Raw genomic sequence first — 57,671 nt, forward strand, 5'->3', positions numbered from 1 at the left:
CAGATTCCACCTCGCAGTGGACACCCTTGCCGTTAGCTATGGGCTTGTCGCTACTTACCGCCCTCGGGACTTTCACCCGTTAGATTAAGTGCCATGCCAGGCACACAAAGAAAACGGCCCGCTAGGGCCGCCTTCTTTTTAACTATTGTTCTTTCATCATCGTAAACGGACTGGCTTTCAGAGTGATTTCCGTGATCTCCGAGGGGCACATGACACGAAGTGCCATACCGGTCCAAAGTCCCGTGCCGCGGCTGACATAAAGTTGAGTCGTAGCGTTAACCTGATATAAGCCCGAGACAAACCCGTCGTTGAAGTAAGCTACCAATGGCTGCATTAAGGCGTAGAGGCCCCCGTGGGTGTGACCGGACAATTGCAAATCCACTCCCTGCAATTGTCGGGCTCCCGTCGGTTGGTGCGCCAGTAAAACGGTGGCTGCATCAGGAGCACCATCAAGCGCCATCTTCAAATCCGGTCCATGAGCACCGTAGCGCACGGCGGAACGATCAGTGGTACCTGCGATCACTAACTGAGCATCGCCTCGCGTAATGACATGATGCTTATTTTCAAGCATCTGCACACCATTTTCTTCAAAGAACTTCACCCAAGGTGCAGCCCCATGGTGCCACTCATGGTTACCCGTTACGCCGAAAACTCCGTCTTTGGATTTCAAAAGACCGTACGCTTTCACTTCTGAAGCCAGCTCCGACTCGGGTCCTTCGATCATATCGCCCACAAGCACCACCGCATCGGCATCGAGTTCATTAGCCGTATCAATCACCGCCTCAAGCCACGGGCGCTTTAACAACTGGCCGACATGAAGATCGGCCATCTGCACGATACGATAGCCGTCAAATTCCGCCGGTAATCGATCAACGGTGATCTGTACATGATTGACGGTCGGCACAGTGAGCGCATAGTGTGTACCGGAAATAGCTGCAGCAACAGAAAAAATCATCAAAAGCCAACGGTTTTTCGCTTCAGTCAAAGGCCAGGGAATGTTTGAATGCGTGGCTTTATTGACGAATTTAACCACCCAAAAAAGCACGTCTTTAACGACAAGCAAAGGCACTAACACCAAAATGATGTTAAAGAGCGTTTCCCAAATAATGAGAGTGGTCTCGGGCAATTGCGGATTAAACATGTGTCCGCCCACGTAGTAGTAATACGTGAATTTCTGGCTGATCGCCAGAAAAAAGAGCGACCAGCCCACTTTCACGTACCACTTTGTTTTGTAGGGCAAAACAAAACTCAATATGGCATAGCCCGCCAAGACAAGCGAAATAATCATCAGGATGTTGATCACCGGCAATCCTTAACCAAGAAACAAAAATGCAGGCAGTATTTTAACTGCTTCATTGGAGAGTAGCGCCCGGATTACCCCTGATCAATTCCCTTTGCTGCTTAATGTCGCGATAAGGGGGACGACCGAATTGCCGTTTGTATTCCCGATTAAATTGACTCGGACTTTCATAACCGACCGCATAGCAGGCGGTTGTTGCATCCATCTTTTCAGTTAACATCAGACGCTTGGCTTCATGCAGACGCAAACGCTTATGAAACTGCAAGGGAGTCATACACGTCACTTCTTTGAAGTGACGATGAAAGGTGGAGACTCCCATATGAACGTTGTCCGCCAGTTGCGCCACGCTCAAGGGCGAGGCGTAGTTTTCTCTTAACCACGCAATCGCTCGTGCGATCTGGGCACTTGCCCCCTGCTTGGCATTAAAGTCACGCAAACTCATACCCAGTGGTGTCTGCAGTACACGGAAATAAATTTCCCGAATAATCATCGGAGCAAGGACTTTTGCTTCAACCGGATTATCCAAAAGACGCATCAGACGCAGCACCGTTTCCCACACATTTTCATCCACAGTACCTACGCAAAGTGCTTCGTTAGGCATGCCTTCGGGCAATCCGTGGATTTCCTCCAACTGCATGATGAGCTCAGACAAAACCGCTCGATCGATTTCTACACTGATCGATAAAAACGGATGGTCGTGTGTGGCGCCTATGGTACAAAACGATGCCGGTACATCTACACCGACAACCAAGCAATCGTTCTTACCGTACTCATACTCTTTATCACCGATTACGGAGCGTTTTTTTCCATCAACAATAAAGCCCAAACTCGTCGAGTAAATACTGGCACCCTCACAATTGCCCTGCTCACGACGGGAAAGGGACAATCCGGGAATATCTGTTTGAAATGTTCCGATTTTATGAACCTTTTCAAGCATGATCTGTTTGAGTTCAGCATTGATTTTTTCAAGTTTTTCGCTTTGCATAATGACACCTCTCTGATGCCAATTATCGGCAATTAATGAAATTCTGAACCACTGAAAAACAACTTTTATTTTTGCCTATTTCTCTTTCATTACAGTTTTTTACAACAATTACACGAATATTTTTTACCTAAAACCACATTTCCACTCATTTTCACTGAATTCGAGTCATTTCTATTTTTAGGCAAGAATTTGCAAAAGAAACAGCAGTTTGAAAAACGTACCGAACCTAAACTATTTCTTGACCACTTCCGAACTCGGAGACTTTTATGAAAAGAAGGACTTTACTGATGAGCGGTTCTATTATTCCTGCGGCCTTTGCCGCACAGGCCGTAGCCTCACCCGCTACCGCAAACAATTTGGCAAAAACTGATCCGGACTTTACTGCCATTGAAGACTACTTACTTAAAACCGAAATGCCCAAAGCGGGCAAAATGCCAGCCAAAACTCGCGCGATGGTAACGTTGGCTGCGCTGACAACGATGACCGCAGAGACTCGTTTAGCTCAAGCTACAGAAGATGCTCTCAAAGCCGGTATGAGCGTGGTGGAAATTAAAGAAACGCTTTACCAATGTGCTCCTTATATCGGTATCACCCGAGTGGAAAGCGCTCTTGAAGAGGTCAATGCAGCTTTAGAAACTTTGGGACAAAATCCCACACCGGCCTCTCAAAGTACCGTCAATAACCAGAATCGGTTTGACAAAGGACTGGCTGTACAGAAAGGAATTTTCGGTGAAGCGATTGATAAGATGCACGCCACGACACCTGCAGAACTTGCCTACATCAACAAGCAGGCATTGACTGCGTACTGCTTCGGTGATTTCTACACACGCAAGGGACTGGATTTGAAAGCTCGTGAATTGATTACCTTTACGGCCATCATGTGCCTGGGCGGATGCGAGCCGCAGCTCAAAGCCCACACAGGAGGCAATTTAAGCGTCGGCAACACCCGTCAGGATCTCATTGATACGATCATGGTTGCCATGCCCTATATCGGGTTCCCGAGAACGTTAAATGCGCTGGCAGTTGTTAACGAAATCACAAAATAATTCATCCCCTGTTATGGTGCGCCCGCCTCTTTGGCGGGCGCTTTGCAAACATTTGTGTCAGATTTAATACTTTTGCAAAAAAAAGTTCTCATCAACCCCTTCTAACTCATTGAAAAACAATAGCAAAAATCTCCAGCCTCTACTCAAAAATAATGATTCTTAACAACTGGAGAAAGATATATCTACCGAAATTTGAGACACTGAAATCACCAAAAAAACAGAGGCAATCATCATGCAGTTCAAATTCAAAAGCGAAGAAGCCCAACTGATTATGAAGGCCTGTGAGGGACATACATTTGAAGGCTCCAAACCATCTTTTCTGAGTCAGTTCACGAAACGCTTGACGCTTTCGGCAAAAGAATTCCGAGAGCTTGTCCGGTACCTCAAAAGCGTTGCCATGTCCGGAATTCATGACGGTGTGGTGGGATGCGGCCTTGCCTACCGTCGGTATCTGGAAAGCACCTACTACGCCATGCGCGCTTTGGATATCTGCAATACGGTCAAAATGACCGCTTTGCAAGCCAATTAATTGCTATACTGCAGCCTCAGCGGACGACCGCTCTTTGCACCATCGGGGACGGCCCCACAGAAAGGATCAATCCCCTATGGCTTGGATCTATTTATTTCTGGCCGGCCTCACTGAAATCGGTTGGGCTATTGCCCTTAAATATTCCCACGGTTTTTCCCGTCTCCTCCCTTCGATCACCGCTATTGTGGTCATGGTCGCAAGTTTTTTCCTGCTGGCTCAATCGCTTAAATCGATCCCTATCGGTACAGCCTATGCCGTTTGGACCGGTATCGGCATTATGGGTACGGCTATTCTCGGGATCATTCTTTTTAATGAACCCGCCAGTTTATTAAGGCTTTTATTCCTTGGGCTTATCCTTGTGGGCATCATCGGCCTTAAGCTCACCTACTAATAAAGGAGTCAGATATGTTTCCAACCATGCGTAGACGCCTTCAGCAAATTTCCGATGAACGTGCTCTCTCTATATTGACTAAAACCGACAACGCTGTTTTAGCAATCAGAGACGATATTTCGGGTTATACATACGCTGTCCCGGTAAGCCCCGTTTATACCGATAACCACATCTACATTCACAGCGCACCGATCGGTCACAAGATTGCCGCCATCAAAGCCAACCCGAAAGTTTCACTTTGTGTGATTGAACAAGACGAAATTCACCCGGAAGAGCTCACAAGCTACTTCAGAAGTGTCATTGTTTTCGGTACGGCTCGACTCATTGCTGATGAGGCAGAAAAACTTCATGTCCTTGAGCTTCTCGCACAAAAATTTGCTCCGGACTTTATTGAAAAAGGGATGGAAGAGGCCAGACAAAAAATTCACTACCTCGCTGTGATCGACATTGAAATTGATCACATCACAGGCAAAGAATCCATTGAACTCGTTAATAAGCACTAATAAAAACGGGGCCGATTCCTAAAGGAAGCGTCCCCGGTTTTGTCAGACCTGCGTCAACCTAAAGAACTTTTGATAAAAAAGCCTTGGTGCGGTTGTGCTGCGGGTGATTAAAGATCTGCTCAGGCGTACCTTCTTCGACAACGCTGCCGCCGTCCATAAATATCACCCGATCGCCCACTTCACGGGCAAAGCCCATTTCGTGAGTGACCACCACCATGGTCATTCCTTCCTTGGCCAACTGCTTCATAACGTCGAGCACTTCCTTGACCATTTCCGGGTCCAAGGCAGATGTCGGTTCATCGAACAGCAAAGCCTTCGGTCGCATCGCCAATGCCCGGGCAATGGCCACACGTTGCTTTTGACCGCCGGAGAGTTGCGAAGGGTATTGATCCGCTTTGCTTCTCAGACCGACCTTATCCAAAAGACGATAAGCAATCTCTTCGGCCTTTTCTTTGCTCATTTTTCTCACCTGAATCGGAGCCAAGGTGAGATTTTGCAGCACCGTCATGTTCTCAAACAGATTGAAGTGCTGAAAGACCATGCCGACTTCCGCGCGAATACGGTCGATGTTGGTCTTGTCATCGATTTCTTCACCATCGATGAAAATCTTACCTTCCGTGGGCTGCTCCAAGTGCGTGATACTGCGCAAAAGCGTGCTCTTACCGGATCCTGACGGCCCGATAATCACCACCACCTCGCGTTCTTTGATTTCCATATTCACGCAAGGCAAGACGACATGATCGCCGAAGGCCTTCTTTAAGTCTTTAATTACGATCATTTGACTTGAACCTCTTTTCCAAATAAGCGACCAAACGGGTAATAGGCATGGTCATAATCAAGTAAATCAAAGCAACGGCCGTCCAGATTTCCATGGCACCGTAAGTACTCGCAATCACCAATTGGCCTTGACGGGTCAATTCTTCGAAACCAATCACCGACACCAACGAAGAGTCCTTCAACATGGCGATAAATTCATTACCCAACGGCGGAATAATGCGCTTAAAGGCCTGCGGGATAATGATAAAGCGCATCGTCTGAGACCAATTAAGGCCCAAAGAGCGACCCGCTTCCATCTGTCCCTTGTCAATGGACTGGATGCCTGCACGGAAAATTTCTGCAATATAGGCGCTACTGTTGATACTGCAGGCCACAATCGCCGCAATAAAAGGATCAATGCGGGTACCGATTAACATCGGCAACGCAAAATAGATCATGAAGATCTGAACCAAGAGCGGCGTGCCGCGCAAAAAGTCCACATAAATCTTCGCCGGGACTCTGAAAATAGCCACCCGTGAAATCTGGGCAATGCCGATGAACAGGCCAAAGAACAACCCCAAGCCCACACTGATTGCCGTGATTTGCACGGTGACACAGGCCCCTTGGAAAAGCAAGGGAAGAGAGTCAATGATTAGTTGAAAGTCAAACATTTTTTCCTGTCTGTTGTATTAATTAATGGGCGCCGAACCACTTGGCATAAATCTTGTCATAGACGCCGTTGTCGCGAATTCGTTTGAGGCCCTCGTTGAGTTTTTCAACCAAAGCCTTGTTGCCTTGCTTGACAGCCATCCCGTAGTGTTCCGCATCAAAAACCTGCGGAACAGTGGTCACCGTACCGTCTCCACGGCGAGCAAGGTAGTAATCCACCACCGGTTTGTCGTTAATCACGGCTTCACAGCCCTTTGCCTTCAGTTCCATGAAGGCTTCGGTGATGCTGTTAAATTCCGTAACCTTGGCGTTTTTAACACGTTTGGCCATCATGGCTCCGGTCGTACCGATCTGAGCACAAAGGCGAGTACCTTCAAGGCTGTTAAAGTCCTTATATTTTCTCAAATCGTCCTTACGAACCATGATCACCAAACCGGATTGGTAGTAAGGATTCGTGAAGTCCACTCTCTTTTGGCGTTCAGGCGTAATGGTCATCGCAGCCACCGTCACATCAATGATGCCGGTTTGCAAAGACGGAATGAGCGCATCAAAGCCCATATTCTGGATGCGAACATCATCGCCCATTTCCTTGGCTACCGCTTCGATAATTTCCATATCAAAGCCCGTGAGCTCTTTGGTTTGTTCATCCATGAATTCAAACGGAGCAAAAGTAGCCTCTGTTCCCACGTTAATCGTTGCTGCGTGGGCTCCCGTTACCATCGCTGCTGCCACTGCCAATGAAAGTAAAATCTTTTTCATGATTTTGCTGTCCTTTCTACCATCTCATCCCAAACGGTCAACTACTTTTGAGCGCCGAACCACTTGGTGTAAATTTTGTCGTATTCACCGCTTGCCTTAACCTTCTCCAGACCGACATTGAGCCAATCGGCCAGTTTCTGGTTGTTCTTAGCAACGGCAATTCCATAGTCTTCTGCCGACAGGACTTCAGGCAAACGATATACGCCCTTGGTTCCGCGGCGAGCCATATAGTAGTCCATTACGGGCTTGTCGTGCACCACCGCTTCGCAACCGCCCGTTTGCAATTCCATGAATGTTTCGGGAGCGTTATTGAATTCCTTGACCAATTTGCCGGAGAACTTGCGTGCGGTAATGGCTCCGGTCGTGCCGATCTGAGCGCACAAGGCCTTTCCTTTGATGCTGTCGATTGTCTTGTACTTATCCTTGTCGGCTTCCCGCACCATCACAGCCAAACCCGATTGATAGTACGGAGTAGAGAAAATCACGCGGCGCTTGCGTTGATCGGTAATCGTAATGCCGGACATGGCGATATCAATAGCACCGGTTTGCAACGAAGGAATCAAACCGTCAAAAGGTACATTGTTTAATTTAACTTCCGCGCCTTGAGCCTTGGCAATGGCCACAATCAATTCCATCTCGAAACCGGCCGGTTGATTGTTTTCATCAACATATTCAAACGGGGCAAAAGCCATGTTCGAGCCTACGTTATAAACTTCAGCCGCCTGAGCTTGAGCGAATACACCGGTAGCAGCCAATACAGCTGCAAGAGCCGTCATTTTTGCTTTGAAGGTCATTTTTATTTCTCCTAATTAAAAATAATCGGTGATTCGCTCTCAGTTTCAATCCCGTGCGCCGTCACCGCCAGTCCGTATTTCGTTGTAACCGATTGATAAAAATCGGATTGTGAGGTGACAGTTTATTGATTCCTTTGACTCTCACAAGTCAATGTATACGAGTCTTGGAAGAAAAAATGGTCGAAGACATTCAACAAAATGTCGACAATAAATACACCAAAAACGACCAAACTCAACACAAAGTACCAAAAATCTAAAAAATCAGAAACTCGAAAAGAAAATCTCTGAAAATATACGAACATTATTGAACGCGGTTTGTCGAAAGGTCCTCAATAAGAACTGTATCTCAGGGATAGCCACCCGCCAATTCAATAAAAATATATTTGAGATTTTTAAGTTTAAACTTAGTTTTTTATTTTTTAATCAATTAGTTATAAATTTCTGGCTACGAACTCTTTGCGGTGCTGTCTCTAAATTTTTGTCGACTAATTTTTCTTTTGCGTTAGCTCAAAGTTTTTGTTTTTTGGTGGTACAACCTTTTGCCTATTTTTCAAACAAGCTTTTGTACCAAATATGATTAGACTACGTTCTTTAAGAAAAGACTCTTTCCCTTTTATGTTTGAAAGGTACTGTGATTATGGCTACTAAACGTGTTCTTGCAATTCACGATCTGTGCTCATTCGGTCGCTGCTCGCTCACAGCTGCCATACCTGTTATTTCAGCCATGGGCTCGCAGGTGTGCCCTTTCCCCACGGCTTTATTCAGCAACAATTTCACTTACGGGGACTTTACTTTTTCAGACTTCAGCTCCAAGATGACGGGCTTTATGGATAAGTGGGAAAAACTCGGCTTCACCTATGACTGTATCTACAGCGGCTTTCTTGCCGATGTGAACCAAATTGCCATCGTCAAAGAAGCCGTTGCCCGTTTTGCCCGTGGGAAGAAAAATGCCTTGGTCGTTGTCGACCCCGCCATGGGTGACGACGGTAAGCTCTACCCAACTCTGAACGCCGACTTTGTCGTTAATATGCGCTCCCTCGTGCAACAGGCAGACCTCATTACCCCGAACTACACGGAAGCCTGTCTGCTTCTTGATCTTGCCTACGAAACGAGCATTCCCGACAATGATGCACTCGAAACACTTTGCCGCAAACTGGCCACACGTAAAAATCAAAAAGTGGTCATCACCAGTGTGCCCGCTGCGGACAATCAAATTAAAGTAGCCTGCTTTGATGCCTCAAGCGGAGAATTTGCCGAGCACAGTACAGAGCGTATTCCCTTTGCTACATGCGGCACGGGCGATCTTTTCACCAGTGTGCTGACCGGCGCTATGCTGCAAGGCAAAAGCTTGAGTGACGCCGTATTGGCTGCGATGCGTTTTGTCAGTCTTGCTATTCAATACACTTACGATAGCGGCAGCGACTATCGAGAAGGTGTTCAGGTTGAGCCGTGCTTAAAACACCTCTTTGACTGATACTTTACAAAAAAGGGACCGCTCAAGTCCCTTTTTCTGTAATAGTTCAGGTCTTTGAAATTTCGCACTACCCTTGCAAATACACCCACTCTATCAAGCGATCAATCGGCGCATCGGTTTCGGTGGCTTTTTTACCTTGAACCGCAGCAAAAATTGCATAACGCTTCCCGCTTCTGGCTTGAATTATGCCGCCGGCCGACTTCACGGTATTCATCAACCCGGTCTTGATATAAGCATAGCCCGGCGCCACCCGACGCTTGGACATTGTGCCGTCTGTGGCCGAGATCGGAAACGAAGCCAACCACTCGGGCATGCGCGGACTCTTCCATCCGTAGGAGATAAGCCGAGTCATTGCACGGGCTGTCACACGAGCCTGCCTGGACAATCCCGAACCGTTATCCAACAGGATTTCGCCTGCGCCAATCCCAACCCTCTGTTGCAACCATTGGTTAACAATAGCCCGCGCTCTGGCGTAACTGGCGGGAATTCCGGGGCTGTCCTTTGCTGCCAGAGATAAAAGAATATGTTTGGCCAACACGTTGTTGCTGAATTTATTGGTGAGTTTAACGATTGTGCCCAAATCCTCTGACCAAACATCAAATAAAAGCTTGGACTCTGCCGGCGCAATTCCCTCGAAAACCTCTCCCTGCCAAGTAAGGCCCACTTGAGAGGCTACGGTTCTTAAAAACATTTCCCAATATTGATTGGCATCGGGAGCAAGGTAGGCTAAAACCTTCTCATCACATCCTGAAGGAAGGGCTCCGTCAAATTCGGGTTCCAGGGGATCGTCCAAGTCAAGTTCCAGAGCCTGACGCCACCGCACACATCCCTTTTGTCTGCTCATCTTGACACTCGAAGGCGTCACCAAACCGATCAGTTGCGGCACAACAGTCACCGTTGCCTGTTTTCTGTCCTTTTCAGGCGTAATCGTCATAGCAATTGAGCGGTAATTTAAAAGAGCGGCATCGGCCGGTGCCGTATAAGGCCTGTCCCAATCGTCTTTAAAGGCCGGATCCTGACGCTCTTTCTCAAAATAGGATCGATCAATCACCACATTGCCTTCGATACGATCAATACCTAAAGACTTCAAGCGGGAAAGATCACGCCAAAGAGTCTCACTGACGTACTTGGGATCTCCTCCTCCCTTGATAAATAAAGTTCCCGACAGAGTTTTGTTTTCAATTGTTCCTGTGTACGAGTAAGAGGTTTTCCATCGCCAATCCGGGCCCAACAATTCGAGCGCCGCAAGGGTTGTGATCATTTTTTCTGTTGAGGCGGGTTGAACTTTGACGTGATCGCGCCAACTTAAATTGAGTTTTCCGCCATCTAAAGGAATCAGACTGACAGAAAGCTGTTCAAAAGACAGTCCCGAAGAAGTCAAAGCGTTTTTAACTGTAACAGGAAGAAAATTTTGCGCACAAGCCATTCCCATTGAAAAACAATAGGTTAATAAAGAAAACAACCCTGCCGCCAAGACTTTTTTCATCTTTTTTTATCCTTACCCTTGAAAACCAAAAAACTGTCCCCATATGAAGCATTAGTTTTAGGGAACAATTCATTGGGGTTGCGCATATTGTCCCGCAATCGACAAGAAATTTCCCGCAAAAAATGACCGCATTCGGTCATTTCAGTATCGATTTTGAATTTATTGTTAGGAGACATTCCAAATGCAAATTCGTCCTCTGCACGACCGTGTGATCGTCAAGCGCCTGGAAAGTGAACGTACAACTGCCGCCGGCATCGTGATTCCGGACAGCGCCGGTGAAAAGCCTGATCAAGGTGAAGTGTTGGCCGTCGGTCCCGGCAAGCGTGATGACTCCGGCAAGATCATCCCGATGGATGTGAAGGTGGGCGACCGCGTACTCTTCGGTAAGTATGCCGGCCAAACCGTCAAGGTTGACGGTCAAGAATTGCTCGTGATGCGCGAAGAAGACATCATGGGCGTGTTGGAATAATTTTCCGCCAAGTACAGATTTATTAGTTGGAGTAATAACCCATGACTGCTAAGCAAGTTCTTTTTGGTGATGATGCCCGCGTCCGCATGGTTCGTGGCATCAATGTTTTGGCTAACGCTGTTAAAGTGACCTTGGGTCCGAAGGGCCGTAATGTTGTATTGGATCGTAACTTCGGCAGCCCCCTGGTTACCAAAGACGGTGTGACGGTTGCCCGCGAAATCGAACTCAAGGATAAGTTCGAAAACATGGGCGCTCAAATGGTGCGTGAAGTCGCCTCCAAGACCAACGATAACGCCGGTGACGGTACGACGACCGCTACGGTTTTGGCTCAAGCCATCGTTGTGGAAGGCATGAAGTTTGTGGCCGCCGGCATGAACCCGATGGACCTCAAGCGTGGTATTGATAAGGCTGTTGAATGCGCCATCGCTGAATTGAAGAAGATCAGCAAGCCCGTGACCACAACCAAGGAAATCGCTCAGGTCGGCTCTATTTCCGCTAACAGCGACACCGAAATCGGCGAAATCATCGCCGAAGCCATGGAAAAGGTCGGTAAGGAAGGCGTCATCACGGTTGAAGACGGCAAGTCCTTGAAGAACGAATTGGACGTTGTTGAAGGTATGCAATTTGACCGCGGTTACCTCTCTCCGTACTTCATCACAAATCCGGACAAGCAAGTGGCCGTCTTGGAAAACCCGTACATCTTGTTGCATGACCAAAAGATCAGCAACATCCGTGATTTGCTCCCGATCCTCGAACAAGTGGCCAAGGCCGGTCGTCCGCTCTTGATCATCTGCGAAGATTTGGAAGGCGAAGCTCTCGCTACCCTCGTGGTGAACAGCTTGCGCGGCATCCTGAAGGTCTGCGCCGTGAAGGCCCCGGGCTTCGGTGATCGTCGTAAGGCCACGCTTGAAGATATCGCCATCCTCACGGGCGGCACGCTTGTGACCAAGGACATCGGTTTGTCGCTTGATAAGGCTACGCTCGAACACTTGGGTCAAGCCAAGCGCGTTGAAGTCAATAAGGAAAATACGACCATCATCAACGGCGCCGGTAATCCCGAAATGATCGAAGCCCGTGTGAAGAACATCCGTACGCAAATCGAAAGCGTCACGAGCGACTACGATCGTGAAAAACTTCAGGAACGTGTGGCCAAGTTGGCCGGCGGCGTTGCCTTGATCAAGGTCGGTGCTGCTACTGAAGTTGAAATGAAGGAAAAGAAGGCTCGTGTCGACGACGCCTTGCACGCTACCCGTGCTGCTGTTGAAGAAGGCGTGGTGCCGGGAGGCGGCGTGGCTTTGGTGCGCGCTCAAAAGGCTGTGGCTCAATTAAAGGGCGACAACGAAGAACAAACCGCCGGTATCAAGATCGTGTTGCGTGCTATGGAAGAACCGATGCGTCAAATCGTCGGTAACGCCGGTCTCGAACCGAGCGTCGTTGTCAACGCTGTCGCTAACGGTGAAGGCAACTACGGCTTTAACGCTCAAACGAGCGAATACGGTGACATGGTTGCCATGGGCGTCTTGGATCCGACCAAGGTTACCCGTACGGCCTTGCAAAACGCTGCTTCTGTTGCCAGCTTGATCCTCACCACCGACTGCATGATCGGTGATATTCCTGAAGACAAGCAACCGGTGGCTCCGGCCATGGGCGGCATGGACGGCATGCCGATGATGTAATCGGTTGTTGACCGTGTAATATGATTCTGGCCCGAGAAAGGTAATGCTTTCCCGGGCCGGTTTTTGTCTGACTTATGGCTGAGCGTTACTTAGTTCCCGATTTGGCGCCCGGTGAAATTCACCGCGCGGAGCAAACCATCCATCGTTCGCGCTTTATCGTAACGATGGCACGGGTGAGTACACTTGAAGAGGCCAAGGCCTTTATTGACTCAGTTAAGCAAGAGCACGCTCAGGCCACTCATAATTGTTGGGCTTTTGCTGCAGGCGAGCCCGGCAGTACCGTGCAGGTCGGCGCAAGCGACGACGGAGAACCCAAAGGAACGGCCGGCCGCCCGATGCTCACCGTTTTGCTTCATTGCGGTGTAGGCGAAATCGCTGCCGTCGTGACACGTTACTTCGGTGGAATTTTGTTGGGCACCGGAGGTCTGGTACGCGCCTATCAGGGTTCGGTCAAATTAGGACTTGAAACACTTCCTACAACCGAGAGGGTTCCTTGTGACCGTTTACAGCTCACACTTGAACACCCCTTTGTCAACATTGCTTTACGTGAATTTGAAACCCATCAGGCTCAAATCATCAAAAAAGACTTTGGGCTCGATGCCACTTTCACCGTTTCTGTTCCTCAAACACAAACCGAAAACCTGATTGAATCGCTGACTCAAAAGACATCAGGTGCTTTGCTTATTGAAAAATTGTAGGGAAAACCCGTACAATCCTAGACGTGCGTCAATTTTGACACAAATCTTTACAACCCTTGTGGGCTTCTGATCTCCCAAAAACGATAAACGAGATGGAAGAACCCGCCCTTTAAGAAAGGACGGATATGAAAAAACCGATCTATAAAGTTCTCTACTTCCAGGTGATCTGTGCGATCATCATCGGCGTCTTGCTGGGTTATTTCTACCCGGATATCGGCGCTTCGATGAAACCTTTCGGTGACGGTTTCATCAAATTGATCAAAATGATTATTGCCCCCGTCATTTTCTGTACGGTCGTGACCGGTATCGCCGGCATGGAAGACATGAAAAAAGTGGGCAAAACCGGTGGCTTGGCCATCCTGTACTTTGAAGTGGTCAGTACCATCGCTCTCGTTGTAGGTCTTGTCCTTGTGAATACCTTTGGACCGGGCCGCGGTATGCACGTTGATCCGGCGACACTTGATGCGGGTTCTGTTGCCATTTATACCTCAGGCGACAAGATGGAATCGACGGCCGAGTTCTTGATGAACATCATCCCCAACACGGTGGTGAGCGCTTTTGCAGAAGGCAACATCCTGCAGGTTCTCTTCTTCTCCGTACTTTTCGGGATTGCCCTGCATAAATTCGGCGGTCGCGGCACCCTTGTCTTCGACGTCATCGAAAAGAGTTCGCACATCCTTTTCCAAATCGTCAACATGATCATGAAGGTCGCTCCGATCGGTGCGTTCGGTGCCATGGCCTTTACGATCGGCAAGTACGGTGTGCAATCGCTTCTGCCTTTGGCCGAACTCATGGGCACGTTCTACCTTACGTGTCTGCTCTTTATCTTTGTCGTACTCGGTGCCATCTGCCGTTGGGCAGGCTTCTCCGTCTGGAAGTACATCTGCTACATCAAAGAAGAGCTCTTAATCGTCTTAGGTACCTCTTCTTCAGAATCGGCTCTACCCAAGATTATGGATAAGCTTGAAAAAGCCGGGGTGAGTAAATCTGTTGTCGGTTTAGTCGTACCGACCGGCTACTCCTTTAACCTTGACGGTACCGCCATTTATCTCACCATGGCTTCTGTGTTCATTGCTCAGGCCTGTGATGTTGAAATGACACTTATGCAAGAGCTCACGCTTTTGGCTGTGCTTCTTTTAACGAGTAAGGGCGCTGCGGGTGTAACCGGTTCAGGCTTTATTGTTTTGGCTGCTACGCTTTCAGCTGTCGGTCACGTGCCTGTTGCCGGTCTTGCGCTCATTCTGGGTATCGACCGCTTCATGTCTGAAGCTCGAGCCCTCACCAACATCATCGGTAACGGTATCGCCACCATTGTGGTCGGTAAGTGGTGCAAAGAACTCGACGAAACAAAACTTCACGCAGTGCTGGGTAAAACCGATGCCAAGATTCCTGCCATGCCTGAATTGCCTGAACCGAAGGTATTCCGTGATACACAGGAATTAAAGTACATTCCTATTGACGATTACACCAATCGTTAATTCTCAACGGGCCGCCTTCGGGCGGCTTCGTTTTGTCCATTCGGTCAACTTGCAAGACACTCACTGAAGAAACTGCTGCGTTATATTCTCTATAGCTTCAATCAAAAAGGAGAAATCATGCGTATCCAAATTATTTCTGCCTTACTCGGTTCAGTGCTGCTTTGCAGCACGGCCTTTGCTCTTGAACCGGTTGATCCCCAACCAGCCACTCCTTTGACATTTGAAAATCCTGCGTACCAAAAGGTTGTGCCTGCAGTTGCCCGAGAGATGATTAAAGAGGGCGTCGTTGTTATTGATGTGAGAAACCCGATTGAACGCATTACTGAAGGCTACATCAAAGGATCCGTCAATGTTCCTCTTCAGACGCTCAGGCCGGGAGCCAAATTAACGGCTGCCCCCGACTTTAATCAAAAAGTTCTTGTGCATTGCCGAAGCGGCGTCAGAGCGGAAAACGCCTCTAAGATTTTGGTAGCAACCGGCTACAAACATGTCTACAACATGTACGGCATCCTGCAGTGGCCTTACGAACTTGAAAACGCCCCCAAAAACTAAATAGATCAATAGCTTGAGAGGGCCGACTTTGGGTCCTCTCTTCTTTAAACTTCCTCTAAGAGTTTCTTCCAATAGGCCACTCGTTGACATAAGAGTAACGTAGGTAATAGTGCTTATCTCATTGATTTTTTAGGGAGGATCTATGAACAAGCAATTCAAGACTCTTTGGAACGAAGCTCGCCAAACCTACGTGGTGACCGATGAGGCCCGTCGCTCTCACGGCAAACCAAAAACGTGTGTCTTGGCCGTTGCGGTTGCCCTGGCGGCTTTCTTAGCCTCTCCTGCTCAAGCCTACGTGGAAAAAGGGCAAGTCGCCGAAAGCCCCACTCAAGTCACCAAAGCGATTAGTTCCTGGCAAACTCCTGAATTTAAAAAAGACTGGGGATTGACCGCTATGAAGGCTGACCATGCCTATGCTTTGGGCTTTCATGGTCAAGGAGTCAAGCTTGGTGTCATGGATTCGGGTGCTCTGTTGCAATCGCACCCTGACTTAAGAGGTGAGAGATTCCATGCGACGACCGCCAAGGGTCAATACAGCCGTTCCGGAAATCGTTACCCCCAAGGCGCAGCAGAACAATTTGATGCCACCTATGAAAAAGGGGAAACCTTCGATGTCTCCGGTGATTGGATCGTTAACGTCAACGACTCTCACGGCACGCACGTTGCAGGTACCATTGCCGGTAACCGTGACGGCTCGGTCTTCCACGGTGTGGCCTGGGGTTCAGAACTTTATTCCGGCAACACGGGTGGCACGGACTCCAGTAACTACGGTCCGTTCCTTGACTATGAATTCTTCTATCAGGGCTGGGGTAATTTAGTTAAAGACGGCGCACAGGTCATCAATAACAGTTTCGGCACCAACACCCGCATCGTTCCCAACGGTAAAGTCAACGGGGCTGACGGCTTTGATGTCTCCGACATGTTGCCTGTAAATACGACTCAAGAAACTGAGTATGAATATTTCCTCTTCCAAAAAGTTTATGAAGGAGAGAAGAACTTTGTTGATGCGGCCTACGACGCCGTCAAAAACAGCAACACGGTGCAAGTGATGACAACGGGTAACCGCGATATGAAGCACCCGTACTATCGGGCTCTGTATCCGTACTTCAATCCTGAAGCAGAAAGTCATTGGATTGCAGCAGCCGGTCTTCAAAAACTCTCAGGCGAGGGGGCGAAGGCCAAATATGGTTTGATCACCAAGTTTGACGAAGCCGGTAACGGCAAATGGTGGGCCATTGCGGGCACGGGCGCTCATATTTACAGTTCCTCCGTGGTCGACGGTGACTACTTCATCCCCGGTCAAACCGACGATGAAGGCAACTTCGTCAAAGAAGGTACACCGCTTGGAACACCCTACTATTCATACCTCACGGGTACGTCCATGGCTGCACCTCACATCACGGGCTCAATGGGCGTGATTCTTTCCCGTTATCCTGACATGACTGCTGTTCAAGCCCGCACGGTGCTGTTCTCAACGGCCAACCATCACAATCCTGACGGCACACTCATGGACGGTTGGGATAAGAACCTCAAAGAAGGTCAAGTTTCCGATCGTTTGGGTTGGGGTACGCCTGACTTAAGTAAAGCCATGTATGGTCCGGCTCAATTACTGGGTACGCTTGAGTACACACAAAATCAAAGAGCGCTTGATGTGTGGACCAATGACATCACGCAGGTCGGTTGGGACCAACGCCGTGAAGAAGAAAGTCAATGGATGGCCATTACCAAAAACGGTAAAGACACGGAAAATTCAGGCGTCATTTATGAAGCCGGGGCTGAACCCGAAAAAGTGGGCGGCGCTTATTTAGTCGGCAATCACGTGACCGTTGTCGGTGTTGAAGACGATTCGATCTCCGTTGCCGATGCTCGCAAGTGGCGTGCGCAGTACTATCAAAAACGCGCCAAAGCAATCGGTGAACGCTTGCAAAAGACTCAAGCAGGCACCGACGGCTATGACGGCAAGCTCGTTAAAGACGGCACAGGCACATTGGTCTTGACCGGCCACAATGTCTATCGCGGCGGTACAGTTGTTAAAGGCGGTACCCTGTTGGGCTTTATTGATTCGTTCGGCGTTTCGGGCTCCAATCATGCTAACGGCAAGGTCGTTGTTGAGGGTGGCCAATTCGGTATTGTCAACACCTTTGTCGACACCGTCACACAAACCGGCAAGCACGTTGCCGACGCTAAGGCTGACCACTCAGTGGATGTCACCATTGAAGAAGACGGTACCTATCTTTTGGTGCCGGGACAAGCCGTTAACCTCGGCCAAGGTACTTTGAATTTCGCAGAAGGCCAAGTCGGTATTGACCTGACCGACCCTGCCGTGCAACAAGCATTGCAAGCCGGTCAAACAGTGACTGCCTCGGTTACATGCGCCTCAATTAAGGGTGAATACCGTCCGATGACAACCGATGAATCACTTAAGGTCTCGGTCTCCCAAGACGGTAATACCTTGACAGTGAGTGTTACCAAACAATAGTGAGTCTGATTAATAACCTGTCTTAATTCAGGTTAATGCAATTTTCCCCTGAGAAGTTCAATCTTCTCAGGGGATTTTTAGATCATAGAACGAACAAATTTCGACCCTTAAATTAAACCGTGCTTCTGGTTAAATTTCTTTAAAGACTCGCGCGTTAAGTGACCGTCAGTCAAAATTCCGTCATTTTCAAACCGTTCATAGACTTGGAAAATATCTTTATCGCCTCTGCCGGATAAGTTGACAATAAATTTTTGCTCCCGCTGCGGATGCGCTTTAGCTAATTTAATGGCGTAAGCCAACGCGTGAGAGCTTTCAAGCGCAGGAATAATGCCTTCTTCAAGACTTAAGAGCATAAAGGCCTGCAGGGCTTCGGTGTCCGTCGCTCCTACATATTGAGCTCTGCCGATTGACTGAAGGTAGCAGTGCTGAGGCCCGACAGAAGGAAAATCAAGACCTGCGGCAATGGAATAGGACTCTTCAATTTCTCCTTTGTCATTGACCATATTTAACGCATTAGCGCCGAAAAACACTCCCTCGGTTCCGGTTTGTAAAACGCAGCCGTGTTTGCCGCTTGATATGCCGTAACCGGCAGGTTCCACCCCGATTAATCGAACACTCTTTTCTTCGATAAAGTCATTAAACAGCCCGATTGCGTTTGAACCTCCTCCCACACAGGCAATGACAGCGTCAGGCAAAACTTTTTCTGCGGCCAGAAACTGTTTTTTCGCCTCTTCGCCAATGACCTTCTGAAATTCCCTCACAATAGTCGGGAAAGGATGGGGACCGGCTGCAGTGCCCAAAAGATAGTGAGTCGTACCGACGTTTTCAATCCAATCGTTCATCGCCGCTTCACAGGCTTCTTTAAGAGTCCCGGAACCTTCGGTCACAGCCACGACTTTTGCTCCCATCAATTCCATTCTGAAAACATTGGGTTTTTGTCTTTCAACGTCTTTGGCTCCCATATACACCGTACAGTCAAAACCCATCAATGCGCAGGCCAGAGCCGTCGCAACTCCGTGCTGCCCAGCGCCGGTCTCAGCAATAATGCGTTTTTTGCCCATGCGACGCGCCAAAAGCGCCTGCCCCAAAACCTGATTGGTTTTATGAGCTCCACCGTGCAACAAGTCTTCACGCTTCAGATAAATTTTTGTTCGCGTTCCGCGCGTCAAATTCCTGCACAAAGTCAGCGGCGTAGGACGACCCGCATACTGCGTTAAAAGTTCGTGAAGTTCAGCATTAAAAGCAGGATCGTTTTGAGCCTGACAAAAGGCCTCTTCAAGCTCTTTTAGCGCAGGCACAAGCGCCTCAGGCACATATTGACCACCGAACTGACCGAAGAAAGGATTTAATTGAGACATAAGTCGCTCCTCAATATTGCCTTAATTGAGCGGACTTATACGGAGAGAATGAAAGGCTGAAAATAAACCCGCATCAATGAAGGCGGGTTTATGAAAAATCGTACGAACAACCTCAGGCACCCGCTTTTAGGAGTGCCACCACCAAGAAAGTGAAGGTTGGAAGTAAACAATCATGAATAAAGTTTTCAATAAAAACGAGATGAGTTTATCACACAGGAGTTCTTTTTCAAATTGCCGTCTAGTCAAAAATCAGTACCAGTCGTGCTTTTCATGCCGATCCAGTAGAGCTATTTGTCTCATTTCCTCATCAGTTAATGAAAAATCAAATAGCACAATATTTTCTCTGATGTGCTCAGGACTGACAGAACCTGGAATCACGGCCACGTCTCGCTGCAAATGCCAGCGAAGCACAATCTGGGCTACAGATTTCCCATGATTGCGGGCAATTTCCGATAGTGTTAGATTCCCAAAAAGTTTGGCAGCGTGCCCGCGGCCACCAAAGGGATACCAACTCTGAACTTGTATACCCAAGTTCTGGATATGTTCAACAACGGATTGATCTTGGTAAAGCGGATGGATTTCGTTTTGAATCAGGACGGGAGAAACGTCTACTTGCGGCAAAAAGCGGTTACATTCGCGAACGTAATAGCACGAAATGCCGGCCGCACGAACCCGGCCATTTTCTATCGCCTTTTCAATTGCCCGATAGGCCTTCACGTCATTGCCAGCAGGATGGTGCAACATCAAAATGTCAATATAGTCCAGATCGAGTTTTCGCAAAGCCAGATCAATTGCCTCTTCGGCCTTCTCATACTGATCAGGGTAGAGCTTTGTCTGAATGAGAATCTTATCTCGAGGTACGCCGGAGTCTTTCACAGCACGTCCTACCTCTCGTTCATTGTCGTAAAAGGATGCGGTATCAATGAGTTGATAGCCCGATTCAATTGCCGTGCGCACAGACTCGATACACTGCGTACCTCTCAGCGCCCACGTCCCTAATCCCACCATAGGCAAAACAAAACCGCAGGCTAATTTTTTCTTTGGAGTAACTGCCATACTCTTTCCCATTGAAAAATGAGCGCCCGATTGAAGCGCCCATTTTGCTTGATCTACTTTTTGGAAATATCCGTCCCGAAAAATTGTTGGGATAGCTTCGAGAGTTCTCCTGACTGATGCAACTCGGCCAGTGCTTTGTTGATTTCCTGTCTCAACTTTTCCGTGCCCTCTTTTTTCAAAGGAATGCCCACAGAAGTCATCTCGTCTGAGACAGCGGCAATTTTTACCTCTGCAGTCGGATGCACACGCTTGTAGTCATAGAAAACAACCTCAGCATTGAGAGTCGCATCAATTCTGCCGCTCAACAGCAACTCAAAGGTTTGATTCAAATCGTCCACTCCGGTGACTTTAGCTCCGTAACGTTCGGCTACTTCAGCGTACGTACTCGAAATCGTGTTGGCGGTCACTTTGCCTTTGAGATCCTGCATGGATTGAATCGCTGTGTCGGATGTTCGGGTAACAACAACCGTTTTGTTGTAGGCATAAGGCTCCGTGAAGCTGAAGGCTTTTTCTCTCTCCGGTGTGATATCCACGCCGTTGATCATGATGTCGTAGCGCCCCGAAGAGATCCCTGCGAGCAACCCGTCCCATTTACCTTCGACAAACTGAGGCTTCACACCGAGGTGCTTGGCAATGAGTCGTCCCAATTCAATGTCGTAGCCTGTTAAATTGCCCTTTTCATCGTGAAAAGTCCAAGGTGACCAGGTCCCTTCTGTCGCAATCACTATGGTTCCCTTAGCCCGAATCTGATCCAAGAGATCCTGAGAGGAAGAAGTTGCAGCAGGAGTTGTGTCTGCACTGCTTTTATCCCCGCAACCGCTCAAGCCCACACAAGCACCGACAATAGCCGCAGCCAGAGAAATCTGAAAAACTCGACGATTAAGCATTATTGTTCCCTTCTTTTTTCAAAATAATTTAAGAGTCCTGCGCCGTACGTAGAAAAGCCTTTGAGCGCGAATCTTTGGGCGAATTAAAAAATTCTTTCGCGGGTCCCATCTCGACCATCTGCCCCTGATCCATAAAACAGACTTTGTTGGAAACGTTTTTGGCAAATCCCATCTCATGGGTGACAACCAACATGGTCATCCCATCATCGGCAAGCTCCCGCATCAAAGACAAAATCCCTTGCGTCAGTTCCGGGTCCAGAGCCGAAGTCGGCTCGTCAAAATAGATGATTTCAGGCTCAACGGCGAGCGCTCGCGCAATGGCTACTCGCTGCTGTTGACCGCCCGAGAGCTCTGAAGGGTAATAGGTTTCTCGTTCAGCCAAACCGACACGATTTAACAATCTGCGTCCGATTTCTGTGGCTTTATCCTTAGCCATTCCACGTCCGATTACCAACCCTTCGGTCACATTTTCCAGTGCTGTTTTGTTAAAAAACAGGTTGTAATTTTGGAAAACAAACGCCGTTTTTTTACGAATGTTCAATACGTCTTTGCGATGCATGCGGGACATGTCAAAAGTTTGCCCATCAAAAACCATTTCTCCCAAATCAGCGCTTTCCAAAAAATTCATGCAACGCAACAAAGTCGTTTTGCCCGACCCACTCGGACCGATAATAGAGATCACATCCCCTTTTTCAATGGTCAGTCCCACCCCTTTGAGTACTCGCACCTCACCAAACGATTTGCGCAGATTTTTTACTTCGATCATATGTCACCTGCTCATTTTTAACGTTTGCCGTACCGCTGCAATCGCTTCTCTCCGCTTGTCTGCAGCTTTGTTAAAACGGTGCAGAAAATAAGGTATATCAAAGCAACTTCCACATAAAGTAAAAGCGGCTCATAGGTTCTGGCCACGATGCGTTGCGTGGTCATAAACATTTCCGTCACCGTAATGTTGGCGGCTAGTGATGTGTCCTTGATCATAGAGATCAAGGAATTACCCAAAGTCGGGAAAGCGGTTCTGAAAGCCTGAGGAAGCACAATTCTTCGAATGGTCTGCCCCCAACTGAGGCCTGCGCAAAGCCCGGCTTCAAGCTGCCCCTTAGGAACGGACTCCAGAGCCGCACGCATTGTTTCCGAACAATAGGCTCCCTCGTTAATCGAAAACACCACAACAGCTGCTACAAACGGATCAATCAAGATGCCCACATGAGGCAGTCCGTAAAAAACAATGAACAGTTGTACTAAGAGCGGTGTTCCGCGAATAATCCAGATGTAGAAACGGGCAATTTGGCTCAGTACCGGTACGTTTGCAAATTGAATCAACGCAACGACTACTGCGATAACCAAAGCCAATGCAAACGAGATGGCTGTAAGAGGAATCGTCACCAAAAGACCGGGTAACAGAATATCCCAAAAAGAGTCGATGAAAAGTTCTAATGCGGCGTTCACTCCAATGTCCTCGAGGTACGCTCTTCACAGAGAGCGAAAAACCTTTTCTTTAGTATCGTTTTATCCGATTTCGGAGTATAAAAATCGATTTGCCGCAACGTCAAATGCTTATTGGCTTGTTTTGCCATACCTTTCCTCTATAGGCAAAAAACAGATTCAAGTAGGCAAGTCTCAAGGGCTCAAGTACAATTGCCCATAGTATTTGGAGTCCGAATTATGACCTTTATTGAAAAACTCAAAAACCGTTGGACGGAAAGTCAATCTTTGCTTTGTGTGGGTCTCGATCCTGATCTGAACCGTTTCCCTGAGAGCATTAAAGAAAAAAAGGATTGCTACTACGAATTCTGCACTGCAATTGTGGATGCTACGGCAGCCTACGCCTGTGCTTTTAAGCCCCAAATCGCCTACTTTGCCTCTTGCGCTGCCGAAGCTGAACTGAAAGCCATCATTGACTATATTCATCAACACTACCCCACGATCCCTGTCGTTTTGGACTCTAAGCGCGGCGATATCGGCTCAACGGCTAAACATTACGCCAAAGAAGCCTTCGTTCGTTACGGCGCTGACGCCGTAACACTCTCACCCTACATGGGATTTGACTCCGTGCAGCCCTATCTTGAATACGAAGATAAAGGCGCTATTTTGCTCTGTCGCACGTCCAACCCCGGAGGCAACGATATTCAAATGCTCCAGGTCAACGGCGAACCCATTTACCAACATGTGGCTAAATTGGCTGCCGGTCCCTGGAATTTAAACGGTCAGTTGGGCCTTGTGGTCGGAGCCACTTATCCCAACGAAATTGCAGCAGTGCGCTCAATTGTCGGCGACTTACCGCTTCTGGTTCCCGGAGTCGGTGCTCAAGGTGGAGACATCAATGCCTGCGTCACATCTGGGGTTACTGCCGATAAGACCGGCATGATGATCAACTCCAGCCGTGCCATCCTGTACGCCTCTCAAGGCGAAGACTTTAAGGAAGCCGCCGCACGGGTTGCAAAAGATACTCGTGACAAAATTAATGCTGCCAGAGCTCTTTAATGAGACTGTGTAGTCAATACAGCTGTAGCTCTCATACACTTTTGTGTATGAACGGTTTTAAGTTCCCCCGAGGGTAGAAGCATTGTTCTTACCCTCGAAGTACTTTTAACTCAGGTCAAAAAATATTTTGGTCACATCCACTCTTCCGCGGTTAATACGATACTCAACCGGTTCGTGGCCAAATGTCAGCGACACTCTCTCGGTACATAAAGCCTCAAAATTTTCTGGAACTTGTAGTTTGTGGCTTATCTCCTGATCAAGGCATTCGTAATGAGCGGAACATTTTTGACTCAGAATGACAACATTGAATTCGCGATCAAAAAACTCATAAAATGACTCCCCTTGACGGAAATTCTTCACAAAAAACTCGCGAGTAAGAGCACCAAATTTTTCTTTAACCAAATAGCTCTCGTCAATGGAAACCACTTCTTCGATTCCTGTTTTTGTTGTGATCCAATGACGGATCATGTGAATAAGCTCCTGACCGGGCAACAAATGCAGAGCTTTTGCAATTTTCTCTTCCACATGATTAGTGACCTCAAAAGTCACCAATCTTCCGAATTCCCCTCGTCTTTGACCGTCTAAATTTCGGTAAATTTGGAAAACATTCCAATAACCTAAATCACGATACGTTCGAACAAAAGTACCCGCGCCTTCCCGCCTGTGCAAAATACCGTCGTTGACCAAAGACTCTACAGCTCGTCTTAATGTACCGATGGATACTCCCATTTGTTCAGCCAATACGGGCTCAATCGGAATTTTTTCTCCGGGCTTCCATTCCCCGCTTTGAATTGTTTTTAACAGTATTTGTCTGACCTGTTGATACAGCGGTTGCCGGTTAACCCGAGTGAGACTTTGCATAATAGGGCCTTTAGCATTCATATAGATGATTAATGATAAATCTTTACATCTATTCACCGATATTAGGAAAAACTAGACTAAGTGCATGACATTTAAGGAGAGTTGTCATGTCTGTTGAAATTCCTCAATTAAATCCTGAAATTTTGTCCTCCATTGAAGCGCTCAAAGCCTCTCCCAAGATGGCCAAGGCCCTTCAGATTGCTTTTGACGAGGCTGAACTCGGCATGAAGGAGCAAATTGAATTGTGTGAAATCCCCGCTCCAACCTTTGAGGAAGCCAAGCGAGGCCAAGATATTGTTCGACGCATGAAGGCGTATGGTTTAACAGACGTAAGCGTTGATGATATCGGCAATGTCATCGGTTTTCGCCCTGGCAAAGGCAACGGCCCGGTTCTTGCTATCGGCGCTCACATGGACACCGTCTTTCCAGCAGGCACAGATGTAACGGTTAAACAAGAAGGTAATCGGTACTTTGCCCCGGGCATCGGCGATAACTGCTCGGGTCTGCGTGCACTTTTGCAAATTATTCGTTCTTTAAATGAAGCCGATATTCAAACACAAGGCGATATTTACTTCGTTGCAACGGTAGGCGAAGAAGGCCTTGGAGATATTCGTGGATCCAAACATTTTGTCGCAACCCATCGCATTGATGGCTTTATTGCAATCGATAATACAGAAATCGGCAGAATCTTAAGAGGAGCCGTGGGTTCTCATCGGTATCGTGTGACCATTGAAGGGCCCGGCGGACACTCCTACGGCAATTTTGCAGAAGTCGGCAGTGCTATTCATGCAATGTGCATTGCAGGCAATATGATTGCTCACCTAAAAACTCCGAAAGATCCGAAGACAACTTTCACAATCGGAACCATCAAAGGCGGTACCAGTGTCAATTCCATTGCTCCGACTTGTACGGTTGAAATTGACATGCGAAGTTTAAATAACGAGGCCCTCTTAAAGATTGAATCTGAAATTCTTGCCTGTTTTGATAAAGCCGTCGCCGAAGAAAACGCTCTTTGGAATATCACCGATCCTGCCAAACAGGTTCACTGGAAAAAAGAAAATATCGGCAACCGTCCGGCCGGTATGCGTCCTGCAGACTGCCCAGTGCTTCAAGTCTCTCGTTCTGCCCTGGAAGTGCTCGGTCAAAAGCTCACCAATTACGGCGTTTCCTCAACAGACGCCAACGCTCCGGTCAGCATGGGCATTCCGGCTACATGTCTGTCTTCAGGCGGTATCCAATACAAATGCCATACCGTTAACGAATACTTTGACAAGGTAGATATCCATCTTGGCCCTCAATTATTGATTCTCACTGCGGTGGGATTGGTCGGGTGTGAGGGCTTCAAAGCTATTTTGCCTAAGCACGAATAATCAGACGGGCTGCCTGTCAATCTGAGCTTGGCAGCCCCTTCTCTCGCTTTCGGAGACAGTCATGTTAGGTGTCCTTATCGTATTAGTGTCAGTAGCAGTCATTTGCTGGCTGATCGTTAAAAAGTTTTACCCATCCTGGTCATTGTTTGTCGTCGGTATTGTGACGATTGCTATCGTAGCTGCCATAACGGGTGATCCCGTTGCAACAGGTAAAAAGGCAACCGGCTTTATCGGCTTTGACATCCTGGGCGTTTTCGGTGGTCTGCTTCAATCTCGCGCCGGTGGCCTTGGTATGAACATTATGATCATCGGCGGTTTCGGTTATTACATGAACAAAATCGGAGCCACAAGTGCCTTGGTGCATGTTTGCACTCGTCCCATGTCCATGATCAACTCTCCATACATCATCATGGTATTAGGTTATGTGGTGGGGCAATGCTTAAATGTAGTCCTCGGATCAGCAGTAGGTTTAGCCATTTTGATGATGGTAACGGTCTATCCGTTAATGCTGAGCGCAGGCGTCAGTCGTCAAGCTGCGTGTGCCTCTGTTGTGATGACGGGCGGTTTCGGCATTAGTCCTTTAGGTGCTAACAATATAGTAGCCAGTAAGTTGACCGGCATTCACGTCATGAACATTTTCGTGGATTATCAGCTCGTTATCGCCCCGGTTACTTTAGTTATTGTCTGCATCGTCCACTACTTCGTTCAACGCTATCTGGACAAAAAAGATTTGGCAAGCGGTCGCATCACTCAAGAGGATTTTATTGCCAAAGATTTGTCGGATGGCGATAAGAGCGAAAAAGCTCCGGGCTTTTATGCGATCTTCCCCCTGGTACCGTTGGTTTTTCTCTTTATCTTCTCACCTTTGGTCTACAAGGGCATCAAACTGGACATCATCAATGCCGTCATGGCTTCTATGGTGATCACCTTTGTCATTGACTGCTTTGTGCGCCGCGATATCAAGACATCCTTTGCCTACATCAAGACGTTCTTTGAAGGCATGGGCAAAATTTTCTCCTCAACCGTCGTTTTGATTGTTTGTGCTGAAACGTTTGCTGCAGGCCTGACACGTTCGGGCGGTATCCAAACGTTAATCGAAGCTGCCAGCAACTTAGGTAGTGGCTACATCATCGTCTATACGATCATGTTCCTGATTGTCGGTCTGTGTACTTTTGTGATGGGTTCCGGTAATGCTGCATTCTTTAGCTTTGCTCCAATGATTCCCGGAATTTGTCAAACCGTCGGCGGTAATGCTCAGTGGATGCTCACCGGTATGCAATTATCTTCCGGTTGTATCCGCTCGATGAGCCCGATTGCCGGGTGTGTGATTGCTGCGGCAGGTTTAGCAAATATTTCGCCATTTGAAATTGTTCGTCGTTCAGCAATCCCGATGCTTACGGCCTTTTTCGTGATTTACATCATGTCCTGCATGCTGGTTTAAACCGGAAAATACTTTCTTTCATGCAACGTTTTCCGCCCGACTTTCGGGCGGTTTTTTTGCTTAACGGAAACCAAACTTCGCAATAATGCGAAAACAAAAAGTCATCCCGACACAAGAATTCGAAACAAATTAGTACGCTCAATACCCTTATTGATAATGGGAAAATTAGGCAACAATCTGCACCAGTTGAGGAAACCCTAAGAGGCAATTAGCAATAAGCTTACGAGTGAAAAATCTTTATCAGGGAGAGAGAGAAAATGTCTGAAGAAAAGTTCGGTCCCTTTGCACGGGGCGACAAAAATGAAGCCTGTGCAAAATACTTTATCGGTCAGAGTTACCTCAACATGTTAACGAAAACCGGAGTGGTTACCGCCAATGTCACATTCGAGCCCGGCTGCCGTAACAACTGGCATATTCATCATAAAGGCGGTCAGATTCTTCTGGTAACCGCCGGACGCGGTTACTATCAGGAATGGGGAAAAGAAGCCCGTGAATTGCATCCCGGCGACGTGGTCAATATTCCGCCTGAAGTCAAACACTGGCACGGAGCGGCCCACGACAGTTGGTTTGCCCATATTGCTATTGAAGCTCCGGCCGAAGGCGCCGGTAACGAATGGTGTGAACCGGTAACTGACGAAGAGTACCAAAAGCTCGCTTAACGCATTAAAGGCCGGTTTTTAGCCGGCCATTTTCCTAGAACATTTCCGGAGGTCGACGAAACCGAACCGGGATTGCGCAAATTCTACGCAACAATACATTTGTTATATTGATCGGAAAATCCAATTCCTTCCAACTTTTAACCCACTCAGCAAAATCCTCTTTTGTCCCATACCCGTAATCCCGGTATTTCGTTTCTTTAAATTTGCCTTTTTCCAATTCAGCCACGGCTTGTTTAAAACGTTCAAATCCTGAATATCCACCGATATCTTCCGGCGGACGAAGCCCTTGCTTGGAAATTAATTCAGAACTTCTTTTTCTTGAATTAAATACTTTCTTAAGTTCAATAGTATGGAACCATCCGTCTCCGAAATCATAAAGATATTGGATACCGGAAACAGCGGTAAACATTTGCGCTAAAACCATCTGATTTTCGTCGAATACCTGCTCATCGGGATTTAAACCGAAATCCCAATCCTCGTCATCGGCCATTTTGATTCTGCACAACGCCTGCGCTGTGCTATCCATTAACTTTTCAGGATTTTCGGGAATCATAAACTCATGCAGGTGGGCATCATCCCAATTAAAAGCGATCTGTAATACGCGATGGAATTCCTCAAAAGTCAGCGAGGCCGGCACTTCTAATTCACGGACGATTTTTTCCCGCCCCGCATGAAGGGTGACATCAAGTAACAAGCGCTTGTAATTCCCCTCTGTACCATCAAAATAAATGGCGTAGAAACGTACCAACTCTGCGAAATATTTCTCCAAATCCGACTTGCCGGACTCAATCAACAATCGGTTGATTTCCAATATTTCCTCATCGGAAGGCAGATTCTGAGAAACAACCGATTTAATTAGATCCTGATACTCTTCTTTCCATTTCGCAACGGTCAACGCCGAGCGCCCCCGAACCGGAGTCACACAAGCGTTATCGACAAGTTTCAGATAATCCTTCTGAGCAAAATCTGCCAATTGGAAATGATCAAAAAGAATTTTCACCGCCCCATGAAAATCTTTGATCACTTCTTTTTGCTCACTCAACGGAAAAGCAATCACCGTATTGAAGAATTCATTCTTGGCAATGAGCCAAATCCGTTTGCCGATCTTTCCCGGAAAAAGTTCCCATTCAAAAAGAACACTGGATATGGAGTGAAAAAAATCCCAATCAGGTAAAGGCTTAAAGTACTCATCTGCTATCTGAAAAAGCGGCAATTTTCCGTAGTTGATACCGAATTGCATATCAATTCTCCACTATCAGTTAAGTCCTTCTATTGCGCCGTTGCTTGACCTTCTTTGTTTTCAATACAAGAGACCAGCACCTTATCAATTCGACGTCCATCCATGTCGACAACTTCAAAGCGCCAATCATCCCACGTGACCACATCGCCTGTCTTAGGTAAATGTCCTGTCATCCAGATGATCATACCGGCCAACGTGTTGTAGCGCCCCGCATCTTCATTGGGTAAGGTTTTGAGATTGAGCTGATCTTTAAGTTCCGGCACCGGCATCATCCCGTCAACCAACAGCGATCCGTCTTCACGTTTAACCGCCCAATCTTCTTCTCCCGGAACATTTTTAAATTCGCCGGCAATCGCTTCCAACACATCACGGGGACTGACGATACCTTGAACCGAACCGTACTCGTCAACGACAATCGCAAGGGGGACATCATTTTTTTTGAAGTTGTCCAACAGTTCCAACCCTGTAAGCGATTCGGGCACATACACAGCAGGAATCATGTGTGCCGTAAAGTCCACCTTGCCTGTATCCACTATCTGTTGCAACAGATAACGGGTTGAACAAAGCCCCTTAATATCGTCGAGCGAACCGTCGCAGACCAGCAATCGTGAGTGCTTGGATGTCAAAAGTTTGCGAACATTATCTTTGGGGCTATCTTGAATATCGATCCATTCAACTTCGTTACTGGGCGTCATCAGCGTACCGATCGTGCGGTCATCAAGTCTGAAAATATTGCGCACCATGTCGCGCTCTTGGACTTCGATCGTTCCCGCTTCACTGCCTTCCACAACCATCTGATGAATTTCTTCTTCCGTGACCGCATTTTCTTCAATATCGTGCTTACCGGTCAATTTCAAAAGCAGATCCGTGGAAACGGACAACAATTTCACAAAGGGAGCCATCAGGATGGCTAAGAAATTAATCGGCGGAGCAATTCGGCAAGCCACACCTTCCGGGTTCATTTGTCCCAAGCGTTTCGGAACCAATTCACCCAAAACAATAGAAAAATAGGTCACCAGCACGACAACCAGAACCAATCCGACACCTTTGGCCGTGTTGATATCAACTCCGAAATTTTCATTAAGCCAAATGGCCACCGGAGTAGCCAGAGCCGCTTCACCGACAATACCGGACAGAATGCCGATGGATGTGATGCCGACTTGAATAGCCGACAATGCACGGGTCGGCTCCTCGTTTAATTTCAAAGCGACCTTAGCACCGGTATTGCCATCATCGATTTTTATTTGCAGACGCGCTTTTCTGCTGGTTACTAGCGCAATCTCACTCATGGCAAAAGCGCCATTTAAAAGAATCAACGCTAAAAGACACAAAACATTAAACCAATTGTCCATTTGTCTTCATCCGTTATTTCAAATCGATTTTATTCAAAATTAATTTTTTCAATCCCAAAAGCGCAGCTTCGATTGTGCTCTCTCTGACTGCGTTGCGGTCGCCCGCAAACTGATGACGTTCCACCACCGGTAGTTGTCCTTTGCGACAACAAGCCATAAAAACCGTCCCGACGGGTTTCCCGGGCACTGCTCCTCCGGGACCTGCAATCCCTGTGACTGCCACGGCAATCGTGGCCTGAGAGCGCGCCAGAGCGCCGCAAACCATCTCCTCGGCGGTCTCTTTGCTGACCGCTCCGAACTTTTGCAGCGTCTCATGACGCACACCCAACAGATCTTCTTTAGATTGATTGGAATAGGTCACAAAACCCCGATCAAACCATTGGCTTGAACCGGCTGTTTGAGTAATTGCACAAGCAATGCCGCCTGCCGTGCAGGATTCTGCCGAGGCGATCACGTCTTCGCTTTTGAGTGCAATTTCTCCCAATTGTTCAGAAAGTTCAACAAACAGTTCCATTTCAGTACAACACCCATTGAACAGCTAACAAAACAAGCCATGCGTAAAGAGCTGCAATCGCATCATCGAGCATGATGCCGAAGCCGTTTTTCATCTTCGTATCAAAGTAGTCTGCCGGAGGCAACTTCACGATATCAAAGAAACGGAATGCCAAAAAAGCCGCTATTTGCCAGGCAAGCACAGGAGGCATCAGGGCTAAAAGTAACCAGATGGCAAACACCTCATCAATCACGACCGAGCCATGATCAGGCACACCCAAATCATCGGATGTTTTCTGGCACGCCCACGCACCCAGAAAGAATGTCACCGCGACGATGAAAAACCAAGAGGAATAGGGAATCCAAGGACTTAATAGGACAAACACAAGCCACCCGGCCAGTGTTCCCCATGTCCCGGGAGCCGGACGAATAACACCGCTTCCGAAAAAAGAAGCAATCACATGCGCAGGATGATTAAAGGCAAAGCTCCACGTCATCCGCACCTTATTGACAGGGTTGTCGTTGCTGTATTTTTCAAACATTTTCATTAGCAAAGTGATCAAATCCTTTAAAGGTATTCATCACTTCACAACCACTATTATCTACCAGTATCAAACCGTCGGGAATAATCGTACCCACTCTGGACAGAACCAAAGGCTCGCCTTGCATCCGTGCAGTTTTTTCAAATTCCCTCATGGCCGCGCGTGCCTGAGGGGAAGCAGTCCAAACCAACTCATAATCGTCGCCCCCGGCTAACTGTGCCTGACGCCTTTCATCGCGACTTCTGGCCCGTAGAGCCTCGCTGACGGCAAGATCGTCAATATTGACACGGGCCCCCACCGATGATCGGGTGAGAATATTGCCCAGATCTTTTAAAAAGCCGTCGGAAATGTCTGCACAGGCCGTTGCATAATGAGCCAGAAATTGTCCTAAAGCTATTCGAGGAGTCGGACAATCCATCGCGTGAGCCACGTCCTGCGTACAGAGGCCTTTCCACTGACCGGTTCTAAGCATCAACGCCAAATACGCATCGCCCACTCTCCCGCTCACCCAAATATCGTCACCGATTTGCGCCCCTTGACGGGTCAGTCCCTTTTGCACTTCACCGATGGCAGTAATCGTGATGCTAAATGGTGCCTGTTTGTCCTCAATCTTTGCGGTTTTAGTGGTATCGCCTCCGATCAGAGGGCAAGAAAATTCTTCTGCCGTCTCACGAAGACCTCGGCTGAACGCTTCAAGCCATTTCAAATCGGTCTGTGGTAATGAAAGAGAAAGGAAAAAACAACGGGGGACGGCTCCGGCTGCAGCCAGGTCCGATAAATTCACGGCAAGAGATTTTTTCCCGACAGTAAAGGGATCGGCGTCAGGAAGGAAATGCGTACCGCTTGCTACGGTATCGGTCGTAATCGCCAGGCGGGTTTGTCCCACCTCGACAATCGCGCAATCATCCCCGATCCCTTGGGTTGACCAATGACCGGGGATTTGAAAATCAAAGAAACGAGAAATCAGCTCTGTTTCACTAAGGCATGAGCCCATACGGTTACTTTTTTGCCCCGACCTCGGCAACCCGCACGTCGGCTGCCACTTTATCTAAAACACCGTTGACGTAACGGAAACCGTCCGAGCCACCAAACTGTTTGGCGAGTTCCACCGCTTCGTTGATCACAACGCGGTACGGAATTTCGAGATGAAACTTCAGTTCATAGCTGCCCAAGAGCAATACTGAGCGTTCCACCAAAGAAAGGCGCGAAATATCGCGGTCAACGTGTTTGGAGAAAAGAGCCTGCAACTCTTCGGCATTGTCGATCACACCAGCGAGCAATTCCGAAAAATGCTTCTTATCGCAACGCTCAAAATCCGCCGCATCAATGCTGGCTCCGGCAACGGGCTCTCCGTCATCACTCAATACACTCAAAAGCGTACGCTCAATCGTGACAGCATCCGAGCCGCTCACCAACCATTCGTAGACACCGAGCAGTGCAAATTCACGAGACAACGAGCGTGCACCACGACTCGGGCGATGGGGTTTCACTTCAGTCATTCGTTACTCCCCTTCCTGCATGTCGTATTCAAATTCTTTGCGGATATTGGCCATTTCAACAGCCACCTGTGCGGCATCCGTTCCCTTTTGATGCAAACGGGCCTGAGCCTGTTCGTCGTTTTCTGTCGTCAGCACCGCATTGGCAATGGGAATATCGAAGTCAAGACCCACTTGCATGATGCCGGAAGCCGATTCATTGGAGACAATTTCAAAGTGATAGGTTTCACCTCGAATCACCGCACCGATCGCAATCAATGCATCGTACTCTTCGGTAGCGGCCAACTGTTGCAAGGCAAACGGAATTTCAAGAGCGCCCGGCACCCGCATGAGCGTGATGTCTTCTTCGACCACTCCCAAGCGATCCAATTCAGCCAAGCAGGCTTTCAGAAGGCCCTCTCCGGCATATTCATTAAAGCGAGACTGAACAATACCGATACGCAAACCGCGTCCGTCTAAAGAGTTCTCAATAATGTCCATGGACATTGTGTTTCTCCAAAGAAAATCTGTTTCTTACCAAAATTGGCATATTGTACCGTTTTTACCGCTCTTCAACACGCCAGAAACTGCAAAATTCAAAGAAAAATCAAACCGCTAGAAGCTCGTTTAACGATGCATGCCACGAACATAAGAAGGCGGGAATTCAACCTTCTCGTTCAATTGCAACGCTGCTTGCCAGCCCCAGTGGGGATTTAAGAGCATCTCTCGCCCCACATCGACGAGATCAGCCGTTCCCTCAACCAGTACACTCTCTGCCTGACGAGCGTCCTTAATCAAACCGCAGGCAATCGTGGGCAAACCGGTCTGCAAACGCACGGCTCGGGCAAAAGGCAGTTGATAGCCGTAACCGACCGGGATTTTCTGATCCTCATGCAAACCGCCCGTGGAAACATCCGCAAATGCGCAGCCATGCGCTTTGAGAATATTGAGAAAATCTATCGTTTCCTTGAGATTCCAACCGCCTTCAAGCCAATCGGTCGCAGACACCCGAACACCCAACTGCACTTGCGGGGCCGCTTTTTTCATCGCATCAAACACTGCCAAAGGCAGACGGATACGGTTTTCAAAACTGCCGCCGTATTCATCCGTTCTCAAATTGGAAAGCGGAGAAAGGAATTGATGCAGAAGGTACCCGTGAGCCATGTGAATTTCAATGGCATCGACACCCGCCTTCTGAGCCCTTTGGGCTGCATAGGCAAAGGCCTGAATGACGGCCTCAATGCCGCCCGGCAACATTTCTCTGGGCACGGGGCGGTCTGAGCCTGCGCTCACCGCCGAAGGCGCAACAGGCTCCCAACCGCCCTCTTCTTGACTGAGATGACCACCCAGCCAAGGCGCACGCTCCGAAGCCTTTCGACCGGCGTGGTTAATCTGCACTGCAATTTTGGTACTCGGATCAATCGCACGCATGGTCTCGACGATTTCTGACAAAGACCAACCCAACTCATCGGACCACAATCCCAGATCGGATCCGGAAATACGTCCGTCAGGGGTAACAGCCATCGCTTCAATACAAACGAGAGCCGCGCCGGAACCGGCTAGTTTCCCATAATGCACCTTGTGCCAGGTTGTGGCCTTGCCATCTTTGGCTTGGTACTGACACATCGGCGGCACACTGATACGGTTTTTCAGCTCCATATCGCCAATTTTGTAAGGCGTAAACAATCGCGTGCGCATCTTCAACGCTCCTGATCAGAATAATCCGTCGTCGTTTTTCAGGCTCATCATCCGTTCCACATAACGGGCAATCGTATCAATTTCGAGATTGACCCAATCTTGTGCTTTCAAGTGCTTTAACGTCGTCACTTCTACCGTATGCGGAATCAAATTAATGGAAATTCGGGTACCGACCGGAGTGTCTTCTACATCGTTTATCGTAAGCGACACACCGTTAACGGTCACAGAACCTTTATAGGCAAGGTAGGGCGAAAGCTTCATCGGAGCCCGCACCACCAGGTGCCAGCTTTCTGCCTTGGGTTCCATCACCTCCACTTGACCCACGCCGTCGACGTGACCGGAAACAATATGACCGTCGAGCCTGTCTCCGACACGAAGGGCTTTTTCCAAATTCACCTCACCCCATGTATCCAGGCCGCAGGTTTTTGAAAGACTCTCAGCCGAGACTTCAATCTGAAAGGTATCGCCTTCAATGTTAACCACGGTCATACATGCACCGTTGACCGCAATGGACTCACCCACTTCGGTACCTTTCAACCAACCGGCCGGCGTATCAATCGTAAGACGCACACCGTCACCCAAGGTTTCGGGCTCTCTTACCTTACCGATTGCTTCAATAATGCCTGTGAACATTTCTCTATTTCCTTTTTCTTAAAATCATTCGAACATCGTTACCCACCTGAGTACATTCTGCCAATATCCAACTTTCACAGTCAGACAAACTTTGTACCGCAGGCAGTTTAAACGCATGACGTCCTTCGCCTAAAATCTTCGGCGCCACATAAACTAAGAGCTCATCGACCAAATTCTGCCTGAGCATTTCGCCCGTCAGAATTGAGCCCGCCTCGAGGTGCACCTCATTGATCTCTCGGCGTGCCAATTCGGACAAAAGCGCTTTGAGATCGACTCGGTTGTCCGCTCCGGGCAATTGCAAAACTTCTGCTTCTCGGGCAGCCAATTGCTGAATTTTCGCATCATTTTTTTGGACACAAACAACCAGAACCTGCCCCTCGTCAAAAAAGCGATTCTCAGCATTGACCCGCAAAGAGGAATCCACAAGAACTTTGAGAGGCTGACGTTCCTGAAGCTTACCCTCCACACGGGCAGTCAATGAAGGATTATCCGCTAAGACCGTGCCGAGACCGGTCAGCACGGCGCCTGCCACACATCGCCAACGTCTGCCGTCTTCTCTGGCTGCTTCACCGGTAATCCATTGACTTTCCCCGTTACCGAGCGCCGTAAAGCCGTCCAGACTCATAGCGACTTTGGCTCGGACCCATGGGCGCTGCTCAGTCATACGAGTCATAAAGCCCGCATTCATCTGCCAGGCTTCCTGCTCAAGAACACCTACCTGAACCTCAATACCCGCCTGTCTGAGCATCGCGACCCCTCGACCGGCTACCAAAGGATTGGGGTCAAGGCAAGCAACCACCACTCGGGCGACTTTTTCCTTAATCAAACGCAGTGCACACGGAGGCGTCCGACCATAGTGAGAGCAAGGCTCAAGCGTCACGTAAACCGTTGCCCCGGCGATATTCCCTCCTCGGGCATAGGCATCTTTGATCGCTTGAATTTCTGCGTGGTCAGAACCCGTTTTTTGAGTAAAACCCTCTCCCAACACAGTACCGTCACGCACAATGACGCAACCTACTGAGGGATTGGGAGGGCTGATCGGTCGAGCCTTGGCCGCAAGCGCCAAAGCCCTTTTCATGTATTCGCAATCGGAATGCGACACGTCTTAAACCTCGCGAGCCATGTCGGCGAACTTCTGCACGTCCTCAAAATTACGGTAAACGCTTGCAAACCGAACATAGGCGACTTTATCCAGACCTCGCAACTCTTCCATCACGAGTTCGCCCAAACGATCACTGCGCACTTCTCGTTCACCCAACGCAAGCATTTTCTGTTCAATACGATTGATCGCTTCATCCACGCGTTCACGAGAGACAGGGCGTTTGCGCAACGCAAGCATCATAGAAGAGCGAAGTTTCTTTTGATCATATTCACAACGGCCGCCACCGCGCTTGATGATGGAGGGCATTGAAAGCTCTACGCGTTCATAGGTTGTAAAACGCTTCTCGCACTTCAAACAACGCCGGCGACGACGAATGGTCGTGCCGTCTTCACTCGTGCGGGAGTCAATCACCTGAGTTTGATCATGCTTACAAAAAGGACAATGCATACACTCCTCTCCTATTTTTACCCATTGAATTCTTTTGATCCGAAAACCACAAGATATAGTATCGGAGCATTTAGACTTGATTGTACTCGCAAGAACACAACCTGTGGAAAATTAGTTTCTTCTGTAGAAAAGATTGTGTTTAACACTGCCTTCCGTAGCGAGTTAAACCGTCAATATAACAGAACGTTTTATTACTAAATATAGGATTGAAAAAGATAGCACGTAACGAAGACGGCACCATTTGACAGCGCCTGCTGACTTTGGATTGCCGATCTATAAAATTTCGTGCCCGAATAACGACATCCGGGCACGACTTTTTGCTCATTAAGGTTGGAGTCTGGGATTAAGACTGTAGACACCCTGGATGGTGGCGCTCGCCAGTACATGGGGGGCCATGCGTTGACGCACTTCAGCCCAGCGGGCGGTATCGGGCAGTCCCAGCGTTTTCACATCAAGCGCAAACACTCGGAATTCATAGCCGTGAACACGGGCATCAAATCCCGGGGGACACGGGCCGTCATATCCGCGGTGAATTTGCGTCTGCGAAGTATAGTCATTGATGGCTTCAATCCCGATGGGTTGAGCAAAACGCTTGCCGGTATTTTCGTCACCGACCTCGGCCTGACCTTTTTTCACTTCAGTCACACTGGGGTCGATATCCCAAACCAACCAGTGAACGAAATCACGGCGCGGCTGATCGGCAGGAATTTCACCGTCAGCATTTAAAGCCTTTCGATCAGTCGGCACATCGGGATCAATACAGGCCAAAACAATCGACTGAGTCCCTTCGGGCACACCGCTCCAACTCAGTTGAGGATTGAGATTGGCCGCCAGTGCGAACTCACCCTTGACCAATTGGCCGTAAGCGCATTCACTCGGAATCCACTGGCCGTGTTCAAAATCTTGACTGGTTATTTTCATACCGCCTCCTTATTGATTGGCTCAAGTCTATTATTCGGCCCGAAGACAGTTTTTGTCAATCTAGCACTTCAACCATATGGTGACCGGCCCGTCATTGACAAGGGCAACCTGCATATAAGCGCCGAATTCACCCGTCTCCGTTCTCAGGCCGCTTTCCTTAACTTTGGAGACAAAATGCTCGTAGAGCTTTTTGCCGGTTTCAGGATCTGCGGCAGGCGTAAAGCTCGGACGAAGTCCTTTTGAAGTTTCTGCCGCCAACGTAAATTGAGACACAATCAAAATATCCCCGCCGATATCCGTCAGGCTCTTATTCATCTTGCCGTTTTCATCTTCGAAAATACGGTACGCAAGAACCTTTTTCGCCAACTTTTCGCTTTGCTCCTCAGTATCGCCTTTTTCAGCACAAACGAGTACCAACAGGCCCTGCCCGGCGCTGCCGATCACTTGTCCGTCGACCGTGACTGAAGCGCTTTTGACGCGTTGAAGCAGACCGATCATTTCTCTATCTCCTAAAAAAGCCGCGCAAACCCAACTGTTTTCACGCGGCTTTTTTGATTAAACACTCGCTTTTTTAATGAACCGTTACCTTAGCCCACTTGCGCTTACCGACTTGAATCGTATAAGTACCGGCCTTCAGTTTCAGTCCGCGATCGGTCACGCGGTCACCGTTGACGCGCACACCGCCCTGATCAACGTTACGGTTGGCTTCACCCACGCTAGCCACCATTCCGGCTTCCTTAATGAGTTTACCGATACCGATTTCACCGTCGACGGCCGCCACATTAACTTCGGGAATTTCTGAGGGCATTTCACCTGCGCGGAAGCGGTTATTGAATTCCACTTCGGCAGCATCGGCTGCACTCTTGTCGTGGAAGCGTTCCACAATTTCCTTAGCCAACAAAACCTTGGCATCGCGAGGATTGCGGCCGTTGGCGCATTCACTCTTCAAAGTAGCAATTTCGCTGTTGCTCTTCAAGCTCAACAGGTCATACCAGTTCCACATCAAATCATCGGAAATGCTCATGACCTTACCAAACATATCATTGGGCGTATCCGTAATACCGATGTAGTTGTGTTTGGACTTACTCATCTTGTTGACACCGTCGAGGCCCACCAACAAGGGCATCGTCAGAATGCATTGCGGTTCCTGTTCATACTGGCGTTGCAACTCGCGTCCGACCAAGAGGTTAAAGCGCTGGTCAGAGCCGCCTAATTCGATGTCAGCCTTTAGGGCAACGCTGTCGTAACCCTGCATAAGCGGATAGAGCAACTCATGCATGGCAATCGGAGCCTGCTCGGCATAACGCTTGGCAAAATCGTCACGTTCCAAAAGACGGGCCAAGGTGTAGCGGGAAGCCAACTTGATCATATCGGTGGCCGTCATCTTGTCACTCCACTCGGAGTTGTAGCGGATCTCGGTCTTTTCACGATCAAGAACGAGACTGGCCTGATCCAAGTAGGTTTTGGCATTGATTTCAATTTGTTCGCGAGAAAGCGGCGGACGCGTGATATTGCGACCGGACGGATCGCCGATGGATGCTGTGAAGTCACCGATTAAGAAAATCACCGTGTGGCCCAAATCCTGCAATTGACGCAATTTATTTAATACCACGGTGTGACCGATATGAATATCGGGCGCCGTCGGGTCCAGACCGAGCTTGCAGCGCAAAGGTGTGCCGGTCGCTTGAGAACGGGCCAATTTTTGTTCCAAATCCGCTTCAATCAACAGCGTGTCCACTCCACGCTTAATTGTCTCCATCGCCTCTTTGACTTCGGAGGTAACGGGATATTTCTTTTCAATTTCGGTCATAGAATTTTTACAAAATAAATATAAGAAAAAAGGAATTATCAAGCGGTCGGCAAGACTAATTCGGGTAAAATTAGTGCCGTTTTCCGTTTGCGTATCGGCTTATTGTAACCAATCACATCCCTAATGTCTGCGCCCAGCATCCTTGCCAAAAATTTACGTGCGATCGGTCAAGGCTTATGCCTTGTTGTCCGAGGCTGTGCGCATTCTTGGTCTACAGTAGTCAAAAGTCCCTACAGAAAGCTCGTTTTAGGCATCACTTTCGGCGTTTTACCCGCCTCTGTAGCCATTGCTACTTATACGGCCTATCCTTCAGACGATGAGCAAATAGCCAGAAGTCTGCAAACAGAGATCGTGGCCCCCTTACCCATTCCTGCCATTGCCGATCAAATCACGGTCGTCACCACGCCGAGCGCTGTGACCACTCATACCACGATGATTCGTGTCAATGACACGTTGGGTGCCATTTTCTCGCGCCTGAATATTGAAGACGCGGCGCTCTTACGATTTATTCGCGGTCAGACACTGGCCCAACCGCTTTCTACGCCTCGTGAGGGTGTGTATGTTCAGGCTAAAGTAACGGCCAATCAAAAAGCCCAAACGCTCAAGATTTTCCTTGAAGCCCGTTCGGCCAATCAACAAAACTCCGTGGTCACGGTTACGCGCCGCGGTGATCGTTTTGTTATTCATTCCGAACCTTTTGTCTACGAAACCCAGCAGGCTATGCGCGCCGGGATCGTAAAAGGCAACTTGATAGATTCGGCTAAAGCCGTGGGCGTTCCCGATGAGATTGCCAAGAGGATGCCGATTGCTCTCGAACGGGCAATCAACAACGGTCTGGATATCACCGACGGAGATGATTTCCGCATCATCTTCGAGCGTCAATTCATGGAAGGCGATTTTGTCAGAAACGGCAAAATCCTTGCGGTTTCTTTAACGCACCAAGGTAAAAATTACGAAAGCTTCTGGGCCGAAGACGGCACCCGAAACGGCGGCTTCTACAATCTGGACGGAACGTCAAGCCGCACCACCTTCATCCGAGTACCGGTTGAAGGGGCCCGAGTGACTTCAAGCTTTATGCCTATGCGCCGCCATCCGGTCACCGGCGTTTTGCGTCCGCACCAGGGGACGGACTTCGGGGCGCCCCGAGGCAATAAGATTTTTGCAGCTGCCGACGGCGTGATTTCCCGCCGCTCATTTGATAAACGCGGTTTCGGCAACTACCTCATGATCAAGCACGACGATTCCCGCACAACGCTTTACGGTCACATGTCTCGTATCGCGCAAGGCATGAAGGTCGGAACCCGTGTCAAGCGCGGCCAGGTCATCGGTTATGTCGGCGCAACCGGTCTTGCGACCGGCCCGCACCTTCACTATGAGCTGCGTGTGAACAACCGCCAGGTCAATCCCTTGAAGACCAACATCCCGGATAAAGAATTTTTAACCAGTGAAGAAAAGCAACAGCTTTTAGCTGATGCCCGTCCGTTGGTGACCCGTTTGGCGATGCTCAACCGCATTCAATCGGTCAAACCCCTTACCGGCAGTGAAGCGGTTGCACAACAAAATTCTGCTGAACCTCCCAAGTAACCACTATGCCCCGACTTCCTGATATCTTCATTGGCTTAATGTCCGGTACAAGCCTGGATGGAGCCGATGCCGTTGCTTGTCGGTTTGAAGATAACCATGCGCAATTCCTGGGGCATGCTCACTTACCTTATCCGACGTCACTGAGAAATCAGCTCCTATCCCTTTTGACCACGGGTGAAGACGAGATTAATCGTTGTGGTCACGCCGGTATTCAATTAGCCTATTTCTACGCCTCTGTCGTCGAAAAACTTCTGCAACAAACTTGCTTGAACCGAAAAGAAATCCGTGCAATCGGTGTACATGGTCAAACGATCAGACATTGCCCGCAGGCGGGTTTTACATTCCAGCTCAATAATCCCGCCCTTTTGGCTGAACTCTCCGGCATTGATGTTATTGCGGATTTTCGCAGCCGAGACATGGCCGCTGGCGGCGAAGGCGCTCCGCTTGTTCCTGCTTTTCATGCCTGCGTCTTTTCAAGTAAAGACCCTCGAGCCATCGTCAACATTGGTGGCATTGCCAATGTCACTCTTTTAAAAGACAACTCCATTTTGGGATTTGATTGCGGACCGGGCAATACGCTCATGGACATATGGGTGCAGAAGCACTGCGGACTGCTCTACGATGAAAACGGACGTTGGGCTCAAAAAGGGACTGTTATCGTTGAATTACTCAACTCACTGTTGGCTGATCCCTATTTTGAGAGAAGGCCACCCAAGAGTACCGGACGGGAATATTTCAATGAAAAGTGGTTGAAAGAACGGTTCCCTGATTTAGTCCAATTGCCTGCGCAAGACGTACAAAGAACACTTCTGGCTCTGACCGCCCGGTGCATTCTTGATGCCGTGAACAATGTTCAGCCTCTCACGCGTGAACTTTTTGTCTGCGGAGGCGGCGCACTCAATTCCCTTCTCATGCAAGAGCTTGCCAAAGGCCCCTATGTTGTCCGAAGCACGTCAGCTCTGGGAGTCGATCCCATGCATGTCGAGTCCATGGCATTTGCCTGGCTTGCTTACCGTTTCGTCAATAAAAAAGCCGGGAACCTCCCGGCTGTGACTCGAGCAAGAGGCGAGCGCATACTGGGCGCCCTTTATCCTGCCGACTAAACAGAGAAAGACGAACCGCAACCGCAGGTGGTCACCGCGTTCGGATTGCGGATCACAAACTGTGCACCCGTTAAATCTTCTTTAAAGTCGATCTCTGCACCGACCAGATACTGGTAACTCAAGGAATCAATCAAAAGCGTCACACCGTCTTTGACCATCTTGGCGTCATCTTCGTTTTCATTTTCATCGAATTGAAAACCATATTGAAAGCCGGCACAGCCTCCGCCTTGCACAAAGACACGAAGCTTCAACTTATCGTTGCCTTCTTCTTCGATAAGACTTTTGACTTTTGCCACTGCAGCATCCGTAAAACGAATCGGTTCAGGAGCCAAGTTCGATTGTTGATCTTGCATAATGTACTATTCCATCCATCAAAAAACGTGTTGATTATACGTTTTTTCTCGTCTAAAAACGTTTCAGGACAATCAACCTTCCAGACCGACCAAAATGACCCCGAGAGTCATCCCGATAACACCTGCCATACGCGTGGCCGAGAGCCGCTCTTTGAGCAACAAGCCGCCTAAAACCACTCCGATCATCATCCCGACTTCCCGAGTAGGAGCGACGTACGCTAACGGGGCCATTGTCATCGCATAAAGCACAAGAATATAGGCCAGGGGCGACCCCACCGTCACCACGGCAAGTGCCTTGAGTAAGCGCGGTGTTGTCAAAATTTCACGGGACTCTTTCTTCCAATCGGCATGGCTCACAATAAAGGGAGCAAACACAATCGCACGCACGGCAATGGAAGGGAAATAAAAACTCAACGGTGTGAGGCCGGTTGCTTGCTGAACCGCCCAGGCATCGCAGAACGAATAACCGGCAATAAAGCACCCGGTCAGGCTCCCCCAAAAGATACCGGTACGGATGCGAAGACTTTGCGTTTGCTGATCCTCTTTGTGAGGCATGGCCAAAAGCACGATTGCCATCAAAATCAGCGCAATGCCGACCCATCCCCAAAATGTCGGTCGATTACCCAAAATCAAAACGGCACTTAACACCGTAATCAAAGGTCCGGTTCCTCTTGCGGTCGGGTAGACGATCGAGTAATCCGATTTTTTATACCCTATCTGAAGCACTTGGCCATAAATCACATGAATCGGTGCCGACAAAACAATCACAAGCCATCCGATCGGAGTGATGTTACTGAGAGCCTGAGGGTCATAAAGAAACAATGCGGGAACGGTCACCACAGCAGTGATGATATAAACCAGCCACCAAAAAGGGCGCGTGGCATTGGCTTTTTTCAGAAAGTAGTTCCAGGTCGCATGAACCAGCGCTGCCGTGAGTACGAGGATTAAAGCCGTCAATGACATAACTATCCGTCCTTTTTTGTTGCACCATTTTAGCGCCGAAAAAAAAGCTCCCCGACAGTCGGAGAGCTCGTGGGAAATCCCACCGATGAAGGCGGGATTTCGCAGCAACCAATCGAGAATCGATTAGCGCTTGGAGAATTGCTTACGGCGACGGGCCTTGCGAAGACCGACCTTCTTACGTTCGACTTCGCGAGCGTCACGGGTCACGAAGCCCGCGGCGGACAACTGGGCCTTCAAGCCTTCGTCGTAGTCAATCAAAGCACGGGTAAGACCGTGGCGCACAGCGCCGGCTTGGCCCGTTTCACCACCGCCACGCACGTTGACCATCACGTCAAACGTTTCAACGTTTTCGGTGAGTTCCAACGGTTGCATCACGACCATACGGCCGGTTTCACGGTGGAAGTATTCATTCAAAGGACGACCGTTGATCACGATCTTGCCGGAACCACGCTTAATAAAGACGCGGGCCACGGAGCTCTTGCGACGGCCGGTGCCGTAATTGTAATTGCCGATCATGCCGAATCCTTATTAGATGTCGAGGTTCTTAGGTTGTTGAGCCGTATGCGGGTGTTCTTCACCGGCATAGATCTTCAACTTCTTAATCATGGCGTAGCCCAAGGGTCCCTTCGGGAGCATACCCTTGACAGCGATTTCAAGAGCACGGCCCGGGTGACGTTGTTGCATCTTTTCGAAAGTCGTTTCGATGATGCCGCCGGGATAACCGGTGTGGCGATAGTAACGCTTGTTCTTAGCCTTTTCGCCACTCATCTTCATCTTGGAAGCGTTGATCACAACGATGAAATCGCCCGTGTCAACGTGCGGCGTGTATTCAGGCTTGTGCTTGCCGCGCAAGCGGGCAGCAATTTCAGCGGCGAGGTGACCGACGATCTTATCGGTGGCGTCAACCACGTACCATTCGCGAGTCACTTCGAGCGGCTTAGCCGAGAAGGTCTTCATTATGTATTCACCTATTAATGAAAACGCACGACAAATCTTTCAGTCGCGCGCAACCGGATTGTCGCTTAAGGCCGCAAGCACCAGCGACAGAGTCCAAAAATTCGTTCCCTCGTTATCTGAAAAAGGCGACAGAGAAACACCTCTTCCCGATAGCAAGGTTGGGCATTTTACACAAAAAATTGAAAGAAAACAAACCGCTAGAGTCTATTTTTTCGTTCATTAGATGGCATTGAATCAGCAAGGCCCTCAGATTCATCACCTTGTCACATTTGCCTCATCTTTCTGTCATTTTCTCTATGCATACTGTGACCCTGGCGATCATCGCCATCAATCCGTCCTCGAAGTAAGAGCGTTTGCTATTACTTCTATTTTTCCACGTCGGTTATCCGACGTGGACTTTTTTTCTTCTCTTCTCGACCGCCCAAACGCTTTCTTTTTTGTTCTGATTTGGTTGATAATTGCCGGATCTTGTTTTTTTGAGTACTTTATGACTGTTCATCGTTTAGGTATTGTGGTCGAAGGCGGCGGCATCCGCGGAATTTATGCTGCCGGCGTACTCGATGTTTTATCAGATCTTCACCTCCCCGTAAAAGGAGTCATCGGAGTCTCAGCCGGTGCGATTCACGGCTGCTCGTTTGTCGCCGGCCAAAAAGGCAGAAGCCTGCGCTTTTATAAGCGCTTTATTACCGATGATCGTTTTTTCAGTTTCAAGTCACTCATTAAAACAGGTAATCTCGTCGACACCCAGTTCTGTTATCACGATATTCCTTACATTTATGATCCGTTTGATAACAACGCTTTCATGCAATCCGGCATTGACTTTTATGTCACCTGCACCAATGTCGAAACGGGACAAGCGGAATATCTGCTGCTGTCGGACATGAATAAAGAACTGGACGGGCTCAGAGCTTCTGCCTCGCTTCCTTACGTCTCGCAAATCGTTCAATTTCGAGGTAAAAAACTATTGGACGGGGGTTGTTCGGATCGGATTCCTTTGAAAGCATTCGAGCGACTTGGCTTTGATCGCAATATCGTCATTTCTACTCAGCCGCGAGAACATAAAGTTAAAGACCGTGATGCCTATCTGGCTAAACTTTTTTACAGGAAATATCCTCAATTTTGCCGAGTTTTTTCGCATTCCCCGACAGCGTACGAACAAACGCAAAAAGATATCGATCAGGCTGTTAACGACAAAACGGCTTTTGTCATACGCCCCCGAGTATCACTGGGAATCAAACGCCTCACACACAGTCCGCTGGATGTACAAAAAGGATATGACCAAGGAAGACAAGACGCCTTAAATCTCATTCCGGCACTTGAAGAATGGCTGGGAAAATACTGCTGAGTTCCTTAAAACAGGAAACTCAGCAAAAACGATTTGTCTCAGATTGTCAGGAGAATCAAATATTTTTAAAGCCTGACTTTGGCTCTCCATCTGAGTTCGTATTGTAGGATCGGATCTTTTTTGGGGTTTAGAGACAACTTTTTTAAAAGTCCGTTTCGAAATACGTGCAGATCAACACATTTTTGATCCCGATAACGACTCAACAACTGATCAAGGTTATTTTTTCTGATTTTTATGGCATCAAGCGCCACCAGTTCATCACCCACGCACACGCCGGCTTTTTCTGCCGCACCGTCCTCTTCGAGTTGGGTAACCGTTAATTGATCACTGCCGATTAACTTTGCACCCAAGATACATTGTTCAGGCTTATCCGAGTCTTTGCACTCACAGCTTATCCCTAAGGTTTTCAGAGCCTTTTTGTAGTCGGGCTCTTCAAGACCGTATACCCACCGATCAAGCTCTTTGCTTACATCGACTCCTGTGGCATCGTAGATCAGCTCAGCGATCACTTCTTCGTCAAGCCCTGCGTAATCATCGCCCGCTTCTTTGTACTGTTCCCAAGCAAAGCGCAATACGTCATCCAAGCTCTTTTTCCCACGCGTTTTTTCGATGATGCGAGCATTTAATGCCAGTGCAACCAGAGCGCCCTTATCGTAGTAACTTGTGACCGAACGGCTGCGATTGGTTCTGACTTTGTAGTATTTTGTCCAAGCCTCATAAGAAGACTGCGCAAGACTTTGGCGTTTCTTTGCTGTGCCGCCCAGGTGACGATTAAGCGTCGCCGCTAATGACTTCAGGTAAGTATCAGCATCCACGGCTTGGCTTCGTGCCGTAAGCAATGCATCATAGTAACTCGTGAATCCTTCAAAAACCCACAACAGATCGGTATAGGTTTCACTCGTTAAGTCATAGGGAATGAAAACCGCCGGTTTTACCCGCTTGACCCACCATGCATGGAAATATTCATGCGTGAAAAGTTCCAGAAGTCTTGCGTAATTTTTCGATCCGTTTTTGTTTCCTGCCAACGGCAAGTCATAAAAAGAAGCCTCCAAAGCGCAACTGTTGCGATGCTCCAGTCCCCCGTAGAGATTTTCCGCAAGATTTAAAAAGAACATATAAGAAGAAAAGGGCGCCTGATGGGACTGCGGTTCAAAAAATGCAATCACCGTTTCAACGCATTTTTTAACGTCTTCACGTAAACGAGTACGATCAAAAGGCGGGACTTTACCACTCAAAATAATGCGATGGGGTACACCGTACGCCTTAAATTCAATGCACTGCCAGAGACCGATTTCCATCGGCGAGTCGATCAGCTCATCGTAGTCGGCCGCACGATAAATCCCAAAAGCCTGAGAGTTGCTCCGAACCGGCTGCAGGGCTGTTGCAACGGCCCAGTCAGGATGATCGGCCGGTTTTTTAATCTTCAATTCAATCGGTTCTTCTTCGCGGCCTACCGGATACAGGCACAAACTGGAAAAGGTTAAAAAAGCCCGCTCATTATCCAAATAAGCGCGTCTCACAGACGTATCCTGTGCAAACACTTCATAGCGAACGTGAATGCTCTTGGATTGCTCCCCTATGAATACACGCCATGTGCTTTTATCGATTTTTGTGTCGTGCAGCTTTTCTTGACCGCAGACAATCTCGAGAGATTGAATCTCGGCGGCCATGTCCCGAATCATATAACTGCCCGGCAACCACGCAGGCAACCGAAGTAACAGTTCATCTTGGGCATTCAGTTCGAAATCAACCAGAAACGTTCCCGCCTGGGGTTTGAGTTCTATCGTATATCGCAGCATTTTTCTTGCTCCTGAATGCCCGTGGGCTTCAATTACTCGCCTTTTTCAGGTTCAATGGGCAGGTCAAACCACTCTTCTTCATCATCTGTCGTTTGAACTTCTTGCGCCTCGGAAAGGGAGTCAGACTCGAGCGCTTGCTTGGGCTCTTCATCAATCATTTCTTGTTCTTGTTTTTGTTCTGATTCCAGGGCAGCTTGTTTAAGAGCGTCCACTCCCATAATGGAAGCCAAAGCAATCAGGTGACGCAAAGCAGCATTGACGGCTTCGCTCGTACCGAATACGCGTGCGACATCGGCGTCCAACGTAATCAAAGCGTTGCGGCTGGGTGCACTTTGACGGCGAGCGGGCACTCCGCGTCCTGCCATCGCAGCGCGAGCACGGGGACCCGAGCGCACGCCGTAGACATTATCCGAAAAATCGTCCCGACGTTTGGCAAAACCGCCTTTGCGGTCATCACGACGTCTGTCACGACGACCAAAGCCTTCATCCCGACGACCGAAACCATCTTCACGACGGTCAAAGCGACGATCAGAGCGACGTTTGAAACCGTCACGGTCATCAAAACGGCGATCGGTGCGGCGAGGGCGATCCTCAAAACTGAAATCATCACGGTGACTGCCCGATTCTTCCCAGGGTTTACGCATTATTTCTTTTCCTCAGGTTAAAACGCGCTTTTGAATCAATCGGTTGCGCGTAAAAGTTATTTGAACTGGCCGCGATCTTAGCAGAAAAACGCTTTTCTATCGGGGAAAAAGCCCGAATATTTTCTTTCAACTTTGCACAATCTTTTGCTTAAAAGCACACTTTCAGTTCAACAACTTCAGTACACTATGAATTAGGAAGGGAAGAAAGCCATCTTCCCACTCTTACTAATAACAAAACAAGAAGAGGGATATATATGGCACAAGCATTACAAGTTACATTCCATGGAATCAGTCGTTCTGAAGCGGTGGAACAAGCGGTTCAAAAAGAATTGAACGATTTGGGTAAATTTGACCGCAACCTGGGCCCCTGCCACGCCACCATCACTCAAGAAGGTCATCAGACGATGGGTGCCTTCACGGTTCGCGTTACCGTTGTTTCTTCCGGCAGTGACCTGGTGGTCTCCCGTACCAACACCGATGTGATGCTTGCCATTCGGGAAGCCTTTGACACATTGCGCCGCTCGGTTAAAGACGCAGCAGAAAAATTACGCGGTCATTAATCATTTGTAATTGATCTCGAGGGGGTCTTTTAAAAGATCCCCTCTTTTTTCTGCGCTACACTTACAAAGTTCTGTTTTTCCAATAGGGATTCTGTCATGCCTAACATTGCACGTATTGAGGAATTGGCCCCTGAATTCACACAAATTCGTCGTGAATTTCACGCCCACCCCGAATTGAGTAACAAAGAATTCGAAACGGCGAAAACCATTGCCCGTTACCTCACCGAATGGGGTATTGAGGTTCACACCGGTATCGGCGGCACGGGTGTTGTCGGCGTTTTAAAAAACGGTAACTCCCCAAAACGCATTGCCTTGCGTGCGGACATGGATGCGCTGCCGATCACAGAAGCCAACCACTTTGCTCACGCCTCTAAAAATGTGGGCGTCATGCACGCCTGCGGCCACGACGGTCATGTGACCGGACTTCTTTTAGCCGCTCGTTATCTGGCAGAAACGAAAAACTTCAACGGTACAGTCAATTTCGTTTTCCAACCCGGTGAAGAAGGCGGATTCGGTGCTCAGCACATGATTGCCGACGGTCTGTTGGAAAAATTCCCCGCAGACTTTTATCTCGGTTGCCACAATTGGCCAGAAACGCCCGCCATGAAAATCGGCATTAATAAAAAAGCCATGATGGCAAGCGGCAACGTTTTCAGAATTGATGTTCATGGCCGCGGCTCGCACGGTGCGATGCCGAACTTATCCAAAGACCCGGTTTTTACCGCTATTCAAATCTGCCAGGCGATTCAAGGCATCATTACCCGCATCAAGCGTCCGATTGATCCGGCAGTTTTGAGCATTTGTAAGATTGAAGCCGGTACCGCTTATAACGTGGTTCCCGATCAAGCATCGATTTTGGGAACAACCCGCACGTTTGATAACGAAGTCACGAACCTGATCGAAAAAGAATTGGATCAGATCAGCCGTTGTGTGGCCGAGGCTTTTGGTGCAGAAGCCAAACTCACCTTCACGCGTCAATATTCGCCCGTTATCAATACACCTGAATGCGTTGATCGAGTGCAGGATGCCGTTCGTGAACTTTTCGGTGAAGAAGGGTTGCATGAACAAGAACCCGTGATGCCCTCTGAAGACTTCGCAGACTATCTTGAAACGACCCCGGGAGCATTCTTCTTTGTGGGTTCGGGCGACGGTTCTCACCGTCTGGAAGGTCACGGAGACGGCCCGTGTCTGTTACACAATTCGTCATATGATTTCAATGACGCCTGTCTGCCGATTGCCGCCAGCGTCTTTGCCCGCGTAACGGAAAACTACCTGCGCTAAAACGCTTCCCCTCATCGAGAGAATTCTCTTTGAGGGGATTTTTTTTGTCTTTTCGGCTGATGTCAGACTCTGTATTGACAATACGGCAGTCTTAAAATTCTTAACGGCCGCCCAAATGAGTCGGCATCAGACAGGAGAGCAAAATGAGAATTGTGATTGCCTTAGGCGGAAATGCATTACTGCAACGTGGCGAACCGATGCTTTACGAAAAAGAACTCAGTAGTGTAAGAAAAGCCTGCCAAGCAATCGCCTCCATCGCAGACCATCATGAACTCATTGTCACTCACGGCAACGGCCCTCAAGTGGGACTGATTGCTTTGCAGCAGCTAGCGCTTGGGAATCCACCGGCTTACCCCCTCGATACAATGGGTGCGCAATCCATTGGTTTAATCGGTTACTTGATTACCAGAGAATTGAAGCATTTTTTACCGGCAAGGCGTGCTGTCACAGCTGTTTTGGCACAAACTGAAGTTGATCCGAACGATCCGGCCTTTCGCTCGCCGAGTAAGCCGATCGGCCCAGTTTATGAGAAAACTCAGGCTCAGGCGCTCGCCCGTCTTTACGGCTGGCACATCGCAGCAGACAACGACAAATTCCGTCGTGTCGTGGCCAGTCCCGAACCCAAACAAATTGTCGATCGCGAGGCTATCGAAATTCTGCTTCAAAAGGGACATATCGTTGTGTGCTGCGGAGGCGGCGGAATTCCTGTTATAAAAAATTCATTCGGTCATCTCACAGGAGTCGAAGCAGTTATCGATAAGGACCTGGCTTCGTCACTCTTAGCCTGCGAACTGAAAGCCGATTGTTTTATCATCGCCACGGATGTACAGGGAATTTTTACTGATTGGGATTCAGGCAAACAAAACCTTCTGCACAAAACCACCCCTCAGAGTCTTCGCTCGATGCACTTTCAGGCCGGTTCCATGGGACCGAAAGTGCAGGCTGTCTGCCGCTTTGTAGAAAAAACCGGTCACAAGGCTCTGATCGGTTCTCTTGATCGTTTGTCCGATATGCTTAAGGGGCAATCGGGCACCGAAATTATTCCCAGAAATGACTGATTCGTGCCTGAAGCCCCGAATCAAAACTAATAACAGTTCAGATATATATTTTTCTTCAGGTTACGATTTTTTGTCGTAACCAGCATACTTATGTCAAACCGTCTCCTCAATTTGCTGCTTCCATTTAATGGGTGACAAGATTCTGAGTTTTTCTATCAACCTGAAAGAAAAAATGCATTGGAGTTCGTCGGATACCACGACTAAAATTTTGAAATCATCGCAATATAAGCCGTCTCATTAATTCTCTTTTTCGTAGGTTTGTTAATGGACAAGAACATCAAAATTTTTGGTGCAAGACAAAACAATTTAAAAAATCTTGACGTTGAATTTGAAACCGGAAAAATCACGGTTGTCACCGGTGTGTCCGGTTCGGGTAAAAGTTCGCTTGTCTTTGACACGTTATACGCTGAAGGTCAGCGACGTTATGTCGAAACGTTCAGCCCCTATGCCCGGCAATTTTTAGACCGTATGGATCGCCCTCAGGTCGAGCGCATTGAAGGCGTGCCGCCTGCCATTGCCATTGACCAAACCAATCCCGTTCGTACCTCTCGTTCAACCGTCGGGACAATGACGGAAATCAACGATCATTTAAAACTTTTTTTTGCAAGAGAAGCGCGACTTTACTGCGCCCGATGCGGCAAACTCGTTCGTGCAGATACCCCTGCAAACGTTTATGAAACTTTAAAAACTTGGACTCAAGAGCTCTCTGACCCGCGCCTTTTCATTCTCTTTGATGTAACCGTTCCTGAAAAAATGACAGCAGCGGAAGTCACCGAAGGGCTCATGGCGCAGGGTTTTACCAAAATTTATCGCGAAAAGACTGTTAAAAGCACGCATTTTCTTGAAGTCATTGCCGACCGGTTCCGCTTTTCAAAAGCAGAGAAAAGCCGCGTGATTGAAGCCCTTGAAAATGCATTTAAGTTCGGCAAAGGTGAGTTGACAGTCGTTGCCAGAACCGATGATGAAAAAGAAGAGCTCAGGTCCTTCTCTAACCGCTTATCGTGCCCGGACTGCGGCATTGAGTACCAAAAACCGACTGACGCCACTTTCAGTTTCAATTCTCCGTTAGGTGCCTGTGAAACCTGCCGCGGATTCGGCAGAGTGATCGGCGTTGACTACTCTTTGGTGATTCCCGATGAGTCTTTAACGCTTGAAGGCGGTGCCATTAAACCGTGGAATACTAAAACCAACGAAGAGTGTCTCAAAGACATGAAGCGTTACGCCAAGCGTGACGGTATCCGTTTAAATGTTCCCTATCGGGATCTCACCGAAAAAGAAAGAAAATGGGTCATTGAAGGCGAGCCCGGTTGGAGCGGAAAATGGACTCGTCAATGGTACGGCGTCAAGCACTTTTTTGAATGGCTTGAGAGCAAAGCCTACAAAATGCATGTCAGGGTGCTTTTATCTCGCTACAGAAATTATCAGGAGTGCCCGGACTGCCACGGAGCACGGCTTAAACCCGAAGCGCTTTTGTGGCGAGTGGGTTCAATAGAGGCCGCGCAAGCGGCTACTCAAGGACTTGAATTTAAGCGCCATAAGCCCTCTGTTTGTGCGTATTCAGACGATGTCCTTAACGCGCTGCCGGGACTCAACTTATATGACCTCATGCGCTTGCCTCTATCCAGACTGCTGAGCTTTTTCGAAGTCATTGAAAAAGAACCCATGGATGACGCAGGCAAAATGGTTGTCGAAGAAATTCTGACTCGACTGCATTATCTTGTCGACGTGGGAGTCGGCTACTTAACGCTTGAGCGTCAAAGCCGTACCCTTTCAGGCGGCGAAGTGCAGCGTGTCAATCTCACAACAGCTTTGGGTACCTCGCTTGTCAACACGCTTTTTGTGCTCGATGAGCCTTCTATCGGCTTGCATCCCCGTGACATGGACCGCATCAATCGGGTGATGCAAAAACTCAAAAATTCAGGCAACACCTTAGTTGTCGTGGAGCACGACCCTCAGGTGATGCTTGCAGCCGACACGCTCTTTGATATGGGACCCGGTCCCGGAGAAAAGGGCGGCGAAATTATTTTTAAAGGAACACCGGCTGAAATTCTCAAAGCCGATACGCTCACGGCCCGTTACCTATCGGGCAAAGAAAAGGTAAGCAGCCGGAAAAGTCAGAGAAAGCTCACGAAAAAAACGCCTGCTATTGAATTAAAGGGTGCCCGTGAACATAACCTCAAAAACATTTGCGTACGCTTTCCGATAGGCGCTCTTTCGGTTGTCACCGGTGTCTCCGGCTCCGGCAAGTCCACGCTCATTGAAAATATCCTTGTACCGGCTCTTTACAAAGCCAAAGGAATGCCTACTGAATCTCCCGGTCATTTTGAATCTTTAAAGGGAGCCGATCTTGTAGAGAACATTCACTACGTAGACCAATCCCCTATCGGCAAGACCACGCGTTCCAACCCGGCAAGCTACGTGGGCGCATTTGATGCGATCCGCAATCTTTTTGCTCAAACGGATGCCGCAAAAGCCCGTGAATACAAAGCCGGCACCTTCAGCTTTAATTCCGGCGACGGGCGCTGCCCGGTGTGCGGCGGAAACGGTTTTGAGCACATAGAAATGCAGTTTCTCTCGGACGTCTATTTACGCTGCTCGGCCTGTAACGGCACCCGTTATCGCCCGGAAATTCTGGAAATTACAATTGAACGGGAGGGTAAGTCGCTCAACATTGCTCAAGTGCTCGATCTTTCTGTTTCAGAAGCCTGTGAGTACTTTAGAAATGACTCAGCCGTAGTCTCCAAACTCGAACCCCTGCGCAAAGTGGGCTTAGACTACATTAAGCTCGGTCAACCTGTTCCCACCCTTTCGGGCGGAGAAGCGCAACGCTTGAAGATTGCGGGCTTTTTGGCTCAAAAGAATTCTCAAGCCAGTAAAAACGACCTTTTCATTTTTGACGAACCCACAACCGGTCTTCACTTCGATGACATCGACAAACTCATGCACTCGCTTCAGGAACTGATCGACCGAGGCAATACTGCGATTGTCATCGAGCACAACCTCGATGTCATCAATTGTGCCGATTGGGTGATTGATTTGGGACCGCAAGGCGGTGACGCAGGCGGCGAGGTTGTTGTCCAGGGCACGCTTCAAGAGTTAGTAAAAACTGAGCGTTCTTACACCGGTCAAGCACTTCAAACATATCAAAAGACGCTCTCGGGTGACAACACTTCCCGCTACTTTACAAAAGACGCAGCCGGCAGCCCTGACGAAAGCGTTGCCGTTATACCGCTTGACAATGCCATCGCCATTAAAGGTGCAAAGGAACACAACTTAAAAAATATTTCTGTCGACATTCCGCATGACCGATTTACGGTCGTGACGGGCGCCTCGGGCTCGGGCAAATCGACTTTGGCCTTTGACATTGTGTTTAAAGAAGGTCAGCGCCGCTATTTGGAATCTTTAAATGCTTATGCACGCTCAATTGTGCAACCGGCCAGTAAACCCAATGTAGATTCCATTACCGGCATTGCGCCCACTGTAGCCATTGAACAGCGCACCTCACGCGGCGGACGCAAATCCACGGTTGCAACGATGACTGAGCTTTACCACTTCATGCGTCTTATCTTTGTGAAACTCGGTCACCAGTACTGTCCGGACTGCAACGTTGAAGTAGAACCCAAGTCCTTCCCCGCCATTGTGTCAACCGTGATGAGCCGCTACAAGGGTCAAAGCGTGCACGTCATGGCCCCCCTTGTCAGTAAGCGCAAAGGCATTTACACGGATCTGGCAAAATGGGCAAACAAAAAGGGTTACTCTCAGCTTTATGTGGACGGGAAATTTGTAAGCACGGAAAAATTCCCGAAACTTGCCCGCTACAAAGACCATACAATTGAATTACCTGTGGCTCAAATTGATGTCAGGGTTGATGACGAAAAGACACTTAAGCGGGTGCTGCAGGAAGCCATTACGATCGGTAAGGGGGTCGTTATCGTTTTAGATGAGGAAAATTGTGAAACCATTTTCTCAACTCATCGGGCCTGTCCGGTGTGTGGCCGCAGTTTCCCGGAACTCGATCCCCGACTTTTCTCCTATAACTCCTCCATGGGGTGGTGTCCGACGTGTTTTGGCACCGGCCTTTTAATCGAGGGCTTTGATGAAACGGCCACCGGAGAAGAGCGTATTTGGGCCGATGCTCAAAGCGAACCCTGTCCGACTTGCCACGGTGAACGCTTAAATGAAGTGGCCAGAGCCGTTCGCTTTGCGGGACTCAATATCGCACAGATGGCGCACATGACGGTAACGGAAGCCTCGGCCTTTTTTAAAACCCTTAAACTCACCGGGCGCGAAGCCGATATTGCCGAAGATGCACTCAAGGAAATCCGCTTGCGTCTTCAATTTTTAGAAAAAGTGGGCTTAGGCTACTTAACGCTTGATCGATCCTCGCCCAGCCTATCGGGGGGCGAAGCGCAGCGCATTCGTCTGGCTTCACAATTGGGCAGCAACCTTCAGGGCGTGTGCTACATTCTCGATGAACCGACGATCGGCCTACACCCGAGGGACAATCGTCTGCTTTTGGATTCTCTGAAAGCACTCGTGAAAAAAGGCAATACGCTTTTAGTAGTTGAACACGATGAGGATACGATTCGCGAAGCCGACTATGTCATTGACGTCGGTCCCGGAGCCGGCGTGAGAGGCGGCGAAATCATCGCCACGGGCACCGTTAAAGACATTATGAAAAATAAACGTTCTTTAACCGGGCATTACCTTTTAAAGCCCATTGAGCACACCTTTATTCCCAAACGGGCTGTCGACAGTGACACTCAGTGGCTCACCATTAAAAAGCCCAGACTCAATAACCTTAAAGCCCACGAAATCCGTATTCCGATTGGCCGCCTTACCGTGCTCACCGGGGTTTCGGGCTCCGGCAAAAGCAGTTTTGCCCGCGGGGTGCTCATGCCCGTACTGAGCGAAACGCTGTCTGCGAAAAAGCCTTATCAAGGGACGCTTTGCAAAGCAATTGAAGGGTTTGAGCTGGTGGACCGGGTGCTTGAAGTGGACCAAACACCGATCGGAAAAACACCTCGTTCCTGTCCTTCTACCTATATCGGATTTTTAGATGCTATCCGCAAAGTTTTTGCCGGCACCAATGAAGCGCAGGCCAGAGGCTATGGCATTTCACGGTTTTCGTTCAATATGAAAGGTGGTCGGTGCGAACTTTGCGAAGGGCAAGGCGTTCGGACTATTGAAATGAATTTCCTGCCGGACGTGAAAATTCCTTGCGAAGCCTGCGGCGGTCTCAGGTACAACACCCAAACGCTTGAAGTACTCTGGAAAGGCAAGTCCATCGGTCAGATTCTCGCGATGGATGTCGATGAAGCGGTTGACTTTTTCAGCACTCAACCCTCCATTGCCCATGCGCTCAAACTCATGCAGGATGTGGGGTTGGGCTACCTCAGTTTGGGGCAACCCTCGCCGACTCTCTCCGGGGGTGAAGCGCAACGCATCAAACTTGTTACCGAACTGATCAAGGCTCGTGACGATATTAAGCGTCGAGGCTACAAAGTTCCCAAAACCGTTTATGTGTTGGACGAGCCCACGGTCGGACTGCATATGGCCGACGTCGAAAAGCTGATTGCCGTACTCCACAGGCTCGTAGATGCCGGCAATACTGTGATTGTGATTGAACACAATCTCGACATTATGGCTCAGGCCGATTGGATCATTGACATGGGGCCAGAAGGCGGCGTCAATGGAGGCGATGTCGTTGCAAGCGGGGCACCATCAGAGGTGATGAAAACCAACTCACATACAGCTCAAGCTTTGGTAGCTTTTAAGCGTGAACACGACAAAATCAAAAAACAGTCTGAATAGAATAAGGAAAATCCTATAGTTCGCTATGGAATTTTTCTATAGTGGACTATAGATTTTTTCAATCCTTTGAAATCGCAAAACTAGGGAAAATATTCAAATCGCGTTCTCTTTTCGTTGATAAAATGTTGAATTAAGTATGGTCTGTGTTTGATGCGGTGCTTCTATTTTTAGTGCCGGATCTATGTTAGATCGTGCTTGTGCTCTGATCAATAAAACGAAAACTTCGAGGATCGATTATGTCTAAGAAACTCTCTGCGCTTCTGGCAGGGTTGGTTGTGCTTTCTGTTTCGGCAAACGCTGCTGAACTTAATGCCTACACCATCATGCCTGAGAAGTAT

The 57,671-nt window shown here is 48.6% G+C and carries 56 protein-coding genes (1 of these 56 running past the window's edge); 23 read left to right on the top strand and 33 right to left on the bottom strand.

All coding sequences use genetic code 11. The annotated features are described in order from the left end of the window. Positions 1 to 142: 142 nt before the first annotated feature. Entirely contained in the window at positions 143 to 1,303 is a 1,161-nt protein-coding gene (locus H5985_RS09605) for a metallophosphoesterase (protein ID WP_205050679.1), read from the bottom strand. Positions 1,304 to 1,352: 49 nt separating this feature from the next. Then, positions 1,353 to 2,285, bottom strand: coding sequence for an AraC family transcriptional regulator (locus H5985_RS07425; RefSeq protein WP_205050680.1), 933 nt, complete (start codon positions 2,283 to 2,285; stop codon positions 1,353 to 1,355). Between the two features lie 287 nt (positions 2,286 to 2,572). Between H5985_RS07425 and H5985_RS07430 the strand changes: the two genes are divergently transcribed. The 4 genes from H5985_RS07430 (at position 2,573) to H5985_RS07445 (ending at position 4,754) form a co-directional block, all read left to right on the top strand. After that, on the top strand, positions 2,573 to 3,331 hold the full coding sequence (locus H5985_RS07430; protein ID WP_205050681.1) for a carboxymuconolactone decarboxylase family protein: 759 nt from the start codon (positions 2,573 to 2,575) through the stop codon (positions 3,329 to 3,331). A gap of 232 nt (positions 3,332 to 3,563) precedes the next feature. Continuing rightward, entirely contained in the window at positions 3,564 to 3,860 is a 297-nt protein-coding gene (locus H5985_RS07435) for a hypothetical protein (RefSeq protein ID WP_205050682.1), read from the top strand. Between the two features lie 76 nt (positions 3,861 to 3,936). Beyond that, a complete protein-coding gene (gene sugE / locus H5985_RS07440) occupies positions 3,937 to 4,251 on the top strand; it encodes a quaternary ammonium compound efflux SMR transporter SugE (RefSeq protein WP_205050683.1) in 315 nt (104 codons plus the stop codon). Between the two features lie 14 nt (positions 4,252 to 4,265). Beyond that, positions 4,266 to 4,754, top strand: coding sequence for a pyridoxamine 5'-phosphate oxidase family protein (locus H5985_RS07445; protein WP_205050684.1), 489 nt, complete (start codon positions 4,266 to 4,268; stop codon positions 4,752 to 4,754). A 58-nt stretch (positions 4,755 to 4,812) separates the two neighbouring features. Here the strand turns inward: H5985_RS07445 and H5985_RS07450 are convergent, their stop codons facing one another. Genes H5985_RS07450 through H5985_RS07465 form a run of 4 tightly spaced genes read right to left on the bottom strand, consistent with a single transcriptional unit; the run spans position 4,813 to position 7,732 of the window. Further along, complete coding sequence (locus tag H5985_RS07450; protein ID WP_205050685.1) at positions 4,813 to 5,532, bottom strand: amino acid ABC transporter ATP-binding protein; 720 nt, start codon at positions 5,530 to 5,532, stop codon at positions 4,813 to 4,815. Further along, positions 5,519 to 6,181, bottom strand: a complete 663-nt coding sequence (locus tag H5985_RS07455) for an amino acid ABC transporter permease (RefSeq protein ID WP_205050686.1) — start codon at positions 6,179 to 6,181, stop codon at positions 5,519 to 5,521. The genes H5985_RS07450 and H5985_RS07455 overlap by 14 nt, the downstream gene beginning before the upstream one ends. Positions 6,182 to 6,203: 22 nt before the next feature. After that, positions 6,204 to 6,938 (bottom strand): basic amino acid ABC transporter substrate-binding protein, encoded by a 735-nt coding sequence (locus tag H5985_RS07460; RefSeq protein WP_205050687.1) that lies wholly within the window; start codon positions 6,936 to 6,938, stop codon positions 6,204 to 6,206. A gap of 41 nt (positions 6,939 to 6,979) precedes the next feature. Further along, positions 6,980 to 7,732 carry a basic amino acid ABC transporter substrate-binding protein gene (locus H5985_RS07465; RefSeq protein WP_205050688.1) on the bottom strand — a complete coding sequence of 251 codons (753 nt, stop codon included), beginning with the start codon at positions 7,730 to 7,732 and terminating at the stop codon, positions 6,980 to 6,982. Between the two features lie 637 nt (positions 7,733 to 8,369). On the opposite strand from H5985_RS07465, the gene H5985_RS07470 reads away from it, so the two are divergent. Further along, positions 8,370 to 9,206: a pyridoxamine kinase gene (locus H5985_RS07470; protein WP_205050689.1), complete on the top strand. Its 837-nt coding sequence runs from the start codon at positions 8,370 to 8,372 to the stop codon at positions 9,204 to 9,206. A gap of 67 nt (positions 9,207 to 9,273) precedes the next feature. Here H5985_RS07470 and dacB read toward each other — a convergent pair whose 3' ends face one another. Beyond that, positions 9,274 to 10,692: a D-alanyl-D-alanine carboxypeptidase/D-alanyl-D-alanine endopeptidase gene (dacB, locus tag H5985_RS07475; protein ID WP_205050690.1), complete on the bottom strand. Its 1,419-nt coding sequence runs from the start codon at positions 10,690 to 10,692 to the stop codon at positions 9,274 to 9,276. 181 nt (positions 10,693 to 10,873) lie between these two features. Between dacB and H5985_RS07480 the strand changes: the two genes are divergently transcribed. The 6 genes from H5985_RS07480 to H5985_RS07505 all read left to right on the top strand — a co-directional run bounded on the left by H5985_RS07480 (position 10,874) and on the right by H5985_RS07505 (position 18,044). Further along, positions 10,874 to 11,161, top strand: coding sequence for a co-chaperone GroES (locus H5985_RS07480; RefSeq protein ID WP_205050691.1), 288 nt, complete (start codon positions 10,874 to 10,876; stop codon positions 11,159 to 11,161). Between the two features lie 41 nt (positions 11,162 to 11,202). After that, a complete protein-coding gene (gene groL, locus H5985_RS07485) occupies positions 11,203 to 12,837 on the top strand; it encodes a chaperonin GroEL (protein ID WP_205050692.1) in 1,635 nt (544 codons plus the stop codon). A 74-nt stretch (positions 12,838 to 12,911) separates the two neighbouring features. After that, positions 12,912 to 13,535, top strand: a complete 624-nt coding sequence (locus H5985_RS07490) for a YigZ family protein (RefSeq protein ID WP_205050693.1) — start codon at positions 12,912 to 12,914, stop codon at positions 13,533 to 13,535. Positions 13,536 to 13,660: 125 nt separating this feature from the next. Further along, positions 13,661 to 15,013, top strand: a complete 1,353-nt coding sequence (locus H5985_RS07495) for a dicarboxylate/amino acid:cation symporter (RefSeq protein ID WP_205050694.1) — start codon at positions 13,661 to 13,663, stop codon at positions 15,011 to 15,013. 117 nt (positions 15,014 to 15,130) lie between these two features. After that, positions 15,131 to 15,565 carry a rhodanese-like domain-containing protein gene (locus H5985_RS07500; RefSeq protein ID WP_205050695.1) on the top strand — a complete coding sequence of 145 codons (435 nt, stop codon included), beginning with the start codon at positions 15,131 to 15,133 and terminating at the stop codon, positions 15,563 to 15,565. Positions 15,566 to 15,707: 142 nt separating this feature from the next. Further along, complete coding sequence (locus H5985_RS07505) at positions 15,708 to 18,044, top strand: S8 family serine peptidase (RefSeq protein ID WP_205050696.1); 2,337 nt, start codon at positions 15,708 to 15,710, stop codon at positions 18,042 to 18,044. 107 nt (positions 18,045 to 18,151) lie between these two features. Here H5985_RS07505 and trpB read toward each other — a convergent pair whose 3' ends face one another. The 5 genes from trpB to H5985_RS07530 form a co-directional block, all read right to left on the bottom strand. Then, complete coding sequence (trpB, locus tag H5985_RS07510) at positions 18,152 to 19,402, bottom strand: tryptophan synthase subunit beta (RefSeq protein WP_205050697.1); 1,251 nt, start codon at positions 19,400 to 19,402, stop codon at positions 18,152 to 18,154. A 249-nt stretch (positions 19,403 to 19,651) separates the two neighbouring features. Continuing rightward, positions 19,652 to 20,458, bottom strand: coding sequence for an aldo/keto reductase (locus tag H5985_RS07515; RefSeq protein WP_205050698.1), 807 nt, complete (start codon positions 20,456 to 20,458; stop codon positions 19,652 to 19,654). Between the two features lie 53 nt (positions 20,459 to 20,511). Then, a complete protein-coding gene (locus H5985_RS07520; RefSeq protein WP_205050699.1) occupies positions 20,512 to 21,345 on the bottom strand; it encodes a transporter substrate-binding domain-containing protein in 834 nt (277 codons plus the stop codon). 28 nt (positions 21,346 to 21,373) lie between these two features. Continuing rightward, on the bottom strand, positions 21,374 to 22,111 hold the full coding sequence (locus H5985_RS07525) for an amino acid ABC transporter ATP-binding protein (protein ID WP_205050700.1): 738 nt from the start codon (positions 22,109 to 22,111) through the stop codon (positions 21,374 to 21,376). A gap of 17 nt (positions 22,112 to 22,128) precedes the next feature. After that, positions 22,129 to 22,794, bottom strand: a complete 666-nt coding sequence (locus tag H5985_RS07530) for an ABC transporter permease subunit (protein WP_205050701.1) — start codon at positions 22,792 to 22,794, stop codon at positions 22,129 to 22,131. Positions 22,795 to 23,010: 216 nt separating this feature from the next. Here H5985_RS07530 and pyrF point away from each other — a divergent pair, with 216 nt between their 5' ends. After that, positions 23,011 to 23,829, top strand: coding sequence for an orotidine-5'-phosphate decarboxylase (gene pyrF, locus H5985_RS07535; protein WP_205050702.1), 819 nt, complete (start codon positions 23,011 to 23,013; stop codon positions 23,827 to 23,829). 105 nt (positions 23,830 to 23,934) lie between these two features. On the opposite strand, the gene H5985_RS07540 is transcribed toward pyrF, so the two are convergent. Beyond that, the gene (locus H5985_RS07540; RefSeq protein ID WP_205050703.1) at positions 23,935 to 24,690 is read right to left on the bottom strand and encodes a GntR family transcriptional regulator; all 756 of its coding nucleotides are present in this window, start codon (positions 24,688 to 24,690) and stop codon (positions 23,935 to 23,937) included. 107 nt (positions 24,691 to 24,797) lie between these two features. Between H5985_RS07540 and H5985_RS07545 the strand changes: the two genes are divergently transcribed. The 3 genes from H5985_RS07545 to H5985_RS07555 all read left to right on the top strand — a co-directional run bounded on the left by H5985_RS07545 (position 24,798) and on the right by H5985_RS07555 (position 28,160). Further along, complete coding sequence (locus tag H5985_RS07545; protein WP_205050704.1) at positions 24,798 to 26,060, top strand: M20/M25/M40 family metallo-hydrolase; 1,263 nt, start codon at positions 24,798 to 24,800, stop codon at positions 26,058 to 26,060. Between the two features lie 61 nt (positions 26,061 to 26,121). After that, positions 26,122 to 27,501 carry a C4-dicarboxylate transporter DcuC gene (dcuC, locus tag H5985_RS07550; RefSeq protein ID WP_205050705.1) on the top strand — a complete coding sequence of 460 codons (1,380 nt, stop codon included), beginning with the start codon at positions 26,122 to 26,124 and terminating at the stop codon, positions 27,499 to 27,501. 257 nt (positions 27,502 to 27,758) lie between these two features. Continuing rightward, positions 27,759 to 28,160 carry a cupin domain-containing protein gene (locus H5985_RS07555; protein ID WP_205050706.1) on the top strand — a complete coding sequence of 134 codons (402 nt, stop codon included), beginning with the start codon at positions 27,759 to 27,761 and terminating at the stop codon, positions 28,158 to 28,160. Between the two features lie 34 nt (positions 28,161 to 28,194). On the opposite strand, the gene H5985_RS07560 is transcribed toward H5985_RS07555, so the two are convergent. From H5985_RS07560 to tyrS, 14 genes are all read right to left on the bottom strand, one after another. Next, positions 28,195 to 29,184, bottom strand: coding sequence for a plasmid pRiA4b ORF-3 family protein (locus H5985_RS07560; protein WP_205050707.1), 990 nt, complete (start codon positions 29,182 to 29,184; stop codon positions 28,195 to 28,197). A 245-nt stretch (positions 29,185 to 29,429) separates the two neighbouring features. Continuing rightward, positions 29,430 to 30,752 carry a hemolysin family protein gene (locus H5985_RS07565; protein ID WP_205050708.1) on the bottom strand — a complete coding sequence of 441 codons (1,323 nt, stop codon included), beginning with the start codon at positions 30,750 to 30,752 and terminating at the stop codon, positions 29,430 to 29,432. A 13-nt stretch (positions 30,753 to 30,765) separates the two neighbouring features. Beyond that, a complete protein-coding gene (locus H5985_RS07570; protein ID WP_205050709.1) occupies positions 30,766 to 31,266 on the bottom strand; it encodes a CinA family protein in 501 nt (166 codons plus the stop codon). A 1-nt stretch (position 31,267) separates the two neighbouring features. Beyond that, positions 31,268 to 31,786 carry a phosphatidylglycerophosphatase A family protein gene (locus H5985_RS07575; protein WP_205050710.1) on the bottom strand — a complete coding sequence of 173 codons (519 nt, stop codon included), beginning with the start codon at positions 31,784 to 31,786 and terminating at the stop codon, positions 31,268 to 31,270. After that, a complete protein-coding gene (thiL, locus tag H5985_RS07580; RefSeq protein WP_205050711.1) occupies positions 31,779 to 32,780 on the bottom strand; it encodes a thiamine-phosphate kinase in 1,002 nt (333 codons plus the stop codon). The genes H5985_RS07575 and thiL overlap by 8 nt, the downstream gene beginning before the upstream one ends. A 4-nt stretch (positions 32,781 to 32,784) precedes the next feature. Then, positions 32,785 to 33,276, bottom strand: coding sequence for a transcription antitermination factor NusB (nusB, locus tag H5985_RS07585; RefSeq protein WP_420892576.1), 492 nt, complete (start codon positions 33,274 to 33,276; stop codon positions 32,785 to 32,787). 12 nt (positions 33,277 to 33,288) lie between these two features. Next, positions 33,289 to 33,768: a 6,7-dimethyl-8-ribityllumazine synthase gene (gene ribH, locus H5985_RS07590; protein ID WP_205050713.1), complete on the bottom strand. Its 480-nt coding sequence runs from the start codon at positions 33,766 to 33,768 to the stop codon at positions 33,289 to 33,291. Between the two features lie 120 nt (positions 33,769 to 33,888). Continuing rightward, positions 33,889 to 34,959, bottom strand: coding sequence for an NADH:flavin oxidoreductase/NADH oxidase (locus H5985_RS07595; RefSeq protein WP_205050714.1), 1,071 nt, complete (start codon positions 34,957 to 34,959; stop codon positions 33,889 to 33,891). A 15-nt stretch (positions 34,960 to 34,974) separates the two neighbouring features. Beyond that, entirely contained in the window at positions 34,975 to 35,592 is a 618-nt protein-coding gene (locus H5985_RS07600) for a riboflavin synthase (RefSeq protein ID WP_205050715.1), read from the bottom strand. A gap of 4 nt (positions 35,593 to 35,596) precedes the next feature. Then, a complete protein-coding gene (ribD, locus tag H5985_RS07605; RefSeq protein ID WP_338124963.1) occupies positions 35,597 to 36,694 on the bottom strand; it encodes a bifunctional diaminohydroxyphosphoribosylaminopyrimidine deaminase/5-amino-6-(5-phosphoribosylamino)uracil reductase RibD in 1,098 nt (365 codons plus the stop codon). A 3-nt stretch (positions 36,695 to 36,697) separates the two neighbouring features. Continuing rightward, positions 36,698 to 37,141, bottom strand: a complete 444-nt coding sequence (gene nrdR, locus H5985_RS07610; RefSeq protein WP_205050716.1) for a transcriptional regulator NrdR — start codon at positions 37,139 to 37,141, stop codon at positions 36,698 to 36,700. 324 nt (positions 37,142 to 37,465) lie between these two features. Next, entirely contained in the window at positions 37,466 to 38,062 is a 597-nt protein-coding gene (locus H5985_RS07615; RefSeq protein WP_205050717.1) for a YbhB/YbcL family Raf kinase inhibitor-like protein, read from the bottom strand. A gap of 60 nt (positions 38,063 to 38,122) precedes the next feature. Next, positions 38,123 to 38,560, bottom strand: coding sequence for a D-aminoacyl-tRNA deacylase (gene dtd / locus H5985_RS07620; RefSeq protein ID WP_205050718.1), 438 nt, complete (start codon positions 38,558 to 38,560; stop codon positions 38,123 to 38,125). A gap of 73 nt (positions 38,561 to 38,633) precedes the next feature. Further along, the gene (gene tyrS, locus H5985_RS07625) at positions 38,634 to 39,872 is read right to left on the bottom strand and encodes a tyrosine--tRNA ligase (RefSeq protein ID WP_205050719.1); all 1,239 of its coding nucleotides are present in this window, start codon (positions 39,870 to 39,872) and stop codon (positions 38,634 to 38,636) included. A gap of 123 nt (positions 39,873 to 39,995) precedes the next feature. Between tyrS and H5985_RS07630 the strand changes: the two genes are divergently transcribed. Together H5985_RS07630 and H5985_RS07635 are read left to right on the top strand one after the other, a co-directional pair. Beyond that, positions 39,996 to 41,456 carry a peptidoglycan DD-metalloendopeptidase family protein gene (locus H5985_RS07630; RefSeq protein WP_205050720.1) on the top strand — a complete coding sequence of 487 codons (1,461 nt, stop codon included), beginning with the start codon at positions 39,996 to 39,998 and terminating at the stop codon, positions 41,454 to 41,456. Between the two features lie 5 nt (positions 41,457 to 41,461). Further along, entirely contained in the window at positions 41,462 to 42,559 is a 1,098-nt protein-coding gene (locus H5985_RS07635; protein ID WP_205050721.1) for an anhydro-N-acetylmuramic acid kinase, read from the top strand. Here H5985_RS07635 and erpA read toward each other — a convergent pair. From erpA to rplM, 4 genes are all read right to left on the bottom strand, one after another. After that, positions 42,556 to 42,912, bottom strand: a complete 357-nt coding sequence (gene erpA, locus H5985_RS07640) for an iron-sulfur cluster insertion protein ErpA (protein WP_205050722.1) — start codon at positions 42,910 to 42,912, stop codon at positions 42,556 to 42,558. The genes H5985_RS07635 and erpA overlap by 4 nt on opposite strands. Before the next feature lie 72 nt (positions 42,913 to 42,984). Then, the gene (locus tag H5985_RS07645; RefSeq protein ID WP_205050723.1) at positions 42,985 to 43,875 is read right to left on the bottom strand and encodes an EamA family transporter; all 891 of its coding nucleotides are present in this window, start codon (positions 43,873 to 43,875) and stop codon (positions 42,985 to 42,987) included. A 123-nt stretch (positions 43,876 to 43,998) separates the two neighbouring features. Then, positions 43,999 to 44,391 (bottom strand): 30S ribosomal protein S9, encoded by a 393-nt coding sequence (gene rpsI, locus H5985_RS07650; RefSeq protein ID WP_205050724.1) that lies wholly within the window; start codon positions 44,389 to 44,391, stop codon positions 43,999 to 44,001. 12 nt (positions 44,392 to 44,403) lie between these two features. Continuing rightward, positions 44,404 to 44,832: a 50S ribosomal protein L13 gene (gene rplM, locus H5985_RS07655; protein ID WP_205050725.1), complete on the bottom strand. Its 429-nt coding sequence runs from the start codon at positions 44,830 to 44,832 to the stop codon at positions 44,404 to 44,406. Between the two features lie 487 nt (positions 44,833 to 45,319). Between rplM and H5985_RS07660 the strand changes: the two genes are divergently transcribed. Further along, positions 45,320 to 46,177 carry a patatin-like phospholipase family protein gene (locus H5985_RS07660; RefSeq protein ID WP_205050726.1) on the top strand — a complete coding sequence of 286 codons (858 nt, stop codon included), beginning with the start codon at positions 45,320 to 45,322 and terminating at the stop codon, positions 46,175 to 46,177. Between the two features lie 65 nt (positions 46,178 to 46,242). On the opposite strand, the gene H5985_RS07665 is transcribed toward H5985_RS07660, so the two are convergent. Continuing rightward, positions 46,243 to 47,976, bottom strand: coding sequence for a M61 family metallopeptidase (locus H5985_RS07665; protein ID WP_205050727.1), 1,734 nt, complete (start codon positions 47,974 to 47,976; stop codon positions 46,243 to 46,245). Positions 47,977 to 48,008: 32 nt separating this feature from the next. Then, positions 48,009 to 48,620, bottom strand: a complete 612-nt coding sequence (locus H5985_RS07670) for a hypothetical protein (protein WP_205050728.1) — start codon at positions 48,618 to 48,620, stop codon at positions 48,009 to 48,011. A 254-nt stretch (positions 48,621 to 48,874) separates the two neighbouring features. On the opposite strand from H5985_RS07670, the gene H5985_RS07675 reads away from it, so the two are divergent. From H5985_RS07675 to H5985_RS07695, 5 genes are all read left to right on the top strand, one after another. After that, a complete protein-coding gene (locus H5985_RS07675) occupies positions 48,875 to 49,180 on the top strand; it encodes an HPF/RaiA family ribosome-associated protein (RefSeq protein WP_205050729.1) in 306 nt (101 codons plus the stop codon). Positions 49,181 to 49,276: 96 nt separating this feature from the next. Next, positions 49,277 to 50,461, top strand: coding sequence for a M20 metallopeptidase family protein (locus tag H5985_RS07680; RefSeq protein WP_205050730.1), 1,185 nt, complete (start codon positions 49,277 to 49,279; stop codon positions 50,459 to 50,461). A 143-nt stretch (positions 50,462 to 50,604) separates the two neighbouring features. Continuing rightward, on the top strand, positions 50,605 to 51,519 hold the full coding sequence (gene arcC, locus H5985_RS07685; RefSeq protein ID WP_205050731.1) for a carbamate kinase: 915 nt from the start codon (positions 50,605 to 50,607) through the stop codon (positions 51,517 to 51,519). A gap of 264 nt (positions 51,520 to 51,783) precedes the next feature. Next, a complete protein-coding gene (gene uvrA / locus H5985_RS07690) occupies positions 51,784 to 57,333 on the top strand; it encodes an excinuclease ABC subunit UvrA (RefSeq protein WP_205050732.1) in 5,550 nt (1,849 codons plus the stop codon). 236 nt (positions 57,334 to 57,569) lie between these two features. Continuing rightward, a protein-coding gene (locus tag H5985_RS07695; RefSeq protein WP_205050733.1) for an ABC transporter substrate-binding protein crosses the window boundary here: on the top strand, positions 57,570 to 57,671 show its 5' portion. Its footprint extends 888 nt past the window's final position; only the first 102 of its 990 coding nucleotides appear in the window; it begins with the start codon at positions 57,570 to 57,572; the stop codon falls past the right edge of the window.

The organism is Parasutterella secunda, assembly GCF_016901835.1.
In the GTDB taxonomy this organism is placed as follows: domain Bacteria; phylum Pseudomonadota; class Gammaproteobacteria; order Burkholderiales; family Burkholderiaceae_F; genus Aphodousia; species Aphodousia faecavium.

Bases quoted from the DNA above. Each gene is read 5' to 3' on its own strand.
- H5985_RS07425 (WP_205050680.1), bottom strand. From the start codon at position 2,285: ATGCAAAGCGAAAAACTTGAAAAAATCAATGCTGAACTCAAACAGATC.
- H5985_RS07430 (WP_205050681.1), top strand. From the start codon at position 2,573: ATGAGCGGTTCTATTATTCCTGCGGCCTTTGCCGCACAGGCCGTAGCC.
- H5985_RS07435 (WP_205050682.1), top strand. From the start codon at position 3,564: ATGCAGTTCAAATTCAAAAGCGAAGAAGCCCAACTGATTATGAAGGCC.
- sugE (WP_205050683.1), top strand. From the start codon at position 3,937: ATGGCTTGGATCTATTTATTTCTGGCCGGCCTCACTGAAATCGGTTGG.
- H5985_RS07445 (WP_205050684.1), top strand. From the start codon at position 4,266: ATGTTTCCAACCATGCGTAGACGCCTTCAGCAAATTTCCGATGAACGT.
- H5985_RS07450 (WP_205050685.1), bottom strand. From the start codon at position 5,532: ATGATCGTAATTAAAGACTTAAAGAAGGCCTTCGGCGATCATGTCGTC.
- H5985_RS07455 (WP_205050686.1), bottom strand. From the start codon at position 6,181: ATGTTTGACTTTCAACTAATCATTGACTCTCTTCCCTTGCTTTTCCAA.
- H5985_RS07460 (WP_205050687.1), bottom strand. From the start codon at position 6,938: ATGAAAAAGATTTTACTTTCATTGGCAGTGGCAGCAGCGATGGTAACG.
- H5985_RS07465 (WP_205050688.1), bottom strand. From the start codon at position 7,732: ATGACCTTCAAAGCAAAAATGACGGCTCTTGCAGCTGTATTGGCTGCT.
- H5985_RS07470 (WP_205050689.1), top strand. From the start codon at position 8,370: ATGGCTACTAAACGTGTTCTTGCAATTCACGATCTGTGCTCATTCGGT.
- dacB (WP_205050690.1), bottom strand. From the start codon at position 10,692: ATGAAAAAAGTCTTGGCGGCAGGGTTGTTTTCTTTATTAACCTATTGT.
- H5985_RS07480 (WP_205050691.1), top strand. From the start codon at position 10,874: ATGCAAATTCGTCCTCTGCACGACCGTGTGATCGTCAAGCGCCTGGAA.
- groL (WP_205050692.1), top strand. From the start codon at position 11,203: ATGACTGCTAAGCAAGTTCTTTTTGGTGATGATGCCCGCGTCCGCATG.
- H5985_RS07490 (WP_205050693.1), top strand. From the start codon at position 12,912: ATGGCTGAGCGTTACTTAGTTCCCGATTTGGCGCCCGGTGAAATTCAC.
- H5985_RS07495 (WP_205050694.1), top strand. From the start codon at position 13,661: ATGAAAAAACCGATCTATAAAGTTCTCTACTTCCAGGTGATCTGTGCG.
- H5985_RS07500 (WP_205050695.1), top strand. From the start codon at position 15,131: ATGCGTATCCAAATTATTTCTGCCTTACTCGGTTCAGTGCTGCTTTGC.
- H5985_RS07505 (WP_205050696.1), top strand. From the start codon at position 15,708: ATGAACAAGCAATTCAAGACTCTTTGGAACGAAGCTCGCCAAACCTAC.
- trpB (WP_205050697.1), bottom strand. From the start codon at position 19,402: ATGTCTCAATTAAATCCTTTCTTCGGTCAGTTCGGTGGTCAATATGTG.
- H5985_RS07515 (WP_205050698.1), bottom strand. From the start codon at position 20,458: ATGGCAGTTACTCCAAAGAAAAAATTAGCCTGCGGTTTTGTTTTGCCT.
- H5985_RS07520 (WP_205050699.1), bottom strand. From the start codon at position 21,345: ATGCTTAATCGTCGAGTTTTTCAGATTTCTCTGGCTGCGGCTATTGTC.
- H5985_RS07525 (WP_205050700.1), bottom strand. From the start codon at position 22,111: ATGATCGAAGTAAAAAATCTGCGCAAATCGTTTGGTGAGGTGCGAGTA.
- pyrF (WP_205050702.1), top strand. From the start codon at position 23,011: ATGACCTTTATTGAAAAACTCAAAAACCGTTGGACGGAAAGTCAATCT.
- H5985_RS07540 (WP_205050703.1), bottom strand. From the start codon at position 24,690: ATGCAAAGTCTCACTCGGGTTAACCGGCAACCGCTGTATCAACAGGTC.
- H5985_RS07545 (WP_205050704.1), top strand. From the start codon at position 24,798: ATGTCTGTTGAAATTCCTCAATTAAATCCTGAAATTTTGTCCTCCATT.
- dcuC (WP_205050705.1), top strand. From the start codon at position 26,122: ATGTTAGGTGTCCTTATCGTATTAGTGTCAGTAGCAGTCATTTGCTGG.
- H5985_RS07555 (WP_205050706.1), top strand. From the start codon at position 27,759: ATGTCTGAAGAAAAGTTCGGTCCCTTTGCACGGGGCGACAAAAATGAA.
- H5985_RS07565 (WP_205050708.1), bottom strand. From the start codon at position 30,752: ATGGACAATTGGTTTAATGTTTTGTGTCTTTTAGCGTTGATTCTTTTA.
- H5985_RS07570 (WP_205050709.1), bottom strand. From the start codon at position 31,266: ATGGAACTGTTTGTTGAACTTTCTGAACAATTGGGAGAAATTGCACTC.
- H5985_RS07575 (WP_205050710.1), bottom strand. From the start codon at position 31,786: ATGTTTGAAAAATACAGCAACGACAACCCTGTCAATAAGGTGCGGATG.
- thiL (WP_205050711.1), bottom strand. From the start codon at position 32,780: ATGGGCTCATGCCTTAGTGAAACAGAGCTGATTTCTCGTTTCTTTGAT.
- ribH (WP_205050713.1), bottom strand. From the start codon at position 33,768: ATGTCCATGGACATTATTGAGAACTCTTTAGACGGACGCGGTTTGCGT.
- H5985_RS07595 (WP_205050714.1), bottom strand. From the start codon at position 34,959: ATGCGCACGCGATTGTTTACGCCTTACAAAATTGGCGATATGGAGCTG.
- H5985_RS07600 (WP_205050715.1), bottom strand. From the start codon at position 35,592: ATGTTCACAGGCATTATTGAAGCAATCGGTAAGGTAAGAGAGCCCGAA.
- nrdR (WP_205050716.1), bottom strand. From the start codon at position 37,141: ATGCATTGTCCTTTTTGTAAGCATGATCAAACTCAGGTGATTGACTCC.
- H5985_RS07615 (WP_205050717.1), bottom strand. From the start codon at position 38,062: ATGAAAATAACCAGTCAAGATTTTGAACACGGCCAGTGGATTCCGAGT.
- dtd (WP_205050718.1), bottom strand. From the start codon at position 38,560: ATGATCGGTCTGCTTCAACGCGTCAAAAGCGCTTCAGTCACGGTCGAC.
- tyrS (WP_205050719.1), bottom strand. From the start codon at position 39,872: ATGACCGAAATTGAAAAGAAATATCCCGTTACCTCCGAAGTCAAAGAG.
- H5985_RS07630 (WP_205050720.1), top strand. From the start codon at position 39,996: ATGTCTGCGCCCAGCATCCTTGCCAAAAATTTACGTGCGATCGGTCAA.
- H5985_RS07635 (WP_205050721.1), top strand. From the start codon at position 41,462: ATGCCCCGACTTCCTGATATCTTCATTGGCTTAATGTCCGGTACAAGC.
- erpA (WP_205050722.1), bottom strand. From the start codon at position 42,912: ATGCAAGATCAACAATCGAACTTGGCTCCTGAACCGATTCGTTTTACG.
- H5985_RS07645 (WP_205050723.1), bottom strand. From the start codon at position 43,875: ATGTCATTGACGGCTTTAATCCTCGTACTCACGGCAGCGCTGGTTCAT.
- rpsI (WP_205050724.1), bottom strand. From the start codon at position 44,391: ATGATCGGCAATTACAATTACGGCACCGGCCGTCGCAAGAGCTCCGTG.
- rplM (WP_205050725.1), bottom strand. From the start codon at position 44,832: ATGAAGACCTTCTCGGCTAAGCCGCTCGAAGTGACTCGCGAATGGTAC.
- H5985_RS07660 (WP_205050726.1), top strand. From the start codon at position 45,320: ATGACTGTTCATCGTTTAGGTATTGTGGTCGAAGGCGGCGGCATCCGC.
- H5985_RS07665 (WP_205050727.1), bottom strand. From the start codon at position 47,976: ATGCTGCGATATACGATAGAACTCAAACCCCAGGCGGGAACGTTTCTG.
- H5985_RS07670 (WP_205050728.1), bottom strand. From the start codon at position 48,620: ATGCGTAAACCCTGGGAAGAATCGGGCAGTCACCGTGATGATTTCAGT.
- H5985_RS07675 (WP_205050729.1), top strand. From the start codon at position 48,875: ATGGCACAAGCATTACAAGTTACATTCCATGGAATCAGTCGTTCTGAA.
- H5985_RS07680 (WP_205050730.1), top strand. From the start codon at position 49,277: ATGCCTAACATTGCACGTATTGAGGAATTGGCCCCTGAATTCACACAA.
- arcC (WP_205050731.1), top strand. From the start codon at position 50,605: ATGAGAATTGTGATTGCCTTAGGCGGAAATGCATTACTGCAACGTGGC.
- uvrA (WP_205050732.1), top strand. From the start codon at position 51,784: ATGGACAAGAACATCAAAATTTTTGGTGCAAGACAAAACAATTTAAAA.